The organism is Streptomyces sp. NPDC005574, from assembly GCF_040605435.1.
In the GTDB taxonomy this organism is placed as follows: Bacteria; Actinomycetota; Actinomycetes; order Streptomycetales; family Streptomycetaceae; genus Streptomyces.
In genome coordinates this window covers 1-57,671 of record NZ_JBEXCW010000025.1, presented here as the reverse complement: position 1 = coordinate 57,671, position 57,671 = coordinate 1, and the positions used below count along the sequence as shown (strand labels likewise).

The window sequence follows — 57,671 nt, the reverse complement described above, 5'->3', positions numbered from 1 at the left end:
CAGCCGCAACGTCCCGAAATCGATGTCCAGCTCGTCATGCACCGCCACCACACGCGCCGTCGCCACCTTGTAGAAGTCCCGCAACGCCGTCACCGGCCCACCCGACAGATTCATGTACGACATCGGCTTCACCAGGACCACCCGCCGGCTCGCCGGCCCCGGCGCACCGATCCGCCCCTCCACGACCTGCGCCTGAGCCTTCCCCGCCCGCTTGAACCGGCCACCCATCCGCCCCGCCAGCAGATCGGCCACCATGAAACCCACGTTGTGCCGGTTCATCGCGTACTCGGGCCCGGGATTGCCCAGCCCCGCGATCAGCCACGGAGCGCCTGCGTCCGTCGTCACGTCCATGTCTCCTTGAGTAACACGCCAGCCGCCGCCCCCCGGAGGAAGCAGCGGCTGGTGCTGAAGCCGGAAGAACCCGGCCGGCCGGATCAGACCTCGGCGGCCTGGTCACCCTCGCCCTCGGCGGGAGCTTCCTCAGCCTGCGCGGCGAGGACCTGGAGAACGACCGCGTCCTCGTCGATCGCCAGCGTCGTGCCCTCGGGCAGCGGGATGTCCTTCGCGAGGATGGAGGCACCGGCCTCCAGGCCCTCGATGGACACGGTGACCGACTCGGGGATGTGCGTGGCCTCGGCCTCGACGGTCAGCGTGCTCAGCACGTGCTCGAGCAGGTAGGCGCCCGGCGCCAGGTCACCCTCGGTCTGGACGTACACCTCGACGTTGACCTTCTCGCCACTGCGGACCAGCAGCAGGTCCACGTGCTCCAGGTACCCCTTGATCGCGTCGCGCTGCACGGCCTTCGGGATGGCCAGCTGCGTCTTGCCCTCGAGCTCCAGGGACAGCAGGACGTTCGGCGTACGCAGGGCGAGCAGCAGCTCGTGACCCGGCAGCGTCACGTGGATCGGGTCGCCACCGTGACCGTAGACCACCGCGGGAACCTTGCTGTCCCGACGGATACGACGGGCAGCGCCCTTACCGAACTCGGTACGGGCCTCGGCGGCGAGCTTGACCTCGGACATAGTCACTCCTCGTAGAACTGGGGAAGGTGGTCACCCGGCCAAACCATCGGCCTGCTACGAAGAGCGCGTCGATAACGGACCGCCGTACACAGCTTCCTGAAAAGCGGTACGGCCTCCCTCGCCGAGCAACGTGGGCAGTCTACTCGGCGGGGAGGCCACACCCAAAACGATCTTCGCAGCGAGCGGTCCTACTGCTCGTCGAACAGGCTCGTCACCGAACCGTCCTCGAACACCTCACGCACCGCACTCGCGATCGTCGGCGCGATCGACAACACCGTGATCTTGTCCAGCTCCAGCTCACCCGGCGTCGGCAGCGAGTTGGTGAACACGAACTCACTCACCTTCGAGTTCTTCAGCCGGTCCGCCGCCGGACCCGACAGCACACCGTGCGTCGCCGTCACGATGACGTCCTCCGCACCGTGCGCGAACAACGCGTCCGCCGCCGCCACGATCGTGCCACCCGTGTCGATCATGTCGTCGACCAGCACACACACCCGGCCCTCGACCTCACCGACGACCTCGTGCACCGTCACCTGGTTCGCCACGTCCTTGTCACGCCGCTTGTGCACGATCGCCAGCGGCGCACCCAGACGGTCGCACCACCGATCCGCCACCCGCACCCGGCCCGCGTCCGGAGACACCACCGTCAGCTTGTCGCGGTCGACCTTGCGACCCACGTAGTCCGCCAGCAACGGCAACGCGAACAGATGATCCACCGGACCGTCGAAGAAGCCCTGGATCTGATCCGTGTGCAGATCCACCGTCAGCAGCCGGTCCGCGCCCGCCGTCTTCATCATGTCCGCGATCAGCCGCGCCGAGATCGGCTCACGACCACGGTGCTTCTTGTCCTGACGGGCATAACCGTAGAACGGCACGATCACCGTGATGGAGCGAGCCGACGCGCGCTTCAGCGCGTCGATCATGATCAACTGCTCCATGATCCACTTGTTGATCGGAGCCGTGTGGCTCTGGATCAGGAAACAGTCCGCACCGCGCGCGGACTCCTGATAACGGACATAGATCTCACCGTTGGCGAAATCGAACGCCTTCGTCGGGACGACCCCGATACCCAGCTGCTGGGCGATTTCCTCGGCAAGCTCGGGGTGGGCGCGGCCGGAGAAGAACATCATCTTCTTCTCGCCGGTCGTCTTGATCCCGGTCACAGAACTGTCTCCTCAGAGGTGTCTCAGCTGGATGTCGAAAAGACCTCTCCGACGAGCGCGAGAGGGCCTCTCAGCTGGGGATGCGAGTGTGCATCTATCACGGTACGCCGTCACCGGCGCACCTGTTTCCGGTCAGCTTCCGCCGTCGGGCTCCCGGGACGCCACCTCAGCCGCCTTCGCCGCCGCACTCCCCGGACGCTTACGAGCCACCCAACCCTCGATATTCCGCTGCTGACCACGGGCCACAGCCAGCGAACCGGGCGGCACATCCTTCGTGATCACAGACCCCGCAGCGGTGTACGCACCGTCCCCCACCGTGACAGGAGCCACAAACATGTTGTCCGAACCCGTCTTGCAGTGCGAACCCACCGTCGTGTGGTGCTTGCTCTCCCCGTCATAGTTCACAAAGACACTCGCCGCACCGATGTTGCTGTACTCACCGATCGTCGCGTCCCCCACATACGACAGATGCGGCACCTTCGTCCCCTCACCGATCGACGCGTTCTTCGTCTCCACATACGTACCGATCTTGGCCTTCAGCCCCAACCGCGTACCAGGCCGCAGATAGGCGTACGGCCCCACCGTCGCCTGCGGACCCACCTCCGCACCGTCAGCGACCGTGGTGTCGACCCGGGCACCCGCACCCACCACCGAGTCCTTCAGACGACTGTTGGGGCCCACCTCCGCACCCTCGCCCAAATGGGTCACCCCCTGCAGCTGCGTACCCGGATGGACCACCACGTCCTGCTCGAAGGTGACCGACACATCGACCCACGTCGTCACCGGATCGACCACGGTCACGCCGGCGAGCATGGCCCGCTCCAGCAACCGGTCATTGAGCACACGACGGGCCTCGGACAGCTGCACCCGGTTGTTGATCCCCGCGATCTCCCGGTGATCCGCCGCCACCGACGCACCCACCCGGTGCCCCGCCTCCCGCAGAATCCCGAGCACATCCGTCAGGTACTCCTCACCCTGACTGTTGTCCGTCCGCACCTTGCCCAGCGCATCCGCCAGCAACCGCCCGTCGAACGCGAACACCCCGGAATTGATCTCACGAATCGCCCGCTGCGCGTCGGAGGCGTCCTTGTGCTCCACGATGGCCGTGACCGCGCCCGAGACCTCGTCGCGCACGATCCGGCCGTAACCGGTCGCATCCGGCACCTCCGCCGTCAGCACCGTCACCGCGTTGCCGTCGGACGAGTGCGTCGCCGCCAGCGCCCGCAGCGTCCCACCCCTCAGCAGCGGGGTGTCACCACACACCACCACCACCGTCCCGTCGACCGGACCGCCCAACTCCTCCAACGCCATCCGGACGGCGTGCCCGGTACCGTTCTGCTGCGCCTGCACCGCCGTACGGACCTGGGGGTCGGCCGCGGTCAGGTGCGCGACGACCTGCTCCCGCGCGTGCCCGACCACGACGACCAGGTTCTCCGGGTCCAACTCTCGTGCGGCGGCGAGCACATGACCTACCAGGGAACGACCACAGATCTCATGCAGGACCTTGGGTGTGGCCGACTTCATACGGGTGCCCTCACCCGCTGCGAGAACGACGACGGCGGCCGGGCGAATGGCGCTCACGGGGGTGCCCCTCGGCTTTCAATGGCTGGCGTGGACACCCGCAGGATACCGGGGCGTTTCATGGCAGACATGAGAGTGGGCCCTGACAGTGCTGTCAGGGCCCGGTTCAGCAGCTCCGCCGGCTGGATTCGAACCAGCGTCTCAAGGCTCCAAAGGCCTGCGGGATGCCGCTACCCCACGGCGGATTGCTGCCTTGCACCTTACCGGAGCAGCGGAGGGACATGATCCCGCCCGGCGGACCCCACGATCCCGGACCACCAGCCTTCGATGCGTCGGTAGAGCTCTGCCCCTTGCAAGACACTGATCACGAAACAACCCCGGTAGTTCTCGCCCACGTTCTTGCGGACGGTTTTGGGGTTGTGCTTCTTGATGGTCGTCCGCTGGAGCTGGGATGGATCGACCCCCACCAGGTCCGCCCAGTAGCGCTCGGCGCCGTCGATGTCGGCAGTCAGATGGATCATGACCCGGTAGCGCAGGCGCTCTCGATCCACCTCAAGCAGATCCAACCAAGCCAGGTAGACCTGAATCACGCCAGGGTCGCTGTTGACGAACAGCACGTTCTCACGCCTGTTGTAGGGCTTGTCTTTACTGCCTTCAGCCCAGTAAAGGGCGACGCCGACCATGAACAGGTCGCGGGCGGTCAATGTGCCGATCTCACTCGTGGCGGCAGCCTTCGTCCTCTGTCGCTCCTCGTCGCGGAAAGCCAACTCGTGCTCCCACCGCTTCCGAGCCGCGAGCTTCGCCTGTTCTGTCGGGTCGCGGCGTTCCGGTTTCGGGAGGTCCCGCACCCAGAGCGAGATCGAGCTCTTCGAGCACCCCAGCTCTGCCTGGATCCGGTCGTACGTCCAGCCCTGGAGCCGCAGCTCTCGCGCCTTGTCTCTGAGGTCGTCCTTCGCGTTCGGGCGTTTCGTCCATTCCGGGGGTGGCTCGCCCTCCAGGAGTCGGTTGAGGATGTCGTTGTTGTCGACGCGCAGTCGGTCGCGGATCTGCCGGCGGCTCAGTCCTTCTCGCCGCAGGGTCACCGCCCGTTCTCTGAGGTTCTCGAAGTCGGCGTACTTGTCTCGTGTGTGTGCCATGGGCATACCCTCTGGCGGAATCGGATCTTCCGGTGTCGAACGGTGTGCGATTCAGCAGTTCGAGGGAAAGTGGGCGGTTTCGTCACCGTTCGGTCGCGGAGAGTGGTGTAGGCCAGTCGCGGAAACTCACCGGAAATGGGGCGCCCGGCGCCCGTAGGCTGGAGTCATGACCACGACGGGGGAAGACCACGCGACGGCTTGGGAAGGGCCGTGGTGGTGGGCCAGGTGGCGCAGCGCGGTGCTCGATGTGGGCCTGGCGTTCGTTTCCGCGCTGGAGTGCGCGGTGGAGGGGATTCCGTTCGCGCGGGACGCGGGGGTTCCGGTGGCGGCGGGGGTCGTCTTCGGGTTGTTGGCCGGTTCGGTGCTGGTGGTGCGCCGTAAGTGGCCGATCGCGGTGGTGTTGGTGTCGATCGCGATCACGCCCGCCCAGATGGGTTTCCTGATGGGCATCGTCGGTCTTTACACGTTGGCGGCGTCGGAGTTGCCGCGGCGGATCATCGCGTCGCTGGCGGGGATGTCGCTGGTGGGGACGTTGATCGTGACGTTCGTGCGGGTGCGGCAGGACATGGCGCGGGGGGATTTGACGCTGGGGGACTGGTTCGTGCCGTTCGCTGCGATCGCGACGTCGCTGGGGTTGACGGCGCCGCCGTTGTTGTTGGGGATGTATGTGGGGGCGCGGCGGCGGTTGATGGAGAGTCTGCGGGAGCGGGCGGACGATCTGGAGCGGGAGTTGCAGTTGCTCGCGGAGCGGGCGGAGGAGCGGGCGGAGTGGGCGCGGGGTGAGGAGCGGACGCGGATCGCCCGGGAGATGCATGACGTGGTGGCGCATCGGGTGAGTCTGATGGTGGTGCATGCGGCGGCTCTGCAGGCGGTGGCGCGGAAGGATCCGGAGAAGGCGGTGCGTAATGCCGTGTTGGTGGGGGATATGGGGCGGCAGGCGCTGACGGAGTTGCGGGAGATGCTCGGGGTGCTGCGCAGTGGGGACGGGGTGGGGCGGCGGGAGTCTGCGGCTGTGCCGTTGGCGGTGGTGGGTGTGGCTGCTGCTGCGGCGGCTTCGCGGGTGGTGGAGGAGGGGGAGGGGCCGTGTCTGTCGGAGTTGGAGGAGTTGGTGGGGCAGTCGGCGGCGGCGGGGATGGTGGTGGACTTGTCGGTGGAGGGTGAGGAGCGGGTGTATGCGGCGGTGATCGAGCAGACGGCGTTCCGGGTGGTGCAGGAGGCGTTGACGAACGTGCACAAGCATGCGGCGGGGGCGAAGACGCATGTGCGGTTGGCGCATCGGGTGTCGGAGATCGCGATGCAGGTGGAGAACGAGTCGCCGCCGGAGGTGTCGTCGGCTTCTTCGGCGCGGTTGCCGTCCGGTGGTAATGGTCTGCTCGGGATGAGGGAGCGGGTGGTGGCGCTGGGTGGTGTGTTTGTTTCGGGGCCGACGGATGCGGGGGGTTTTCGGGTGTCGGCGGTGATTCCGGCGTCGTAGGCGGCGGGTGGGGCCGTGGGGTGTGGGCCGGGGGGTGTGGGGGTCTGTGCGGGGCGGGCCGGGGTGTGTGGGGGTCTGTGCGGGGCGGGCCGGGGTGTGTGGGGTCTGTGGGGGCCAGCGGGGTGGGTCAGCCGGCGGTGAGGCGTACGGGTTCGGTGCCGGTGACGAGTCCGGTGAGGGCGTGGTCTATGTCGGGGCCGAGGTACCAGTCGCCGGTGTGGTCGAGGGTGTAGACGCGGCCGACGGCGTCCATGGCGAGGAGGGCTTCGGTTTCGGTTTCGGTGCCGAGGGGGCAGACCTCGGTGTCGAGGGCGCGGCCGAGGTCGCCGAGGGTGCGGGCCATGTGGAGGCCGTAGAGGGGGTCGAGGTGGAGGGTGGCGGGGGCGACCTGTCGGCCGGGGCCGGTGGGGGTGAGGTGGAGTCCGCCGAACTCGGCCCATGCTTCGACGGCGGCGGGGAAGACGGCGTGGCGGTGTCCGGCGGGTGAGGTGTGTCCGCGGAGGGTGTCGGCCCAGATCTCGGCCTGTTTTATGTCCCAGCGTCCGGGTTGCCAGCCGGCGGCGCGGAGGGTGGCGTCGACGGGTACGGGGAAGCGGGTGGTGGAGGTGCGGTCGGTGTGCATCTGGTCTTCGTCCGTCGGGGTCGTGCGGGTCGCGGTGGGGTGCGGGGGCGTCGTCGCGCGGTGTGCGGGGTGTGGGGGTGGGCGGGGGGTCAGTCGTCGGTCGTGGTGGGGTCGACGACGCGGACGCCGAAGTGGGCGGTGAGTGCGGTGCAGGCGCGGCAGGGGGTGGCGAATCCGCCGTGGAGGGGGTCGCCGTCCTCGCGGATGCGGCGGGTGGTGAGTTTCGCCTGTTTGAGTGCTTTGCGGGCTTCGCCGTTGGTCATGGGTCTGCGGGTGGCGCGTCTGCTGCGTTCGGCGTCGGCGGTGGTGATGTGGCGGGAGATGAGGATGGTTTCGGCGCAGCGGCCGGTGAAGCGGTCGCGCTGGGCGCTGGGGAGGCTGTCGAGGAAGTCCTGGACGAGGGGGTGCAGGGCGGGGGGCTGGTCGCCGCGGGCGGCGGTGCCGGTGAGGGTGGTGGCGCCGCGGACGGAGAGGGCGGCGGCGACGGTGGGGAGTATGCCGTCGCGGCGGTGGCGCAGGGTGGGTGTGTGGGTGTGGTCGGTGCTGCTCCAGCCGACGCGGGGGTCGCCGGAGGTGCCCGGCGGTTGTCCGGTGTGCGGTCCTGCGTGTGTCGTGTTCATGTCTTCATCCCCTCCCGGGCGTCCTCCCGGTCGACACAGAGTGCCAAATAGCGTGGCTGGTGCGGTAGCTGGGGCGATGCGACACGCCCGGGTTTGGGCGGGCTGTCACGAGAGGGTGACGGCTGGTCACGGAAGCGGAGGGGTGGTGACCGGTGCCCGGTGACCGGTGTCGTCGTACCGCATAGGCTGTCGGCACCGCGATCCGAGGTTTCCACGCGTTCGACCCGTTCGACGCGTGGTGACACAGGGGCGAGACGGAAGTCGAGACGGACGAGACAGTCGATACGGGTCGTGGTGGCCGAAGCCGGTCATCACGGGTCGTACAGAGTGCCGCAGGGGGCAAACCGCCATGACGACAGGTCGGCTCGGGCTGGGGGATCCTCCCGGCAGCCAGGCCGGGGGACACGCCGCGCCGCCCAACGCGGCTTACGCCGGGCAGGTCGTGCACTTCCCGGACCCGGTCCGCGCGGCCCGTCACCCGAAAGGGGTGCGGGTGGACGAGGGCGGTTACCCCGACTTCTCGCCGTACGCGCGCGCGGCGGCGGAGATCGCCGAGCCGCCGGAGGGGTTCGGCGTCGACGAACTGCGGCTGACGGATTACGTGTCGGCGAACGCGGCGCTCGCGGCGACGGGGCACGAGCTGTGGGACACGGTGCCCGATGTGGCGACCCCGCACGGCTGGACCTGGCACCACGCGGTCGGTGGCCGCCGGCTGGAGCTGGTCCCGGTCGAGGTGAAGGCGCTGCTGCGCCACCACGGCGGGATCGCGACGTCGAACGTCGATCACGGCAAGCGCGGTACGCGGCCGTTGCAGGAGACGCGGCCGGCGCACTTCGGGCTGCCCAAGTCGGGTGTGGCGGTGACCGAGTCGCAGGTGCAGGGGGTCGAGGAGGACCTCGGGTACCGGCTGCCGGGCGCCTACCGGTCGTTCCTGAAGGCGGCGGGCGGGTGCGCGCCGGTGGGTACGGCGCTGGACGCGGAGCTGGGGCTCCTGATCGACCAGCCGTTCTTCACGGTGCGCGACGAGGCCGCGGTGAACGACCTGGTGTACGTCAACAAGTGTCTGCGCGACCACCTGACCAAGGACTATCTGGGTGTCGGTTTCGTGCAGGGCGGGCTGCTGGCGGTGAAGGTGAAGGGCCAGGGCGTCGGTTCGGTGTTCTTCTGCGCCTACGACGACGCCCGGGACGTCGATCCCGGGTGGGCGCCCGCCGAGCGGGTGGAGCGGCTGCTGCTGCCCTGCGGTGAGGACTTCGACGTGTTCCTGGCGCGACTGGCGGGTTCGCCGCCGGAGTTGGAGACGGTGGCGAACCTGATGGTGGACGGCGGGTTCGCGCACGCGGTTCCCGTGTCGTCGGAGCCGGTGTCCTCGGCGGCCTCGGGCGCGCCGGGGTCCTCGGCGGCCTCGGCGTCTTCGGTGGGGGAGTGAGCGGGACGATGGTGACCTTCGCGCAGGCGCAGGAGCGCGCCGAGGAGTGGATCAACGGGGACGTGCCCTCGTACCAGCATCGCGAGGTGCGGGTGCGGGAGTTCGGGCTCGGGTTCGTGGTGTGGGCCGAGGACCGGGCGGAGGGCCCGCGGTCGGACGGGGGCGCGCAGCGGCTGGTGCTCGCCCGGGACAGCGGTGAGGCCACGCTGTGGCCCGCGCTGCCGGTGGGTGAGGTCATCCGCCGGTACGAGGAGGAGTACGGCCGTCCGGATCCGGCCGACGAGCCGGCGCCGGCGCCTTCGGCGCGGGTCGACCTCAACCAGACGTCGTTCCTGCTGAGTCCGCCGGAGTGGTTGCAGGAGGCGGCGGACAAGCTGGGTATCCCGGACCGGCGGGGGGACGGGCCGGCCGCCGCGCCGTCGTCCGCACCCGATCGTGCGTCCGCCCCCGATCGTGCGTCCGCCCCCGACCGTGCGTCCGTACCCGACCGTGTCTCCGCCCCTGAGCCCGTCTCCGTGCGGGATTCGCTGCCGCAGACGCAGGCGGGCGTGCCGCTGGGGGCGGCCGGTCCGGGGGCGCCGTCGGGGGCCGCGCCCTGGGCCGGGACCGACACCAACGGGGACGCGGGTGAGGACCGTTCCGTACCGTTGCCCGCGACCGTGTTCGCGCCGCCGCTGAGCGGTGCCGACGACGACAGCACGCCGCCCGCGGGGCTGTCCGACGCCAAGACGGCACTGATGTCGGGCGGCAGCCAACTCCCGCCGACGGCGCTCGCCCCGGCGTTCCCCGACCCGAACGCGTCGGGGGCGCGGGAACCGGGTGGCGACCGACGGCAGGCGCAGGCGCAGGGACCGGGTCAGAGCCACGGGCAGGGTCCGGGGCCGGCCGGTGTTGCGTCGCCCGCTTCCGGCGCGCCGGCCGGCGCGACGCCCTCTCCGCCGCCGGGGGCTCCCTCGTACGGCTATCCGCAGGGCGGTGGCCCGGCCGCTCCGTTCCCGGGCGGGCCGCAGGGCACGCCGCCTCCGCACCACGCACCGCCCGCGCCGGGGGCGTCGGCCTACGGCTACCCGCAGGGTCCGGGCGCGGCTTCGCCGCCGCCTCCGCCGCCCGCCGGCCCCGGTGCTCCGGCCCGGCCGCTGCCGCCGAACGCCGGGGACATCGCCGACGCGGCGACGAGCAAGGCCGCGCCCCAGCCGCGCCGGGCGCGGGGCGCGGGCGCGAACCCGCCGCCTCCGCCGGGCGCTCCCGGGGCTCCCGGCGCGCGACCGGGCGCGGTTGTGCCGCCGCCCGGACCCGGTGCGCCGGGTGCACCGGGTGCACCGGCGGGTGGTTACCTGCCCACCCAGCTCGTCTCGCAGCTCGGCCCCGACGGCCAGGGGGGTGCCCCGGATCCGGACGCGCCCCGGCCGCCGGGCGCGCCGCACCCGCCCGGTGCGCCGAACCCGCCCGGGGGCACGCCCGCGGGTGCGGTCGACCATGCCGCCACCGTGTTCGCCGACCCCGGCCGGATGGGCGTGGGTGCGCCGCCCCCGCCGAGCGCTCCCGGTCTGCCGGGCGCGCCCCGCGCGCCGCAGCCTCCCGGTGCGCCGGGCGCCGTTCACCACGCGGAGACCGTGCTGTCCGCGCCTCCGGTGACGGGTCCCGGCGCTCCTCCGCCGCCGCAGGCTCCGGGCGCGCCGGGAGCTCCGGGTGGTCCGGGTGCACCGGGCGGTCCGCGGCCGATGGCGCCCGGTGCGATGCCGCCTCCGGGTGTCGTGCCGCCGGGTGCGATGCCGCCGCCCGGTGCTGTGCCGCCCGGGGCCATGCCGCCGCCCGGTCAGCCGTTGCCGGGGCAGCCCGTGCCCGGGCAGCAGCCGCCCGCGTACGGCTATCCGCAGGCGCTGCCGACGGTGGGCCCCGGGTATCAGGCCGTGCTGCGCTACCGCGCGCAGGACGGTTCCGAGCAGCAGCTGATCCGGCGTTCGGCGCCGGGGACGCCGCACCCGGAGTGGCAGATCTTCCACGAGCTGCGTGCGATGAACGTGCCGCCGAACCAGGTGCTCGAACTGCACACGGAGCTCGAACCGTGCGAGCTGCCCGGTGCCTACTGCGCGCGGATGATCCGTGAGCAGTGGCCGCAGGCGCGGCTCGCGAGCATCGCGCCGTACGGCAACGACCATGCGAGCCGGCAGCAGGGCATGCATCAACTCCTGGCTCACCAGGGTGAGTTGCATCAGGTGGCGGACGGGCCGGCGCGGTCCGCGCCGGTGCGCGCGCCGTTGCCGCAGGTGCAGTCGGCGCCGCCGATTCCGCCGGAGGGTGTCGCGCAGGAGATGGCGGGGGCGTTCGGGCCGGGGCTCTTCCGGTTCGAGCAGGCCGCCGTGTCCCGGCAGGGGGTGCCCCCGGTCGTGGCGCACTCGCTGGTGGTGGCCGGGCTGCCGGTGGACATGGGCCCGTTCTTCTGGGCGCAGGCCCAGCCGGGACGCCCCGTGCCGACGCTGGCGGAGCTGGCGCAGGAGCGCGGGGTGCGCCCGGCGCCGGACGCGGGTTCGTACCTCGTGATGGGCAGCGACTTCGGCCGGGCGCTGTGTGTGCAGTACGGCACGGCGAACATCGTGGCCGTGCCCGTGGAGGCGGGGCCGGGCGGGGCTCCCGTGCCGCCGCAGTTCGTGAACACGGGGCTGCCGGAGTTCCAGCGCTGCCTGGCGTTGCTGGGCCGGATGTGGCGGCTGCGGTTCGGGCTGAACCAGGAGCAGGCGGGTCGCTGGACCGTCGACTTCCAGGCGCAGCTGGTGTCCCTCGACCCGGCGGCGCTCGGTTCGCCGGAGAGCTGGTGGTCGGTGCTGCTGGAGCAGATGTGGGACGGGCTGCTGTGAGGGCAGACCTCGCCGCCGAGGTGCCGTAGCGCTTGCTGGCAGGGGCCGGATTCGATCGTGTGATCGAGTCCGGCCCTTCTGTGTGTCCTCGGTGCCCGTGACCTGCGCACGGAGTGTCGCGTTATGAACATTTCCGCTCGATACATCAGGATATGCGCGAAATCATCATTTTCGCGTCCGTTCGGCGGAGAGGGACTCCAGGATGAACAGCGCACCGGACTCGACCCGCGACTTCGTGGCGGCACGGGGGCGCGGCTACCGTCCCGACCAGGTCGAGGCGTACGCCGAGGCGCTCTCCCGGGACCGCGACGCCGCGTGGGAGCGGGCGGCCCGGCTCACCGTCCTCGCCCGGGAGATGGAGGAGGAGGCGGCCGACCTGCGGGAGACCGTCGCCCGGTTGGCCCCGCAGACCTACGAGGCGCTCGGGGAGCGCGCGCGGCGGCTGTTCGCGCTGGGCCACGAGGAGGCGGCGGCCGTCCGGGACGGCGCCCGCGAGCAGGCCCGCGACCTGGTGGACCGGGCGCGGGCGCGGGCGGCCGCGGTGGAGCGGGCCGCGCGGACGCACGCCGACACCGTCCTGGCCGAGGCCGACGAACGGGCCGGGCAGCGGCTGCTCGCGGCCCGCGCCGAGGCCGACGAGATCCGGATCGCGGCTCGTCGCGAGGTGAAGGAGAGCCGCGGCGAGTCGCTGGCAGCGCTGCGGGACGCACGGCAGCGCACCACCGCTCTGCTGGCCGAGCAGGCCAGGGAGCACGCGGAGCGCTGGGCCGAGGCCGAACGGGAGGCCGAGGAGCGCGCGGCCGCGCTGGACGCGCGGCACGCCGAGCGGGTGGCGCTCGCGGAGGCCGGCCTGTCGGCGGCGAAGCAGGCGTTCGCCGAGGCGGAGACGGAGGCGCGGCAGCGGCAGCAGGACGCGCGGGAGCGGGCCGCGGAGATGGTGGCGCAGGCGCGGGTGCGCGAGGAGCGGATCGTGCGGGAGACCGAGCGGGTGCTGCGGGAGCACGGCGAGCGGTGGGACGACGTACGCGCCCACATCGACAACGTCCGCGACAGCCTCAGTGCCCTGACGGGACGGGCGGCACCGTCGGAGTGAGCCGCCCGCCCCGCCCCGGACACCGAGGGGCCGGGCCGGTCGTCACCGCTCCCTGCGGACCGCCCCCGCCAGGATCCAGCCCTCCACCGCTTCGTACTGCTTGCGCTGTTCCTCCGCCTTCGCGCGGCCGGAGGCCACCGTGCCGAGCCAGCCGAAGGCGAAGCCCGCCGGGATGGAGACCAGGCCGGTGGTGGTGAAGGGGAACCAGTTGAAGTCGGCGTCGGGGAAGGCCGCGACGGGGGAGCCGGACACCAGGTTCGTGCCCGGCATCAGCAGCAGGACCGTGAGCGAGCCGCCGATCAGCGTGCACAGCAGGCCGGCCCGCGTGTAGCGGCGCCAGAAGAGGCTGTAGACCAGGGCGGGGGCGATCGCCGAGGCGCCCAGGCAGAAGGACAGCGTCACCAGGGGTTGCAGGCTGCGGTGCTGGACGAGGGTGGCCAGCACGATCGCCGGGATGCCGACCGCCACCGCCGACAGCCGGGCCAGCGTCACCTCGCGGCGTGCCGACATCTCCTGCACGCGGGCCGCGAACACGTCGTGGGCGAGGGAGTTGGCGCAGGCGAGGATCATGCCGGCGACGGAGGCCAGCAGGGTGAGGAAGATCGCCGTGGTGACCGTGGTGAACAGCAGGCTCTCCGCGGTCGAGACGTCCGGGCCGAGGACGGCGCGGGAGCCCAGCAGGTAGGCCGTGTTGCCCTGCGGGTCCGCCTGCGCGATGACCGCCCGCCCGATGAGCGCGGTGGCGCCGAAGCCGACGACCGTGATGACGGCCACGAACAGCACCACCGACGACACCGCCCAGGACATCGACCGGCGCACCTGGCGGGCGCTGGAGGCGGTGTACATGCGCATGGTGACGTGCGGGAGGCAGGCGCCGCCGAGCACCACCGACAACTGGGACGTGATCATGTCGAGGCGGGGGTTGGGGCTGCCCGCGAACTCGATGCCGGAGTGCAGGAAGGCCGAGCCCACTCCGCTCTGCCGCGCGGCCGCGTCGAACAGCGCGCCCGGGTTCCAGTCGTAGCGGTGCAGGATGAGCAGGGCCACGGCGGTGCCCGAGCCGAGCAGCATCACGATCTTCAGGATCTGGATGAGGGCGGTGCCCTTCATGCCGCCGATGGCCGCGTAGCTGATCATCAGGATGCCCAGGCCGATGATGCAGCCCGTCTTCAGCGAGTCCCCGGAGAAGCCGAGGATGAAGGCCAGCAGCTGGCCGGTGCCCGCGAGTTGCACCAGCATCAGCGGCAGCAGCGCGGCGAGGGTCACCCCGCACGCGGCGATGCGCACCGAGCGTCCCGGCATCCGCCGGGCCAGGGCATCGCCCATGGTGAACCGGCCCGCGTTGCGCAGGGGTTCGGCCAGCAGGAACATCAGCAGCATCAGGGACAGTGCCGTGCTGAGGGCCAGGACGATCCCGTCGTAGCCGCACAGCGCGATCACCCCGCCGGTGCCGAGCACGGAGGCGGCGGAGATGTAGTCGCCGCCGATGGCCAGGCCGTTGCGCAGGGGGGACAGGGAGCCGTAGCCGGTGTAGAACTCGTCGAGGTCGTCGCGGTCGGGGCCGGTCATCACGCACAGCAGGAGTGTGACGGTGGCGATGGCGGAGAACCCCACGAGGGACATCGCCTGCGCCGAGTCGCTGAATCCGTTCACGGCCGCACCGCCCCGCGCCTGGCGTCCAGTTCGGACTGTCTGCGGATGCGGTCGGCGACGGGGTCGAGGTGGCGGCGCGCGGTGTGCTCGTACACGACGACGGCCAGCCAGGTGACGGGCAGCTGGATCAGGGCGAGCAGCAGACCGGTGGGCAGGCCGTCGGTGACGGTCTTCGTCATGACGGAGGGGACGGACGCGGACAGGACCAGGAAGAGGGTGAAGTAGCCGAGCGCGGTGAGGGTGGCCACGCGCCGCTGTCGGCGGTAGGCGCCGCGCAGCACCCGCAGATCGCTGTGGTGCCCGAGCGGCGCGTGGTGCGAGGTGGGCCGTGGGGAGGGCTCGGGCGGCTCGGCCGGCTGCCACGGGTAGGTGGCGTGAGACGGGGACGCGGGGTGCGGCGGTCGTTCCGGATACGGGTACGACGGGGACGTGTCGTAGGACATCCCGGTGCTCCTTGCGTGGCTCGGGTCCGGCACGGCGGACCGCAGGGAGGTGGGGGGTGGGCGAGCGGAGTCACGCACGTTACTCGCTGGTTCGTACGGGCGCGAGGGTTTCACCAAACTGATCGGTCGGTAGGCGCTTACTGCGCTGACCTCGGGTGTTACCCGCGTTAACTCGGACTTTTGGCCGGTTGGCCGCTCCTGCGGAACTCGGTCGGACGACCCGACGGAGCCCGGTCGGTGGGCGTCGGCCTGGCTGGTGACCGCCCCTTTCGGCCCGCCCCGCGTCCTGCGTCTTACGTCCTGCGTCCTGCGACGGAGGACGGCTTCCCGCTTGCCCCTGACGCGACGGGAGGGTGGAGCGTGGCGGGGCCGGACGGTGGAGCGACCCCGACGCCCACTCCACCCGACGGTGGACAGCCCCTAGGGGTACCTCCCTCCCACGTCTCGGGGAGGGTTCGTACCGGCGGAGGAGGAGACCGGGGGGTGGGCGTCCTTAACCTGGCTTTACGCCGCCGACGGGTGGCGGACCTGACCCACGGGGGTGGGGTTTTCCCCCGCAGAAGACTGCGCTGGGCACCAGCGCGCGGGACCCCCTCGGACCACCAGACTCGACCACGTGAGCAGGACGGACCGCACACCGCTCCGACCGGCCCGACCAGCAGCACCGCGTGCGCACGCACCGTGAGCACACACGTTTCACCCGCTGACCGACATAGGAGACTTACCGTGACATCGGCTGTGACCATTCCCAGGCACGGGGGCACTGGAGGGCGTACGGCCGTTGCCGCACGGGCGCGGCAGGTCGTGAAGGCGTACGGGTCCGGGGAGACCCGGGTCGTCGCGCTCGACCACGTCGACGTGGACATCGTCCGCGGCCAGTTCACCGCGATCATGGGCCCCTCGGGGTCCGGCAAGTCCACCCTGATGCACTGCCTCGCAGGACTCGACACCGTGACCGGTGGTCAGATCCACCTGGACGAGACCGAGATCACCGGGCTGAAGGACAAGAAGCTCACGAAGCTGCGCCGGGACCGGATCGGCTTCATCTTCCAGGCGTTCAACCTGCTCCCGACACTCAGCGCGCTGGAGAACATCACGCTGCCCATGGACATCGCCGGCCGCAAGCCGGACCGCGCCTGGCTCGACCAGGTCATCGACACCGTCGGCCTGCGGGAGCGGCTGCGGCACCGGCCCAACCAGCTCTCCGGCGGCCAGCAGCAGCGGGTCGCGGTGGCCCGCGCCCTCGCCGCCCGGCCCGAGATCATCTTCGGCGACGAGCCGACCGGCAACCTCGACTCCCGGGCCGGCGCCGAGGTCCTCGGCTTCCTGCGCCGGTCCGTCGACGAACTCGGCCAGACCATCGTGATGGTCACCCACGACCCGGTCGCCGCCTCGTACGCGGACCGCGTGCTGTACCTCGCCGACGGCAGGATCGTCGACGAGATGTTCCACCCGACCGCCGACACGGTCCTCGACCGCATGAAGGACTTCGACGCCCGGGGGCGTACGTCATGACCGTGCTCAGAACCTCGATGCGCAACTTCTTCGCGCACAAGGGACGCATGGCCCTGTCGGCCGTGGCCGTCCTGCTGTCGGTCGCCTTCGTCTGCGGCACGCTGGTGTTCACCGACACGATGAACACCACCTTCGACAAGCTCTTCGCGGCGACGGCGTCCGACGTGACGGTCTCCCCGCGGGGAGCCAAGGCCGACGACACCCCGCAGAACGGCCGGCCCGCGTCGCTCCCCGCCTCCGTGCTGGAGCGGGCGAGGACGGCGCAGGGCGTCAAGTCGGCCGAGGGTGCGGTGAGTTCGTCGAGCGTGACCGTCGTCGACAGCCACAACGAGAACATGGGGTCGTCGAACGGCGCCCCGACCATCGCGGGCAACTGGACGAAGAACGACCTGCGTTCGATGGAGATCACCTCCGGTCACGCCCCCCGCGGCCCGACCGAGGCGATGGTCGACGCCGACACCGCCGACAAGCACCACCTGAAGATCGGTGACGAACTGCGCACCATCGCCGTCACCGGTGACTTCAAGGCGCGGATCGTCGGCATCGCCACCTTCAAGGTGACCAACCCCGGTGCGGCCGTCGTCTACTTCGACACCGCCACCTCGCAGCGCGAACTGCTGGGCGCCCCCGGCCGGTTCACGAACGTCAACGTCACCGCCGCCGCCGGCGTCAGCGACACCCTGCTCAAGCGGAACGTCACCGCCACCCTCGGCGCCGGCACCTACAAGGTGCAGACGCAGAAGGAGAACGCGGACGAGAACCGCAGCAGCGTCGGCACGTTCATGGACGTCATCAAGTACGCCATGCTCGGCTTCGCCGGAATCGCCTTCCTGGTCGGCATCTTCCTCATCATCAACACCTTCTCGATGCTGGTCGCCCAGCGCACCCGCGAGATCGGCCTGATGCGCGCCATCGGCTCCTCCCGCAAGCAGGTCAACCGCTCGGTCCTGGTCGAGGCGCTGCTGCTCGGTGTCTTCGGCTCGGTCCTCGGCGTCGGCGCGGGCGTCGGCCTCGCGGTCGGCCTCATGAAGGTCATGTCGTCGATGGGCATGGAACTGTCCACGGACGACCTCACCGTGAAGTGGACGACCGCGGTCGCCGGCCTCGCGCTCGGCATCATCGTGACCGTCCTGGCCGCCTACGTCCCGGCCCGCCGCGCCGGCAAGGTCTCCCCGATGGCCGCGCTGCGCGACGCCGGCACCCCGGCGGACGGCCGGGCGGGCCTCGTCCGCGGCCTCGTCGGCCTGGTCCTCACCGGCGCCGGCGGCCTCGCCCTCTACACGGCGGCCACCGCCGACAAGGCGAGCGACGGGTCGCTGGTCCTCGCCGCGGGCGTCGTCCTCACCCTCATCGGGTTCGTGATCATCGGCCCGCTGCTCGCCGGCGGCGTGGTCCGCGTGCTCAGCGTGGTCCTGCTGCGGATGTTCGGCCCCGTGGGCCGGATGGCCGAACGCAACGCGCTGCGCAACCCGCGCCGTACCGGAGCCACCGGCGCTGCCCTCATGATCGGCCTCGCCCTGGTCGCCTGTCTCTCGGTGGTCGGCTCCTCGATGGTGGCCTCCGCTACCGACGAACTCGACCGGTCGGTCGGCGTGGACTTCATCATCGAGGGCAACCAGCGGATCGTCCCGCAGGCCGAGAAGGCCGTCGCGGCCACGCCCGGCCTGGCGCATGTCACGCGCTACAAGGACCTGGACGCGAGGATGACCTCCCCGGACGGCAAGGTCGACACCGGCGGCGTCACCGCCGCCGACCCCACGTACGCCCAGGACCTGCGCCGCGAGACGACCGCCGGCGACCTGAGCGCCGCCTACGGCAAGGACGCCATGTCGGTCGGCTCCGACTACGCCACCGCGCACCACGTCAAGGTCGGCGACACCCTGACCGTCGCCTTCAAGGGCGGCAGCAGCGCCCGGCTGAAGGTCGCGGCGATCACCGACGACGACGTGGCCATCGACCAGGGCGCGCGGTACATCAGCCTCGACACCATGAAGAGGTACCTGCCCGCCGACAAGGTCCCGCCGAACCAGATCATGTTCGCCGAGGCCAAGGAGGGCCAGCAGAAGACCGCGTACGCGGCGCTGAAGAAGTCCCTGGCCGCCTACCCGCAGTACGAGGTCCGCGACCAGACCGACTACAAGCAGGAACTGAAGGACCAGATCGGCCAGCTCCTGAACATGGTCTACGGCCTGCTGGCCCTCGCGATCATCGTGGCCGTCCTCGGTGTGGTGAACACGCTGGCGCTGTCCGTGGTGGAGCGGACCCGGGAGATCGGCCTGATGAGGGCGATCGGCCTCTCACGCCGCCAGCTGCGCAGGATGATCCGCCTGGAGTCGGTCGTGATCGCCCTCTTCGGAGCCCTGCTCGGCCTCGGCCTCGGCATGGGCTGGGGGGCGACGGCACAGAAGCTGCTCGCCCTGGAGGGACTGAAGGTCCTCGAGATCCCGTGGCCGACGATCATCGGGGTCTTCATCGGATCGGCCTTCGTCGGACTGTTCGCCGCCCTCATCCCGGCGTTCCGGGCCGGCCGGATGAACGTACTGAACGCGATCGCGACGGAGTAGCGACCGGCCGCGACCGGCGGGGGAAACGGGGGGACGGGGGAAACGGGGGGACGGGGGAAACGGGGGAGCGGGGGAACGGGCCCGGCGCCGAGAAGTCACGGGGGACTTCTCGGCGCCGGGCCCACCGCCGTGCGCGCCGATGGCGAGCTGGCCGCGGCGGGGCGTTGTCCACAGGCCCGACGCCCGCGCGCGAGCCGTCGTACGCTGGAGGGACCCCCGGCCCGCAGCGCGCGTCGGGCGATTCGCGTTGCCCACCCCCCGGACGAAAGCCGCCCCGAATGAGCCTGCACGGTCTGCTCGACGCCGTCGTCAAGGACACCGCCCTCGCCGAAGCGATCACCGCCGCCGGCGACGGCAACCGTATGCACGTCGACCTGGTCGGCCCCGCCGCGGCCCGCCCCTTCGCGGTCGCCGCCCTCGCCCGCGAGACCGGCCGCACCGTGCTCGCCGTGACCGCCACCGGCCGTGAGGCCGAGGACCTCGCCGCCGCGCTGCGCACCCTGATCCCGTCCGGGGGCGTCGCGGAGTACCCCTCATGGGAGACCCTCCCGCACGAGCGGCTCAGCCCGCGCAGCGACACCGTCGGCCGCCGCCTGGCCGTCCTGCGCCGCCTGGTCCACCCGCGGACCGACGACCCCGAGACCGGCCCCGTCTCCGTCGTCGTGGCCCCCGTGCGGTCCGTGCTCCAACCGCAGGTCAAGGGCCTAGGCGACCTGGAGCCGGTGGCCCTGGCAACCGGCTCGACCGCCGACCTGAACGCGATCGTGGAGGCCCTCGCCGCCGCCGCGTACGCGCGCGTGGAGCTCGTCGAGAAGCGCGGCGAGTTCGCCGTCCGCGGCGGCATCCTGGACGTCTTCCCGCCCACCGAGGAACACCCGCTGCGCGTCGAGTTCTGGGGCGACGACGTCGAGGAGATCCGCTACTTCAAGGTCGCCGACCAGCGCTCCCTGGAGGTCGCCGAGCACGGCCTGTGGGCGCCGCCCTGCCGCGAACTGCTCCTCACCGACGACGTGCGCGAGCGCGCGCGGGTCCTCGCCGAGCAGCACCCGGAACTCGGCGAACTGCTCGGGAAGATCGCCGAGGGCATCGCCGTGGAGGGCATGGAGTCCCTCGCGCCCGTCCTGGTCGACGACATGGAACTGCTGCTCGACGTGGTGCCCAAGGGCACCATGACCGTCGTGTGCGATCCGGAGCGGGTGCGCACGCGCGCCTCCGACCTCGTGGCCACCAGCCAGGAGTTCCTCCAGGCGTCCTGGGCGGCCACCGCGGGCGGCGGCGAGGCACCCATCGACGTCGACGCGGCCTCCCTGTGGTCCATCGCGGACGTCCGAGACCGGGCCCGCGAGCTGGACATGATGTGGTGGTCGGTGTCGCCGTTCGCCGCGGACGACGAACTCGACGCCCTCGACGGCGACACCCTCAAGCTCGGCATGCGCGCACCCGAGACCTACCGCGGGGACACGGCGAAGGCCCTCGCCGACACCAAGGGCTGGCTCGCCGACGGCTGGCGCACGGTGTACGTCACCGAGGGCCACGGCCCCGCCGCCCGGACGGCCGAGGTCCTCGGCACCGAGGGCATCGCCGCCCGCCTCGACACCGACCTCGGCGAGATCGCCCCGGCCGTCGTGCACGTGGCGTGCGGCTCCATCGACTACGGCTTCGTGGACCCGGCGCTGAAACTGGCCGTGCTGACGGAGACCGACCTCTCCGGCCAGAAGGCGGCCGGCAAGGACGGCGCCCGCATGCCCGCCCGCCGCCGCAAGACCATCGACCCGCTCACCCTGGAGACCGGCGACTACATCGTCCACGAGCAGCACGGCGTCGGCCGCTACATCGAGATGGTGCAGCGCACCGTGCAGGGCGCCACCCGCGAGTACCTCGTGGTGGAGTACGCCCCCGCCAAGCGCGGCCAGCCCGGCGACCGCCTCTACATCCCCACCGACCAGCTGGAACAGATCACCAAGTACGTCGGCGGCGAGGCCCCCACCATGCACCGCCTGGGCGGCGCCGACTGGACGAAGACCAAGGCGCGCGCCAAGAAGGCCGTCAAGGAGATCGCCGCCGACCTCATCCGGCTCTACAGCGCGCGGATGGCGGCGCCCGGCCACGCCTTCGGCCCCGACACACCGTGGCAGCGCGAGCTGGAGGACGCCTTCCCCTACGTCGAGACCCCCGACCAGCTCACCACCATCGCCGAGGTCAAGGACGACATGGAGAAGACGGTCCCCATGGACCGCCTGATCTGCGGCGACGTCGGCTACGGCAAGACGGAGATCGCGGTCCGGGCCGCCTTCAAGGCCGTCCAGGACGGCAAGCAGGTCGCCGTGCTCGTGCCGACGACCCTGCTGGTGCAGCAGCACTTCGGCACGTTCGGCGAGCGGTACTCGCAGTTCCCGGTGAAGGTGCGGGCCCTGAGCCGCTTCCAGACCGACACCGAGGCGAAGGCGACCCTGGAGGGCCTCAGGGAGGGCTCGGTGGACGTCGTCATCGGCACCCACCGCCTGTTCTCCTCCGAGACCAAGTTCAAGGACCTCGGCCTGGTCATCGTCGACGAGGAGCAGCGCTTCGGCGTCGAGCACAAGGAACAGCTGAAGAAGCTGCGCGCCAACGTCGACGTCCTCACCATGTCCGCGACCCCCATCCCCCGCACCCTGGAGATGGCGGTCACCGGCATCCGCGAGATGTCCACGATCACCACCCCGCCGGAGGAGCGCCACCCCGTCCTCACCTTCGTCGGCCCGTACGAGGAGAAGCAGATCGGCGCCGCCGTCCGCCGCGAACTGCTGCGCGAGGGCCAGGTCTTCTACATCCACAACCGGGTCGAGTCCATCGACCGGGCGGCCGCCCGGCTGCGCGAGATCGTCCCCGAGGCGCGCATCGCCACCGCGCACGGCCAGATGTCCGAACAGGCCCTGGAACAGGTGGTCGTGGACTTCTGGGAGAAGAAGTTCGACGTCCTCGTCTCGACCACGATCGTCGAGTCCGGCATCGACATCTCCAACGCGAACACGCTGATCGTGGAGCGCGGCGACAACTTCGGCCTCTCCCAACTGCACCAGCTGCGGGGCCGCGTGGGGCGGGGACGGGAGCGCGGTTACGCCTACTTCCTCTACCCGCCGGAGAAGCCGCTGACGGAGACCGCCCACGAGCGGCTCGCCACCATCGCCCAGCACACGGAGATGGGCGCCGGCATGTACGTGGCGATGAAGGACCTGGAGATCCGCGGCGCCGGCAACCTCCTCGGCGGCGAGCAGTCCGGCCACATCGCGGGCGTCGGCTTCGACCTGTACGTGCGGATGGTCGGCGAGGCCGTCGCGGACTACCGGGCCTCCCTGGAGGGCGGCATCGAGGAGGAGCCGCCGCTGGAGGTCAAGATCGAGCTCCCCGTCGACGCGCACGTCCCGCACGACTACGCCCCCGGCGAGCGGCTGCGCCTGCAGGCCTACCGTGCCATCGCCTCCGTCAACACGGAGGAGGACATCAAGGCCGTACGCGAGGAACTCGTGGACCGCTACGGCAAGTTGCCCGAGCCGGTGGAGAACCTGCTGCTGGTGGCGGCCCTGCGCATGCTCGCGCGCGCGTGCGGGGTCGGCGAGGTCGTGCTCCAGGGCAACAACATCCGCTTCGCGCCGGTGGAACTGCGCGAGTCCCAGGAACTGCGGGTGAAGCGCCTCTACCCCGGGACCGTCATCAAGCCGACGGCCCACCAGCTGCTGGTCCCCCGCCCCAAGACGGCGAAGGTGGGCGGGAAGCCGCTGCTCGGGCGGGAGTTGCTGGGCTGGGTGGGCGAGTTCCTTACGTCGATCCTGGGGTCGTAGCCCGTCGTAGTCAGTCGGAGGCAGGCGTCACCAGTCGCAGGCGGTCGTGGCCGGTCGTGGACAGACGTGAAGCCGTCCGCCGGAGGAAGTCCTCCGCGGACGGCCTCTGTTGCACGGCCGTGTCGCGCTGTGACCCGCGCGCACCTCCGTGAACGTCCGTCGGTCGCGGGGCCGTCGGTCTCCGGCCCCGCGCTCTGCGGCCCCGCGCTCTGCGGGCCTACGGCTGGTCGGGCCGGTCGCGGTCCATGCCGAGCGAGCCCTCGATCCGCTGTTGCCCGTCGTCGACCTGGCCTTCGTACTTGTCGCCCGTTCTCTTGTTGACCTGCTTCTCGGCGGCGTCGGACGCCTGCTTGCCCCTGTCGCCCTTCATCTGGTGCTTGAGCTTGTCGAGGATGCCCATCCCGAGCTCCTTCCGGAGGTGACTCACGAACGACGATACGCGTGACTCGCCGTGGATGTCCTGGTAAGGCCCGGTATGGTCTGGACCTCTCCGACGCTACGGTGGGACCAGCGAGAACCGCCCGCGCCGGGCGGGGCCGGGCAGAGCAAGGGGAGGGGCGCGCAGTGATGCGTCTGAGGGGCGGGGCGGCCGTGGCTGTCGTCATGGTGTTCGCCGTGACCGGTTGCAAGGACCAGACCCTGGGGTCCGCCGGACCCGAGGAGACGGCCGGGCCGGGAGGCGGGGGAGGTGCGGCCCTCACGGCCGCCGAGTCACTCACCGTCAAGGGGCGAGCCCCCAAGACCGGTTACGACCGGGACCGGTTCGGCACCGCCTGGGCCGACACCGACTCCAACAGCTGCGACACCCGGGACGACATCCTCAAGCGTGACCTGGAGGACGTGAGGTTCACCGGCGGCAGGTGCAAGGTGTCCTACGGCTCGCTCGACCCCGACCCGTACTCCGGCAAGACGGTGACCTATCGCAGGGGCCGCAGCCAGGTCGACATCGACCACGTCGTCGCCCTGTCCGACGCCTGGCAGAAGGGCGCCAAGTACTGGGACGCCGGCAAGCGGATAGCCCTCGCCAACGACCCCCTCAACCTCATAGCGGTCGACGCGAGCACCAACCGCAGCAAGGGGGACGGTGACACGGCGACCTGGCTGCCGCCCAACAAGAAGTACCGCTGCACGTACGTCGCCGCGCAGGTCGCCGTGAAGAAGAAGTACAAGCTGTGGGTCAGCTCCGCCGAACAGGCCGCGATGAAGAAGGTCCTCGCCGGCTGCCCGGGCCAGAAACTACCGACCGGCGGCAACCCGACCGAGGCACCGGCCCGCTTCCACGCCGGCTGAGCGGAGCGGGGCAGGGCGGGGTGGAGCGGGGTGGGCGGCGGAACACTCCCGGGTGCGTCCCGGTTCAGCCGCCCAGCGCGTCCAGGTCCACGATGGCGCCGCCGGGCTTCCGGGCCGGCACCGGCTTGTCGTAGTCGCTGAAGGTCAGGGTGCCCGGCTCCTTCGCCGACCTGTCGATGACCCGCAGCAGGTACGGCTTGCCCTCGGTGGCCACGTACAGCGTGTACCTGTCCTTGCCGTCCTTCTCGTTCAGGACGATCGCGGGCGTGCCGTCCACCGTGCCGGCCTTCCCGCGCGTCGCGTCCGAGTTCACGTCCTCGGCACCGGCCAGGACCGAGTCCAGGTCGCAGAACCCCGCGATGTCCTTGGCGTCCTTGCCCGTCGCGGACATCTTGGTCCACTTGTCGGCCAGCAGGGACACGGCCGCCTCGACGTCCGCCTTCGCCTCCCCCTTGCTCTGCGCGCGCAGGAACGCCTCGTCGTACTTCATGTAGACGGTGTCGCCGGTCTTGATCAACTCGGCCTGGCCCTGGCCGCCCATGCTCATCGTGCCGGCGCACTCGCCCTTGGTGTTCACGGCCATGTCGATGCGGATCGTGCCGTCGCTCCCGGAGTCGGCGACATCGCCCTTCATGCGCAGCGACGAGGCGCCGGTGGTGGCCTTGACGGCCCGGTCGGCTATCTCGCCGCCGCTGAGCCCGGCGAACGGCTCCTGCTTCTTGCCGGACCCGCCCGACGCGCCCGAACCCCTCGGGGAGTTCGACGCGCCGTCCGCCTTGTCCTGGCCGGCCAGGCAGCCGGTGAGTCCCGTGGTGGCCGCTGCGGCGAGGCAGAGAGCGGCGAGAGCGGTGCGACGCATGGCAGTCCCTTGGTGATGTGACGGTGTTGGTTGGGGTCGTGCGGTGGCGCGGTGGTGCGGCGAGGGCGGGCGTCGGTGGTCGGCGGCCCCGCTTGTCGTTCGCTGGGTCAATCACAGCAGAGCCTGTGAACCGAGTCAACACGGTTCACGCTTTCCCTTAGGTACACGGCCGTGAATGGGTAGATCTTGCGTACGTCGTTATGCTCGGCGTCACACACGGGTGCCCGTGCGGCTCGACCGCGGCGGGACGCTCACGGGATGAGGGGAGCGGGCGCGTGCAGGACAACGCCACCGAGGTCACCGCCGCCGGAATCGCACGGCTCGCCGGTGTCGGCCGCGCGGCCGTCAGCAACTGGCGCCGCCGTCACGCCGACTTCCCCAAACCGGTCGGCGGCACCGAGACGAGCCCCTCCTTCGCCCTCGCCGAGGTCGAGTCTTGGCTGCGCCGCCAGGGCAAACTGGCCGAGGTCCCGCTGCGGGAACGCGTCTGGCAGCAGGTCTCCGGCCACCCCGAGGGCCCGGTCACCGCCCTGACCCACGTCGGCTGCGCCCTGCTGCTCATCCACGACCGCCCGACCGACTGGCTCGGGGTGGCCGCCGGCTCCGACGAACGCCTCGCCGCGATGCTGCCGGCCGCGCTGCGGCAGGTGCTGACGCCAAGGTTGGGGGCGGGGGGTGACCGAGGTGACCGGGGCGTTCACGGTGCGGGCGGTGTTCACGGTGAGGCAAGTGTTCACGGTGTTCATGGCGTCCACGGTGTTCACGCCGAGCGCGGTGTTCACAGCGGGGCCGGTGGGCGTGAGGCGCCGACCGTGAAGGGTTCGGCGGGTGTGAACGGGCCAGCCGGTGTGAACACCCCGGCCGCCGTTCACGACCCCGCCGGCGTTCAGGCTCCCGCCCCTGTGAACCCCGCGCACGCTGTGAACCCTGCCCCCGCCCCGAACCCCACCCCCGCCGCGAACCGCCGTGCTTCCGCGAACGCGCGAGCCGCTGTGAACCCCCCAGCGCCCACCCACACCCCCACCCCGGTTCACACCGACACCCCCCTTCACACCGCCCCCGCCCTCCGCGCCCCCACCGGCCCCGAGCTCCTCCCCTCCACCCCCCTCCTGCGCGGCGCGGCCGAACTCGCCGCCGAGCTGGGGGCGCGGCGGACCTTCGAGTTCCTGCTCGGCCGGTATCTCGACGCCAACCCGCGCCAGTACACGCTCACCCCCGCCGAACTCGCCGGACTCATGGCCGACCTGGCCGGCCCGGCCCCTACCGTCCTCGACCCGGCCTGCGGAACAGGCGCCCTGCTGCGTGCCGTCACCCCCCGCCCCGACCAGCGGCTCTACGCCCAGGACAGCGCCGCCGACCTCGCCGCGCTCACCGTGCTGCGGCTCGCGCTGCACACCCCGGCCGGTGTGCGCGGGGCCGTCGGCGACACCCTGCGGGCCGACGCCTTCCCTCAGCTGCGCGCCGACGCCGTCCTGTGCCATCCGCCCTTCAACGAGCGCAACTGGGGACACGGCGAACTCGCCTACGACCCGCGCTGGGAGTACGGCTTCCCGGCCCGTACCGAGTCCGAGCTGGCCTGGGTGCAGCACGCGCTCGCCCGTCTCACCGACGGCGGCACCGCCGTCCTGCTGATGCCCCCGGCCGCCGCGTCCCGCCGCTCGGGGCGCCGTATCCGGGCCGACCTGCTGCGCCGGGGTGCGCTGCGCGCCGTCTTCGCGCTGCCCGTCGGGGCCGCGCCGCCGTACAACATCCCGCTGCACCTGTGGGTGCTGCGCCGGCCGGAGAAGGCGCCCGCGCAGCCCGAGGTGCTGCTCGCCGACACGGGACGGTTCGCCACCGAGGGACGCGGGGGGCCCGACTGGCGGGCGGTGCGGGACGCCGTGCTCGGGGCGTGGCGTCCCTTCGACCGCGCGGGCCGGCTCGACGAACAGCCCGGCGTGGCGCGGTCGGTGCCCGTCATCGACCTCCTCGACGACGACGTGGACCTCGCCCCGGCCCGTCATCTGCCGCCCGCCACGGCGGCCGAGGGCGCCGAGCAGCTGACGGCCGTACGGGAGCGTCTCGGGGAGACCCTCCAGCGGATCGCCGGTCTCACCCCGCCGCCCGCGGACCCGGTGCGGCTCGCGCGCCGGCCGCTCACCACCGTCGGTGAACTCGCGCGCGGAGCGGCCCTGGTGATGCTGACGGGCGGAACGGGCGGCCCCGCGCGCGTGCGTGTGCTGACCGACAGCGACGTGCTCGGCGGAACCGACCCCTCCGGCTCGTTGCCGCAGAGCGAGGAGGAGGCGGTGCTCACGGAGGTGGGCGACGTGGTCGTCCCGGTGCTGGGCGGGGGTTCGGTGGCGCGCGTGATCGACGCCGCCACGGCGGGCGCGGCCCTCGGGCGCAACCTCGTGCTGCTGCGCCCCGATCCCGCGGCGCTGGACCCGTGGTTCCTCGCCGGGTTCCTGCGCGGTACCGCCAACAACCGCCAGGCCAGCAGTTACGCGTCCACCGCGACCCGGCTCGACGTGCGCCGCCTCCAGCTGCCGAGGGCGCCGCTGGAGGAACAGCGGCGCTACGGCGCGCGCTTCCGCGCCCTGGACGAGTTCGAGCGGGCGCTCAGGCAGGCGGGACGGCTCGGGGAGCAGCTCGTACGCGGAATGTACGACGGCCTCACGGACGGTACGGTCGCACCGGACTGAGGCGCCGGGCACGGGTCGTGATCAGTGCCGCAACGGTTCGGTACAACCGCAGGCCAGTTGTCCGTGTCGGCCTATACGCTCGAAGCGACATTCGCACGACCGTCGTCGGCGCCCGGTGCGCGCCCGCGCCGGTCACCTTCGTACGCCCACTTCAGGCATCAGGAGCAGCCATGCAAGGCCACGGCTACACGCAGCCGGCGAAGCAGCCCCCGTCGACGGGCGTGCTGGTTCTCCTGCGCGTGGTCTTCGTGGTGGTCTCGGTGTGCAGTTTCGGCATGCTGACCTGGGCGATGCTGCTGCGCCTGGCCATCGTGACCCGCAAGGCGCTGGACTGGGGCCTGTTGGCGGCGTCGATCGTGCTGGAGGGCCTCGGCCTGTACCTGCTCGGTTCGGAGTCCGGGGACGAGATCCACACCCCGGGCGGCTGGTTCGGCCTGGTGCTGCTCCTGGGCACGCTGGTGGTCGGGGTGTCGTACTTCCTCGCGGCGGACATCCGCCACTTCCAGCGGCTGCCGTTCGCCGGGTACGCGCCGCAGGGGCCCCCGGCGGGACCGTCGTACGGCTATCCGCAGGTCCAGCCGCAGCCGCCGTACCCGGCCGCGACCGTGCCGCAGTCGCCGCCCCCGATGCCCCACACGCCCGTTCCGCACACCCCGGTGCCGCACACCCCGGTGCCGGCTCCGGTGCCGCAGCAGCCGCTGAGCACCCCGCCGCCGCCCCAGCGTCCCGCGCCCGTGCGCATCGACCAGGTGCGCGCCGAGCTCGACGAGTTGAGCGACTACCTGCGGCGGCACGACAGCCGGCCCGACGGCCCGCGCGACGGACACCCGGACGCCCGTCCCGAGGGCGGACGGTGACCGTGGCGGCCGGGCGGACGGTCGCCGACCGCTACGAACTGTCCACGCTCATCGGGCAGGGCGGCATGGGCCAGGTCTGGACGGCGTACGACCGGCGGCTGGACCGGCGCGTGGCGGTCAAACTGCTGCGTCCCGACAAGGTGGCGGGCCAGGAGGCCGACGAACTGCGCCGCCGCTTCGTGCGCGAGTGCCGGGTGACCGCGCAGGTCGACCACCCCGGGCTGGTCACGGTGCACGACGCGGGCAGCGAGGGCGAGGAGTTGTTCCTCGTCATGCAGTACGTCGACGGCGCGGACCTGTCCGACCATCTCGCCGAGCACGACCCGTACCCGTGGCAGTGGGCGGTGGCGGTGGCCGCGCAGCTGTGTGCCGTGCTGAGCGCTGTGCACGCGGTGCCGATCGTGCACCGCGACCTCAAGCCGCGCAACGTGATGGTGAAGCAGGACGGCACGGTCACCGTCCTCGACCTCGGTGTCGCCTCCGTCATGGACACCGACACCACCCGTCTGACGCACACCGGTTCACCGATCGGCTCGCCCGCCTACATGGCACCCGAGCAGGCGATGGGCGGTGCCGTCGGCCCGTACACCGACCTGTACGCGCTCGGTGTGCTGCTGCACGAACTCCTCAGCGGGGACGTGCCGTTCGCGGGGTCCACGGCGCTCGGGGTGCTGCACCGGCACCTGTACGAACCGCCGCTGCCCGTGCGCCGGGTGCGCGCGGAGGTGCCCGAGGCGCTCGAGGCGCTCGTGCTGCGGCTGCTGGCGAAGGACCCGCAGCACCGTCCCGCCTCCGCGCAGGAGGTGTACGAGCATCTCGCGCTGCTGCTGCCGGCGCGCGGGACGCCGACCGGGGCGCCGCTCGATCCCACGCGCCCGTTCCTGCGCCCGCACGCCCCCTGGCCGGACCTCGCGCGCACGCCGGCGCCGCAGCCCGCTCCCGTAGCGTCCGCCGCGCCGGTCGCGGAGAAACCCGATGTGGCCCGGGCCGTCGACGACGTCAAGCGCCTGCTCGGTGAGGGCCGGATCACCCAGGCCGTCGACATCCTCGGCGCGATCCTGCCCGCCGCGGCCCAGCAGCACGGCGAGCACTCCCCGGTCGTACGGACGCTGCGCAAGCAGTACGCGGCGACGCTGATGGACGACGGCCAGTACCGGCGCGCGCTGCCCGAACTGCGCCGCCTCGCCGACGAACGGGCCACCGAGGCCGGCCGGTCCGACCCGCAGTCCCTGCGCTTTCGCTACGAGGCCGCGCAGTGTCTGGAGCAGCTCGGTGAGCCGGCGGCGGCGCTCGCCGAGTACCGCGCGCTGCTGCCGTACTACGAGAACCAGTACGTGGCCGGCGGCCCCGAGCTCTCGCACGACGTCCGCCGCCGTATCGGGCACCTGCTCCTCGCCCTCGGCGACCGCGCCGCCGCCCACGACACGCTGGGCCGTCTGCTGCACGACGTGGAGCGCCTCCAGGGCCCGGGGAACCCGCTGGCGCTGGAGATCCGCCGGACCCTCCAGTGGCTCGGTCAGGTGCGCGGCTAGATTTACGTACCGCAGACACCACGCGCGCCACGCGTATCCCCGTACCGCACGCATCACGCGCATCACATGCATCGCACGCATCACCGACATCGCACATACCGAGACACACCAGGGGTGGGTTCGTCCATGTCCAGCCATCGTCAGTCGAAGAAGCGCAGATACCTCACCTGGGGTGTCGCCGGTGCCGCCGTCGTCGCGGGGGCCGGGATCGCCGCGCAGACGTCCATGGCCGCCACGACCTGGCCCGCGCAGCGCACCTTCACCGGCCGCGCCTTCGACGCCTGCACGGCGCCCTCCCTCGCCGCGATGAAGGCGTGGAACACCGGTTTCTACGGCGGCGCCGCGGTCTACGTCGGCGGCAAGAACCGCGGTTGCACGCAGGCCAACCTCACCGCGTCCTGGGTGAAGTCCGTCAGCGCGGCCGGCTGGAAGCTCATCCCGCTGTACGTCGGCGCCCAGCCGTCCTGCCAGACGGGCTCCAGCCCGGAGAAGATGACGGCCGCCACCGCCGCCTCCCTCGGCACGAGCGACGGGGCCGACGCCGTGGCCAAGGCGTCCGCCCTCGGGATGAAGGCCGGCAGTCCGGTCTACCTCGACATGGAGGCGTACGACATCACGAACAAGGCCTGCAACGACGCGGTCCTCACCTACGTCCGCGCCTTCGACAAGGCGCTGCGCGCCAAGACGTACCGCAGCGGCTACTACGGCTTCACCAGCTCCAGCGCGAAGGCGATCGCGAACGCCACCGACAGGACGGACCTGCCGGGCAACATGTGGTACGCGCTGTGGGACAAGAAGAACACCACCACCACGGACTGGCCGTTCAAGGCCACGCAGTGGACCGACCACAGCCGCGGCCACCAGTACCTGGTCAACAGCAAGGAGTCCCGCGGCGGTTACACGATCACCGTGGACCGAGACGCGTGGGACGGTCCGGTGGCCATCACCGGCTGAGCACCGGCTGAGCCCCGGCGGACGGTCCGCGGGCCGCGTGCGGACGGTCCGCGGGTGCCCGGTCGAGCGGGTGCGGGCGCGGCGGTGCCCGAAGTCCTGGTGAATCGTTGGTCGAATGGGTTGGCCAGAGCCTGGCCACTGCCTACCATCGATCACCGCAAGACTTTGTGCACCGTCGCACAATCTCCTCGGGAGGCTTCCTTGCACCGCCGCCGTCGCTCCGCGTTCGTCCTCTCCGCCGCGATCGTCGCCGCGGCCCCCGTCCTGACCGCGTGCGCGGGCGACGCGCATCCCGGGGCGGCGGCCGTGGTCGGAGGCCAGCGGATCACCGTCGCCCAGCTGGAGAACCGGGTGGACGAGGTGCGTGAGGCCCAGCGGGCGGCCGTGCCGGACGACGCCCAGTACGAGCAGGCCATCGCGAAGACGGGCACGCTCACCCGCGACACCCTGCACGGGATGGTCCTGGACCGGGTGCTGCACCGCGCCGCCGGGGACGCGGGCGTGACCGTCACCCGCAAGGAGATCCAGCAGATGCGCGGCGGCCTGGAGCAGCAGGCCGGCGGCCCCAGGGCGCTGGAGACGGCCTGGCTCCAGCAGTACGGCATCCCGCCGCAGCGCCTCGACGACAACCTCCGCCTCCAGCTGGAGGCCCAGAAACTCGCCGCCGCGCTCGGCACCGAGACCAGCCGGCCGGAGTTCTGGAAGGCCCTGTCGAAGGCGTCCACGGCCCTGAAGGTCGACCTCAACCCGCGCTACGGCAGCTGGGACGTCCAGAAGTCCAGCCGTGTCGACGCGAAGACGCCGTGGGTGCGCGAGGTCACGGCGACGGACACGCAGCAGACGGCGTAACGGTTCGCCGGGGCCGCTCTCCCCGGGGACGGCCCCGGCGCTGTCGGTGGCGTGGGTTACGTTCGGAGGGTGAACGCAACCACCCCAGAAGGCGCGGCCACCTCCGCGACCGGCCGCGTCGTCCTGCTCACCACCAGCCACCGCGTCGCGCCCGGCCTGCTGTCCTGGCCGGCCTGGGAGGCGCTGCGGGTGGCCGACCGGGTGCTGTGCGCGGACGGCGCGCACCCGCAACTGCCGTATCTGCGCGAGGCGGGGATCGTCGTCGACGAGGTGGCACTGTCCGCCGAGGAGCTGGTCGCGGCCTGCGCCGGCGGGCGCACGGTGGCCGTGGTCGCGGCGGGCGAGGGAGAGCCGGCCCTGACCGACGGGCTGGCCCGGCTGGCCGGGTCGGGCCGGGTCGCGATGCCGGAGCTGGAGCTGCTGCCCGCCTCCTACGACCTGCCCGGTGCCCGGCTGCTGGACCTCGTGCAGGTCATGGACCGCATCCGGGTCGAATGCCCCTGGTCGTCCCGCCAGACCCACGAGGGCCTGGCGAAGTACGGCATCGAGGAGGCGTACGAACTCGTCGAGGCGATCGAGGACGGCGACCGCGTGGAGCTGCGCGAGGAACTGGGCGACGTGCTGCTGCAGGTCGTCTTCCACGCCCGTATCGCCGAGGAGGGCGACCCGCGGGACGGTTCGGACGCCTTCTCCATCGACGACGTCGCGGCCGGTATCGTCGCCAAGCTCATCCACCGCCATCCGCACGTCTTCGGGGACGAGACCGCGACGACCCCCGAGGAGGTCAAGGAGCACTGGCTGCGCACCAAGGCGGTGGAGAAGCGGCGCACCTCGCTGACGGAGGGTGTCCCGCTCGGGCAGCCGGGCCTGGCGCTCGCCGCGAAGCTGGCCTCCCGCGTGCGGACGGCGGGACTTCAGGTGCCGCTGCCGGCGGGTGAGGGCGCCGGGTACGAGCTGCTGGCGCTGGCGGTGCGCGCCGAGGCACAGGGCGTGGACCCGGAGGCGGCGCTGCGGGCGGCGGCCCGGGCCTACCGGGACGCGGTGCGGGTGGCCGAGGGCGTCGACTCCCCGGCGCCGGCGCCGGATACGGTCGGGGAGTGACCGACCAGCCGCCGCCCACGCCCCCCGCGCCCGACCTCTTCACCTGGGAGTTCGCCGCCGACCCCTACCCGGCGTACGCCTGGTTGCGCGAGCACGCCCCCGTGCACCGCACGCGCCTGCCGAGCGGTGTGGAGGCCTGGCTGGTCACCCGGTACGCGGACGCCAAGCAGGCCCTCGCCGACCCGCGGCTCAGCAAGAACCCGGCGCATCACGACGAGCCCGCGCACGCGAAGGGCAAGACGGGCATCCCGGGTGAGCGCAAGGCCGAGCTCATGACCCATCTGCTCAACATCGATCCGCCGGACCACACCAGGCTGCGGCGGCTGGTCTCCAAGGCGTTCACTCCGCGCCGGGTCGCGGAGTTCGCCCCCCGGGTCCAGGAACTCACCGACCGGCTCATCGACGGGTTCGCGGAGCGCGGCTCCGCGGACCTCATCCACGAGTTCGCCTTCCCGCTGCCCATCTACGCGATCTGCGACCTGCTGGGCGTCCCCCGTGAGGACCAGGACGACTTCCGGGACTGGGCGGGCATGATGATCCGGCACGGCGGCGGCCCGCGGGGCGGGGTGGCGCGGTCGGTGAAGAAGATGCGGAGCTATCTGGCCGAGCTGATCCACCGCAAGCGCGCGGCGCTGCCCGCCGAGGCGGGGCCGGGCGAGGACCTCCTCTCCGCTCTCATCCGCGCCTCCGACCACGGCGAGCACCTCAGCGAGAACGAGGCGGCGGCGATGGCGTTCATCCTTCTCTTCGCCGGGTTCGAGACCACCGTCAACCTCATCGGCAACGGCGTGTACGCGCTGCTGAACCATCCGGGGCAGCGCACCCGCCTCCAGGAGTCCCTCGCCGCCGGTGACCGGGGCCTGCTGGAGACGGGTGTGGAGGAACTCCTGCGCTACGACGGTCCGGTGGAGCTGGCGACCTGGCGGTTCGCCACCGGGTCGCTCACCCTCGGCGGGCAGGACATCGCGGCGGGCGACCCCGTCCTCGTGGTCCTCGCGGCCGCGGACCGTGACCCGGAGCGGTTCGCCGATCCGGACGTGCTCGACCTCGGGCGGCGGGACAACCAGCATCTCGGGTACGGCCACGGCATCCACTACTGTCTCGGCGCCCCGCTCGCCCGGCTGGAGGGCCAGAGCGCGATCGGCACGCTCCTCACCCGGCTGCCGGACCTGCAACTGGGTGTGGATCCGGCCGACTTGCGGTGGCGGGGCGGGCTCATCATGCGGGGACTGCGCACGTTGCCGGTGGAGTTCACGCCCCGTGGATGACTGCTCCCACCTGCGTAAAGGTGACATGCCCTCAACTCTGTGATGTTCACGTGATCTACGCGGCATTAACTTGTGACAAGTGATCGTGTGCCTATACGTTCACGGATCAGCGCGGTGCCCCGCTGTGGGTGCCGCGCGGTCACTGTCGTTCTGCGAAAGGTCTCCGCATGCTCTCCGGGAACGGTCGACACCGTCGCCCCCGTCAGGCTCCGGCTCTCCTCGTGGCAGCCGGCGTGACCGGCTCCGCCATCGCGATCCCGCTCCTCGGTGCCACCGGGGCGAGTGCGGCCGCGGGCACCACCTGGGACCAGGTCGCGGAATGCGAGAGCGGCGGCTCCTGGAGTGAGAACGCGGGCAACGGCTACTACGGCGGCCTTCAGGTCTCCCAGGACAACTGGGAGAAGTACGGCGGTCTGGAGTACGCGTCGAGCGCCGACGAGGCGAGCCGCTCCCAGCAGATAGCCGTGGCCGAGAAGATGCTCGACGACCAGGGCATCACCGCCTGGCCGACGTGCGGTCTGCTCGCCGGGCTCAGCAAGGACTCCGGATCGGCCGACATCGACACGGGTCTGGGCACCACGGCGCCCGACTCGTCGGACTCCTCCGGCTCCTCCGGTTTGTCCGACTCGTCGGAAGCGTCTTCGTCTTCCTCCTCCTCGCCCTCGGCGTCGCCCACCCCGTCCGGCACCTCGGCGAGCGCCGAGGCCGGCACGGGCAAGAAGGGCGGCCCGGCCAAGTCCGGTACCGCATCCGGCAGCGGCACCGACAAGAGTGCCGATTCCCGTTCCGGTCAGGCCGACCCGGGCACTTCCGGCAAGTCGTCCCCCGAGGTGTCGAAGCGGGAGGAAGCGGACAACGTCGAGCAGAGCGTGGGCACTTCGAGCCTGGTCGACACCGGGTCCCTCGGTTCGGGCAAGCACCGCGGCGGCAGCGCCGACGAGGGCGCCGCGACCGACGCCGCCCCCTCGGCGGGCCGCCACGTCGCGGGCGACGGCGACGCCACGCCCGTCGACTCGTACACCGTCCGCCTCGGGGACACCCTCGCGTCCATCGCCGACTCCCTTGACCTCGACGGCGGGTGGCGCGCGCTCTACGACGCGAACAAGGGCGCCATCGGTGGCGACCCGAGCAGCATCGCCCCCGGTCAGACCCTGCGAGTCGGGGTCTAACCGGGCGAAAAGCAGCGGGAGTTCGCGCCGCACTTGTGACTGAATGTCCGCTTTGGTGAAAGTGTGGGATGACTCTCAGAAGCCCTGATCGTCTTTGAAATTCGCCGGATCACATGTCTACGGTCGTGACCGCTCGTCAACACGAGCCCCGGCGGCCGCAACGCCGAATCCTGCCAGCGGCCGTACGGGAACAGTCGTCGCGTAAAGCGCCGTAGGCAGGAGCGGGGGACCCAAGGTAAGCGCCGCGCCGGGCAGTTGACGGAACGGCTTGGGGTTAAGCCACGCCTCCCAGGGAGGTGTGGCCGGGCAACTCAACCGGCCCGAACCCGACAGCTCACCTCGCAGGCGTCGGTGAGGGGATCAACCATGCTGTTTTCCGGCAAGGGCAAGCACCGCCGCCCGTCCAAGGCCACCCGCGTCGCCACGCTCGCCGGTGTCACCGGTGTGGCCATCGCCGCCCCGCTGATGGCGGCCGGCAACGCCTCCGCCGCCACCGCCTCCGAGTGGGACACCGTCGCCGCGTGCGAGTCCGGCGGCAACTGGTCCATCAACACCGGCAACGGCTACTACGGCGGCCTGCAGTTCTCCGCCTCCACCTGGGCCGCGTACGGCGGCACGCAGTACGCCTCCACCGCCAACCAGGCATCCAAGGCGCAGCAGATCGCCGTCGCCGAGAAGGTCCTCGCCTCCCAGGGCAAGGGCGCCTGGCCGGTCTGCGGCAAGGGCCTGTCGAGCGCCGGCTACAGCGGTTCCACCGGCACCTCGTCGAACAGCTCCACCTCGTCGAACAGCTCCAGCGGCTCGAACAGCTCCAGTGGTTCCAGCGGCTCCTCGACCACCACCCGCTCGACCACCGAGCAGCCGGCCTCCCGTTCCGCGGAGCGCCCGGCCGCCAAGAAGACCGTCAGCACCCCGACCGGCAAGAAGGTCAAGAAGGGTGACGGCGAGTACAAGGTCGTCAAGGGCGACACGCTCAGCTCGATCGCCGAGAAGCACAAGGTCAAGGGCGGCTGGCAGAAGCTGTTCCAGCTGAACAAGGACATCGTCGACGACGCCGACTTCATCTACCCGGGCCAGCAGCTCCACCTGAAGTGACACCCGGCCCGTAGTCGAACCACAGCGCCCTCACATCCGGGTCCTTCAGGCTGAGGCTCCCGTGAGGGTCACCCCCCGTCCCCACGGGCTCCCCGCTCCGGTGCGTCTTCCCCCGTACGCACCGGGGCGGGGCTTTGTGCTGTCCGGCACCCCGCTTTCGGGCCCCGCACAGCTCCCCTCTTTGTTCCGTTCGGAAACAATTTACTCTCGGTTCTGTCCACGACGTGGCCGGAAGGCCGACCGATCCCCCCGGGGCGGTTAGGCTCGTCACGCAGAGCCCCGGCGGCGCTGCACCAGCCGGGCCCCGGTCCGGCCGTACCCGCGTCACATTGAAGAAGGAGATGCTCGTGCCGTCCATCGACGTCGTCGTAGCCCGGGAAATCCTGGACTCCCGAGGCAACCCCACGGTCGAGGTCGAGGTCGGCCTCGACGACGGCAGCACGGGTCGTGCCGCCGTTCCGTCCGGCGCATCCACCGGTGCCTTCGAGGCCATCGAGCTGCGCGACGGTGACCCCAACCGCTACCACGGCAAGGGTGTCGAGAAGGCCGTCCTCGCCGTCATCGAGCAGATCGGCCCGGAGCTCGTCGGCTACGACGCCACCGAGCAGCGCCTGATCGACCAGGCCATGTTCGACCTGGACGCCACCGACAACAAGGGCTCGCTCGGCGCCAACGCCATCCTCGGCGTCTCCCTCGCCGTCGCGCACGCCGCCTCCGAGGCCAGCGACCTGCCGCTGTTCCGCTACCTGGGCGGCCCGAACGCGCACCTGCTGCCCGTCCCGATGATGAACATCCTGAACGGCGGCTCGCACGCCGACTCCAACGTGGACATCCAGGAGTTCATGATCGCCCCGATCGGCGCGGAGTCCTTCTCCGAGGCGCTGCGCTGGGGCGCCGAGGTCTACCACACCCTCAAGAAGGTGCTGAAGACCAAGGGCCTGTCCACCGGCCTCGGCGACGAGGGCGGCTTCGCCCCGAACCTGGAGTCCAACCGCGCCGCGCTCGACCTCATCATCGAGGCCGTCAAGCAGGCCGGCTACATCCCCGGCGAGCAGATCGCGCTCGCCCTCGACGTCGCCGCGTCCGAGTTCTACAAGGACGGCAAGTACGAGTTCGAGGGCAAGTCCCGCTCCGCCGCCGAGATGACCGAGTACTACGAGGAGCTCGTCTCCGCGTACCCGCTCGTCTCCATCGAGGACCCGCTGTACGAGGACGACTGGGCCGGCTGGAACGTCATCACCCAGAAGCTGGGCGACAAGGTCCAGATCGTGGGCGACGACCTCTTCGTCACCAACCCCGAGCGCCTCGCCCGCGGCATCGAGGAGGGCTCCGCGAACGCCCTGCTCGTCAAGGTCAACCAGATCGGCTCGCTGACCGAGACCCTGGACGCCGTCGAGATGGCCCAGCGCAACGGCTTCAAGTGCATGATGTCGCACCGCTCCGGCGAGACCGAGGACGTCACCATCGCCGACCTCGCTGTCGCCGTGAACTGCGGCCAGATCAAGACCGGCGCCCCGGCCCGCTCGGACCGCGTCGCCAAGTACAACCAGCTCCTGCGCATCGAGGAGATCCTCGACGACGCCGCCGTGTACGCCGGCCGCAGCGCCTTCCCGCGCTTCCGCGGCTGACCCACCTCGGCAGGGCTCAGCCAGTCGCACGTACGTCCCCGTACCCGGTCCCGTACCGTGTCCGGGGACGTACGCGCGTATGACGGGCCGACAGGTGCGAAGGGGAGGCGGATCGCCAGTGGCCGTGAAGGACCGGGACCGTTTCTCCACCACGACCAGGATCCGGCTGCTCGGCGAGCAGACGGCGGCCCGGGTCTACCGCTCCCAGACCAAGCGCCAGGCGCGCCGCTCCCGGCTGACCAGCCGCGCGGCCCTGCTCGCCCTGGTCCTGTGCACGCTGATCGTGGCCCTCGCCTACCCGATGCGGCAGTACGTCTCCCAGCGCGCCGACATGGCGGACATGGTGCGCCAGAAGGAGCGGGCCAGGCAGCGCGTCGAGCAGCTGCGCGACCTCAAGGCGCGCTGGCAGGACGACGCGTACGCCGAGCAGCAGATCCGGCAGCGGCTGCACTACGTGATGCCGGGGGAGACCGGCTACGTCGTCATCGACCCCGGCGCGGCCAGGCAGTCGCGCGCCGAGCAGGGCGCGGCCGACCGCCCCTGGTACTCGAACGTCTGGGACGGCGTCGACAAGTCCGACGCCTCCGACCGGTGACCTCACCTGGTGAACGACCCAGGTGAACCGACTTACAGAGAGACAGGCATGGAAACGCCCCCGCCGACCACCCCGCGCACCGAGCCCACCGACGCGGACGTCGATGCCTTCAAGCAGCAGCTCGGGCGTCCGCCGCGCGGGCTGCGCGCCATCGCCCACCGGTGCCCCTGCGGGCAGCCGGACGTCGTGGAGACGGCCCCGCGGCTGCCCGACGGCACGCCCTTCCCGACGACGTACTACCTGACGTGCCCGAGGGCCGCCTCAGCGATCGGCACCCTCGAGGCGAACGGCGTCATGAAGGAGATGACCGAGCGGCTCGGCACCGACCCGGAGCTCGCCGCCGCCTACCGCGCCGCGCACGAGGACTACCTCGCCCGCCGGGACGCCATCGAGGTGCTGGAGGGGTTCCCGAGCGCGGGCGGCATGCCCGACCGGGTGAAGTGCCTGCACGTGCTGGTGGGCCACTCCCTGGCCGCGGGGCCGGGCGTCAACCCGCTGGGCGACGAGGCGCTCGCGATGCTGCCGGAGTGGTGGCGCAAGGGCCCGTGCGTGCAGCCGCTGCAGGCGCCCGACCCGGCGGACGAGCACCCCGGCGAGGAGGGCGTGGTCGAGGACCCGGCCGCCCGCCGCGGCGCCTCCGTCACACCCGTCCCGCCGGTCGCCCCCGGCTTCAGCCGGGTCGCCGCCGTCGACTGCGGCACGAACTCCATCCGGCTGCTGGTCGCCGACGTCGACCCCGGCACCGGCGAACTGCTCGAACTCGACCGCCGTATGACGATCGTGCGGCTCGGCCAGGACGTGGACCGGACCGGCCGGCTGGCCCCCGAGGCACTGGAGCGGACGTTCACCGCGTGCCGCGCCTACGCGGAGGTGATCCGCGAGCTCGGTGCGACGACGGTGCGGTTCGTGGCCACCTCGGCCTCGCGGGACGCCTCCAACCGGGACGACTTCGTCCGCGGGGTGCGGGACATCCTCGGCGTCGATCCCGAGGTCGTCTCGGGCGCGGAGGAGGCCGAGCTCTCCTTCACCGGCGCGACCAGGGAGCTGGCGGGGCACGGGACGGGCGCGCGGAGCGCGTCCTCCGGGGACGGCGACGGGCGGGAGGCGGACGGATTCGCCCGGCCCTACCTGGTCGTGGACATCGGCGGCGGCTCGACCGAGTTCGTCGTGGGCGAGGACGGGGTTCGCGCGGCGCGTTCGGTGGACGTCGGCTGCGTCCGGATGACCGAGCGGCACCTGGTGCGGGACGGCGCCGTCACCGACCCGCCGTCCGCAGAGCAGGTCGCGGCGATGCGCGCCGACATCGAGGCGGCCCTCGACCTGGTCGAGGAGTCGGTCCCGCTGCGTGAGGCGCGGACCCTGGTCGGACTGGCCGGTTCGGTCACGACCGTCTCCGCCATCGCGCAGGACCTGCCCGCCTACGACTCGGCGGCCATCCACCACTCCCGGATCTCCCGCGACACGGTCCGTGAGATCACCGGGTGGCTGCTGCGCTCCACGCACGCCGAGCGCGCGGCGGTCCCCTCCATGCACCCGGGGCGCGTCGACGTGATCGCCGCCGGGGCCCTCGTCCTGCTGTCGATCATGGAGCGGACCGGGGCCGAGGAGGTCGTGGTGAGCGAGCACGACATCCTCGACGGCATCGCGTGGTCGGTGGCCTAGTCCTGCCGCCGGCCGGGCGGCCGGCTGTGGCTCCAGGGCCCGTCGGCGGGTGGCCTGGGCCACGCGGGCGGGGTGGTCCGGGTCTCCTTTGCTACCGATCAGTAGCCCTCGGCTGAGCAGGTCGGATAGCGTATGAGCGCCTCCGGGGGGTCTGTGCGGACCCTTCGGAGGCGCCCCGTCGGGAAAGTTCGTGAAGTTCTTCACAAGGATTTCTGTGCGGCCGGGCGAGGAAAGTGGCGGGACTGCCCCTTTCGGGGGTCCGACCCCTGTGCGCAGGGGTCCGGCGGGCCGTTTCGGAGGGGTCGCGGGGGGAGTTTCCGAGGCGCTTCCGAGGGGGTCTCCAGGTGGCCCGGGAGGCGCGGAGTTGCAGCTCACGCGGCCTTGACAACGGTTCATACCGCCCCGCCCCCGGCCTGCCCCGCGAGGCCCTGGATCAACGGGGTGGCGGAGGATAACACAAGCCCTGTGGATGCTTGTGAAGGGGCGCACGAGCTACCCCCCCGAGGCGGGTGGATACTCGATGCCATGAGCACCACGGAGCGTCCCAGGATCCTCGTAGTAGGCGGTGGGTACGTAGGCCTGTACGCAGCTCGGCGCATTCTCAAGAAGATGCGCTACGGCGAGGCGACCGTCACGGTCGTCGACCCCCGGTCGTACATGACCTACCAGCCCTTCCTCCCCGAAACCGCCGCCGGCAACATCTCCCCGCGCCACGTCGTCGTCCCGCTGCGACGCGTGCTGCCGAAGGCGGAGGTGCTCACCGGCCGGGTCACCACCATCGACCAGGACCGCAAGGTCGCCACGATCGCCCCGCTGGTCGGCGAGGCGTACGAGCTGCCCTTCGACTACCTGGTCATCGCGCTCGGCGCGGTCTCCCGCACCTTCCCGATCCCCGGCCTCGCCGAGCAGGGCATCGGCATGAAGGGCATCGAGGAGGCCATCGGCCTGCGCAACCACGTCCTCGAACAGCTCGACAAGGCCGACTCCACGACCGACGAGGAGATCCGCCGCAAGGCGCTCACCTTCGTCTTCGTCGGCGGCGGCTTCGCCGGCGCGGAGACCATCGGTGAGGTCGAGGACCTGGCCCGGGACGCGGCCAAGTACTACACCAACGTGTCCCGCGAGGACATGCGCTTCATCCTGGTGGACGCCGCGGACAAGATCCTGCCCGAGGTCGGCCCCAAGCTCGGCCAGTACGGCAAGGAGCACCTGGAGAGCCGCGGGGTCGAGATCTACCTCTCCACCTCCATGGACTCCTGCGTCGACGGCCACGTCGTGCTGAAGAACGGCCTGGAGGTCGACTCCAGCACGATCGTGTGGACGGCCGGCGTCAAGCCGAACCCGGCCCTGACCCGCTACGGCCTGCCGCTCGGCCCCCGCGGTCACGTCGACTGCGCGCCCACCCTCCAGGTGCAGGGCACCGACTACATCTGGGCCGCCGGCGACAACGCCCAGGTGCCCGACCTCGTCGGCCGCAAGGCCGGCAACGAGAACGCCTGGTGCCCGCCGAACGCGCAGCACGCGCTGCGGCAGGCGAAGGTCCTCGGCGACAACGTGATCTCCGGCCTGCGGGGCTTCCCGCAGAAGGACTACAGCCACGCCAACAAGGGCGCGGTCGCGGGCCTCGGCCTCCACAAGGGCGTCGCGATGATCGTCATGGGCAAGATGAAGATCAAGCTCAAGGGCCGTCTCGCCTGGTACATGCACCGTGGCTACCACGGCATGGCCATGCCGACCTGGAACCGCAAGATCCGCGTCTTCGCCGACTGGACCCTCGGCATGTTCCTCAAGCGCGAGGTCGTGGCGCTCGGCGCGCTGGAGTCCCCGCGCGAGGAGTTCTACGAGGCCGCGAAGCCGGCCCCGGTCGCGGCCGCTGCCAAGGCCGAGGAGAAGCCGAAGGCCGAGCAGGCCAAGGCGTCCTGACCTTCCCTCACCTGTTCCTTCCCGAAGGACCTTCCGCCATCCGTGGTGCGGGAGGTCCTTCGGCGTTTTCGGCCGGCGGCGGCCGGTTCCGAAGGGTTTGCCCAGCCGTAACGCGCGTGGGGGACTGCGACGCGGCGTCACAGGTGTTTACGTGGTGTCGGACGTTCAGGGACCACTCCTCACGGAGGTGTACGCCATGGCTGACGCCGCGTCGCGGCTGACGGGCCTCGTCGAACAGTTGCTGGGGGCTCCGCTCCCGCTCCGCATCCGCGCCTGGGACGGTTCTCAGGCCGGGCCGCCGGACGCCCCCGCACTGGTGGTGCGCAACCGGCGCGCGGTGCGCCGGCTGTTGTGGAAGCCCGGAGAGCTCGGCCTGGCCCGGGCCTGGGTCGCCGGGGACCTGGAGGTCGAGGGGGACCTCTACACCGCGCTCGCCCTGATCGCGGGACTGTGGGAGCGCCAGGAGAACCCCAGGAGCCTGGTCCGGGCGCTGCGCGACCCCGAGGTGCGGGCCGCCGCCCTCGGCCTCGTCCGGTTCGCCGGCTCCCCGCTGCCGCCCGCCCCGCCCCGCGAGGAGGTGCGCAGGGCCCGCCGCGGCCTGCACAGCAAACGCAGCGACAAACACGCCATCAGCCACCACTACGACGTCGGCAACGAGTTCTACGAGCTCGTCCTCGGCTCGTCCATGGTGTACTCCTGCGCCTACTGGTCCGCCCCCGAACCGGCGGGCACGCTCGCGGACGCCCAGCGCGACAAGCTCGAACTCGTGTGCCGCAAGCTCGCCCTGACACCGGGTCAGCGGCTGCTGGACGTCGGCTGCGGCTGGGGCTCCCTGGCCGTCCACGCGGCCCGCGAACACGGCGTGCGGGTGGTCGGCATCACCCTCTCCCAGGAGCAGGCCGCCTACGCCCGCAAGCGCGTCGCCGAGGAGGGGCTCACCGACCGGGTCGAGATCCGGGTGCAGGACTACCGCGACGTCGTCGACGGGCCCTTCGACGCCGTCTCCTCCATCGGCATGGCCGAGCACGTCGGCGCCGAGCGGTACCTGGAGTACGCGGACCTGCTGCACCGGCTGCTCGCCCCCGGCGGGCGGCTGCTCAACCACCAGATCGCCCGCCGCCCGCAGCGCGACGAGTCGACGTACGCCCTCGACGAGTTCATCGACGCCTACGTGTTCCCCGACGGTGAACTGGCCCCGCTGGGCACCACCGTCACCCAGCTGGAACGCGCCGGGTTCGAGGTACGCGACGTCGAGTCGATCCGCGAGCACTACGCGCTCACCCTGCGCCGCTGGGTGGCCTGTCTGGAGGCGGGCTGGACGCGGGCCGTGCGGCTGGCCGGTCCCGGCCGCGCCCGGGTCTGGCGGCTGTACATGGCCGCCTGCGCGGTCGCCTTCGAACGCAACCAGATCGGCGTCAACCAGGTGCTCGCGGTGCGGACGCCGGACTCCGGCGCCTCCGGCATGCCGCTGCGGGCGCGTACCTGGAACTGAGCGCACACGACAGGGCCCCGTCCCGGCAGCCGGAACGGGGCCCTGTCGTGTGCGCGCGGCTACTCGGCCTTGATCGCCGACAGCATGTTCAGCCGGGCCGCCCGCCGGGCCGGCCACAGCGCCGCCAGCACCCCCACCGTCCCCGCCAGCAGGAGGAACAGGGCCATCCTGGCCCAGGGCAGGACGAGTTCGTACGTCGCCATCCTCGCGCCGAGCAGTTCGCCGGCCGCCCAGCCGAAGAACACGCCCAGGCCGATGCCCAGGACGGCGCCGAACAGGGAGATGACGAGGGACTCCAGGCGGACCATCCGCTTGATGCCCTTGCGGTCCAGGCCGATGGCGCGCAGCATGCCGATCTCCTGCGAGCGTTCGAAGACCGACATGGCCAGCGTGTTGATCACGCCGAGGACCGCCACGATCACCGCCATCGCCAGCAGGCCGTAGACCATGTTCAGCATCAGCGTGAACATCTGCGCGATGTCCTCGGAGAGGTCCTTCTTGTCCTGGACCTTGATGGCCGGGTTGAGGCCGAGGGCCTTCTCCAGGCGGTCCTTCGTCGCGTCGGACGCGCCGCCGGACGTCTTCACCATGACCTGCATGTCGGCCGGGTCCGACTGGTGCGGGGCCAGCGCCGAGGTGTCCAGCATGATGCCCTGGATCATCTCGTTGCCCTCGTAGATCCCGGCGACCGTCAGCCGCTGCCTGCGACCGTCCTCGTAGGAGACGGTGAAGGCCGAACCGGCCTTCCACTTGTGCGACTTGGCGGTGTCGGCGTCCGCGACGACCCGGGTGCCGCCGACCGTGAAGGAGCCCTCGTCGACCTTGAGGTCGGTGAGGTCGTCGATCGCGCCGCCGTCGACCGCGGTGACGTACTCGGTGGTGCCGTCGATGCGGGTGGCCGCGTTGCGCAGCGGGCTGGTGGCGGTGACGCCGTCGACACGCGCCAGTCTGGTCCGCACGTCCGGGGAGAGCTCGTTGCCGTTGGCCATGGACACCACGTAGTCGGCGCTGATCGCCGCCGACGCCATCTTGTCGATCGACCGCTGGAGGCTGCCCGCCATCACCGTCATGCCCGTGATGAGGGTCAGGCCGATCATCAGCGCGGACGCGGTGGCGGCCGTACGGCGGGGGTTGCGGACAGAGTTCTGGCGGGCCAGCTTGCCCGCGATGCCGAACCCGCGCAGGACCGGTGCCGCGGCCGCGATCAGCGGGCGGGACAGCAGCGGGGTGAGGATGAAGACGCCGATGATCAGCAGGACCGCGCCGATGCCCATGGGCGCCTGGCCGTCGGAGCCCTCCATCGTCCGGGCCGCGAGGACCACCGCGACGCCCGCCCCGCTGAACAGCGCGCCCAGCGTGTTGCGCAGGACCAGCGACTTGGTGGTGGCCGGGGCGTGCAGGCTGCTCATCGCGGCCACCGGCGGGATCTTCGCGGCCCGGCGGCCCGGCAGCCAGGCCGCCAGCATGGTGACGAGGATGCCGACCGCGAACGCGGCGGCGACCGTGCCGGGGGAGACGACCAGCGGGCCGTCGGGGACCGTCGCGCCGAACGAGCCCATGAGCGAGCGCAGTCCGGCGCCGATGCCGATGCCCGCGACCAGACCGGCGACCGCGGCGACGGCGCCGACCACGAACGCCTCCAGGAGCACCGACCGGGTGACCTGCCGGCGCGAGGCGCCGACCGCGCGCATCAGCGCCAGTTCCCTGGTGCGCTGGGCGACCAGCATGGTGAAGGTGTTGGCGATGATGAACGTACCGACGAACAGCGCGATGCCGGCGAAGACCAGCAGGCCCTGCTTGAGGCCCGACATCGAGGCGGAGATCAACCGCGCCTGCGAGTCGGCGAGTTCCTGCCCGGTGGTGGTCTCCGTGCGGTCCTCGGGCAGGGCCTTGTCGAGGGCGCTCTTCAGCGCCGCCTGGCTGGTGCCCGGCGCCGCCTTCACGTCGATCTCGTCGTAGGTGCCCGGCTTGCCGAAGAGGCGCTGCGCGGTCGCGGTGTCGAACAGGGCGAGGCTGCCGCCGGCCGCGACGTTGCCGTCGTCGGTGGTGAAGACGCCGGTGACCTTCGGGGTGAGGACCGGGCCGTCCACCGACAGACGCACGGTGTCGCCGATGCCGTACCCGGTGCGCCGGGCGGTGGCCGAGTCGATGAGGACCTCGCCCGCGCCCTTCGGGGCGCGCCCCTCGGCGAGCGGGTACCGGGCGTCCTTGGCGCCCCAGTAGTTCCCGCCCTGCGACTGGAAGCCGCCGCCGACGAGCTTGCCGTGCTTGTCGGCGATGGCCGTGAAGCCGCTGACCACGCCGGTGGCGGACGCGGCACCGGGGACCCGGGCGCTCCGGTCGAGCATCGCCCGGGTCAGCTCGGAGGTCTTGCCGATCCGGTCGCCCTTGTCCTCCTGGCTCTCGGCCACGACGGCGACGTCGACCTGGTCGAAGCCCTTGGCCGAGCTCTTCTGGTACGCGTCGGAGATGGTGTTGGTGAAGACCAGGGTCCCCGACACGAAGGCCACGCCGAGCATCACGGCGAGCACGGTCATCAGGAGCCGGGCCTTGTGCGCGAGTACGTTGCGCAAGGCGGTACGGAACATGGGTTCTCTCTGTCCGGGCGGGTGGAGGTGGGGGAGCGTCAGCTCGTGCGGCCCTTGGCGTCGAACTGCTTCATGCGGTCGAGCACCGAGTCCGCCGTCGGCCCGTACACCTCGTCGACGATCCGCCCGTCCGCCAGGAACACCACCCGGTCCGCGTACGCCGCCGCCACCGGGTCGTGGGTCACCATCACCACCGTCTGCCCCAGCTCCCGCACGGAGTTGCGCAGGAAGCCCAGGACCTCGGCGCCGGCGCGCGAGTCGAGGTTTCCGGTCGGCTCGTCACCGAAGATGATGTCGGGCCGGGAGGCCAGGGCGCGGGCGACGGCCACGCGCTGCTGCTGGCCGCCGGACAGCTGCGCGGGCCGGTGACCGAGCCGGTCGGCCAGCCCGATCATCCGGATCACGTTGTCCAGCCACTCCTTGTCCGCCTTGCGGCCCGCGATGTCCATGGGGAGGGTGATGTTCTCCAGGGCCGTCAGCGTCGGCAGCAGGTTGTACGCCTGGAAGATGAAGCCGATCTTGTCCCGGCGCAGCTTGGTCAGCTGCTTGTCCTTGAGGGAGCCCAGTTCGGTCTCGCCGATGCGCACCGAGCCGGAGGAGAAGGTGTCCAGACCGGCCACGCAGTGCATCAGCGTGGACTTGCCGGATCCGGAGGGGCCCATGATCGCCGTGAACTCGGCCTGCGGGAAGTCGATGGAGACCCGGTCGAGGGCGACCACCTGGGTCTCGCCCTGTCCGTAGATCTTCGACAGATCCGTGGCACGTGCGGCCACGGTGGTGGTCCGGCCGGCGATGGATGAGGTGGTCACGAGGAGACGCTCCTGTCGGGACGGCGATGCGGATGAAGGGGACTGGTCCCATCGTGTCCGTGGATCAGGAGCGTGTAGTCACCCGCTGTTCCGGTTCTGGAGGCAGCCTGCGGTCGGACCGGGCGCGTTCACGTCATACCTGGGGATGACGGCCCACCCCGAGAAGGGCCGGTCGAGAACGGGTGGAGCGCCCTTGTTCGGACGGTGAAATTCCGTCATTCCGTATACGCGGCCCGGCGCCGCACGGAACGCTACTGGCAAGTGCGGATGGCCCGTTCCAGGGGCTGATGCACCCTCAGAACTCAATAAAATAAGACAACATCGCGCTGCCCGGCCGCAGTTCGGGGGAGGTATCCCGATAGGCTCGGCACCTCGACGCGGAGCCCACGGCCTGCCCGGATGGTGGAATGCAGACACGGCGAGCTTAAACCTCGCTGCCCCTCAGTGGGCGTGCCGGTTCAAGTCCGGCTCCGGGCACTTCCGCAGTCACTCATGGTGATCACCGATGACGGACGGTCACTCATGCCGTGCGTCCGTGCCAGTCGGCTGCCGCTCCAGAACGCCCGGGTGCCGTTGGCGGGCAGCCCGTTTCGCGCGGGTCCGCGGGAGTCTGACGACGTGTGAGTCCTCGGAGCCCGGCGCGGCGGCCGTACCGGCGCCGCGTCGACCGCCGCGCGACCGTTGACACGAGACGTGGACGGGCAGAGACTCACGGGAGCCTGGTGAAGGAAATTTCACAGGACGAACAACCGGACAGGCGACCGGACGTGCAGCCGGCGAACAACCGGGCGAACAACCGGACGAACAACCGTCTCCGTACTCGGCGCGGCAACGACGCCCATCGAAGGGAACGACCCGATGCGCACCACCGTCGGCATCATCGGAGCCGGCCCCGCCGGCCTCCTCCTCGCCCGGCTGCTCCACAACGCGGGCATCGACTCGGTCGTCCTGGAGAGCCGCGACCGGGCCTACGTCGAGCAGCGCCAGCGGGCCGGCATCCTCGAACAGGGCACGGTGGACGTGCTGCGCGCGGCCGGGGCCGCCGGGCGCCTGGACCGCGAGGGGCTCCGGCACGACGGCATCGAGCTGCGGTTCGCCAGGCGGCGCCACCGCGTCGACTTCCCCGCCCTCACCGGCGGCCGGTCCGTGACCGTCTACGCCCAGACCGAGGTCTGCAAGGACCTCATCGCCCTCCAGCTGACGTCCGGCGGCCCGCTGCTGTTCGAGGCGCAGGCCCTCGCCGTGGAGGACGCGGAGAGCGACAGCCCGCGCGTGCGGGTTCCGGCACGAGGGCCGCGAGGACGTCCTGGAGTGCGAGTACGTCGTCGGCTGCGACGGCTTCCGGGGCGTCTCCCGCGACGCGGTCCCCGCCGGCACCGGCCGCGTCTTGGAGCGGACCTACCCCTACGGCTGGCTCGGCATCCTCGCCGACGTCCCGCCCTCCCACGACGAGCTCGTCTACGCCCGCCACGACCGCGGCTTCGCCCTGCTGTCCATGCGCTCCCCGAGCGTGTCCCGCCTCTACCTCCAGGTGCCCCAGGGCACGGACGCCGCCGAGTGGAGCGACGACGACATCTGGGCGGAGCTGGAGCGCCGCTTCGAGACCGACGACGACTGGCGGCTGCGGCGCGGCCCGATCACCCAGAAGTCCGTCACCCCGATGCGCTCCTACGTCCACGAACCGATGCGGCACGGCCGCCTCTTCCTCGCCGGCGACGCGGCGCACATCGTGCCGCCCACGGGCGCCAAGGGCCTCAACCTCGCCGTCGGTGACGTGGTCACCTTCGCGAGGGCACTGACGCATGAGAAGGAGACGGGCTCGGCCGGGCTCCTCGACGCCTACTCCGCGACCTGTCTGCGCCGCGTCTGGCAGGCCGAGCGGTTCTCCTACGACATGACGACCCTCCTGCACCGGGCGCCCGACGCGACCGGCTTCGAGGAGCGCCTCCAACTGGCCCGCCTGGAGCGGCTCGCGTCCTCCCGGGCGGCCGAGACGGACCTCGCCGAGGCGTACACCGGGTTCCCGTTCGGGTGACGCTCGATCCGGTGATCCGGGAGCGGGATCTCCGGACGGTTCCGGACGTGTCGCGGCTTGGTCATGAATGAGCCCCTCCGGTCCTGGGAATCAGAGATCCGCGTAGCGTGTTGCGCAGCACGACGAGGGAAAGATCCTCCCCAAGCAGTAGGGTCAATCCTTTGCCTACCTATTACTCTTGTGGCCAAGGCCACGACCGTGGCCATGGAGGAGTGAAATGAGGAGCAGAAACCCGGTCTTCTCGCGACGGGGGTTCAGCCGCGACAACGGCTACGCGGGCTTCAACACCGCGCCGCAGGCCGGGGGTCCCGCAGTCGGCACGCAGCAGGGCAACCCGTACGCCCAGCCGTCCGGCAACCCCTACGCGCAGAACCCGTACGCCCAGCAGGACCTGCAGTACGCCGCTCCGCCGCAGGCCCCGGCCACCACCGGCCGGATGACGATCGACGACGTCGTCCTGCGGACCGGTTCGACGCTCGGTGTCCTCATCGTCACCGCCGCGCTCGCGTGGACGCTGCTGCCCGTCGACGACGCCAACATCAACCGCTCGTACGGCTTCGGTATCGGCGCCGCGCTGATCGGCATGGTCCTGGCGTTCGTGCAGTCCTTCAAGCGCAAGGCCTCGCCCGCGCTGATCCTGTCGTACGCGGCCTTCGAGGGCGTCTTCCTCGGCGTCGTCTCCAACATCGTCGACGACCGCATCGCCAGCGGCGCGGCCATGCAGGCCGTGATCGGCACCATGGCGGTCTTCGCCGGCGTGCTGGTCGCCTACAAGGCCGGCTGGATCCGCGTCAACCGGCGCTTCTACGGCTTCGTCATGGCGGCCGCCCTCGGCTTCGTCCTGCTGATGGCGGTGAACCTGCTGTTCGCCGTCTTCGGCGGCGGTGACGGCCTCGGCTTCCGCAGCGGCCCGCTCGGCATCGTGTTCGGTGTCATCGGCATCCTGCTCGGCGCGTGCTTCCTCGCCCTCGACTTCAAGCAGGTCGAGGACGGCATCGCCTACGGCGCCCCCCGCGAGGAGGCCTGGCTCGCCGCCTTCGGCCTGACGCTGACCCTGGTGTGGATCTACATGGAGTTCCTGAGGCTCATCGCGATCCTCAACAGCAACGACTAGCTCCGCCGCACCACGAAAGGGCCCCGGGTTCACCCGGGGCCCTTTCGCTGTCCACACGTGCGCGCCTAGAGCAGTTTGCGCGCGGCCCTCCTCAGGTCGTACTCGTGAATGATCGCCTTGGCGTGGCCGTACGCGAGGTCGTGCTCGGCGCGGAGCCAGCTGACCTTCTCCTCGAAGCGGAAGAGAGCGGGGCCTTCGTCGACGGTGCGCAGCCAGTCGGACACCTCACGACCGGTGCAGTGGGGAATGCGGGCGAGCATGTTGCGGTGGGTCTCCTGGGAGAAGACTTGGGACATCGGCGCCTCCGGACGCAAAGGGGATGTAAGCCGGTCCTTCCAGTCACCGTGCCTGAGCGTCGGCGCGTTGGCAACAGTCGCGGTGCGGCGCGTAGTCTCGCGGCGTGGTTGATACGACGCCTCTCGTCCGCGCGGTGGATCACTTCGCCGACCGTCTGCGGGCCGCTCCGCAGAGCCGGTTGCAGCGCAGTGCCGCCGCGGAAGCGCTGGCGCTGGCCAGGGAGTTGGCCCGGTGGGCGCAGCGGGTCGAGGACCCGGGAGGTCCGCCCCGGGAGATGCCCGACGCGGGAATGTTCGCCGCGGCCGATCAGATCACCGTCGCCGTGCACGATGTCGCGCTCGTGCTGCGGAGTGACGGGGAGGTCGCGGAGGCCGTGCGGATGGTTGAGGAGGCGCAGAAGCGGGCGGGGGTTTGACGGGTGCGGGGTCCCGTGCGGGTGCGTGGGGTCTTTTGCGCAGTTCCTCGCGCCCCTGGGGTGGGGCCGGTTCAGCCGGGTTTCCGGTGCGGGTGCGTGGGGCTTGGCGCGCAGTTCCTCGCGCCCCTCGGGTGGGGCGGGTCGGCCCGGGTTTCGTGTGCGGGGCCTCGTGCCTGTGAGGTGGGGCGGGTGGGTCAGAGGCTGGCTATGACTCGGTCCGCGAGGATGTAGACGTTCTCCTCGCCGCAGGCGAACGTCAGGGTGTAGGCGCCCGAGATGCCGGAGCCGCCCAGGAGGGTCGGGGTGAGGCCGGCGCGGAGAGCGGCCGCGAGACGTTCCGCGGTCTCGCGGTGGCCCGGGGTCATGCACAGCGTCGTACCGTCCGCGAAGACGTAGACGTCGAGGGTGCCCAGCGGGCCCGGGCGGACGTCGGCCAGTTCCACGTGGGAGGCGGCCAGTTCCTCCAGGGTCGCGACCGTACGCTCATGGTCGTCGACGGCCGGTGACGCGACCGGCACGAAGTCCGGGTGCGAGGGGTGGCGGCGGCGGGCCGCGGCCAGCTCCGGGGACTCCCCGGCGAACTCGTCGGTGTCCGCGCCCGGCTCGGTCACCGTCTCCAGCGGCTCCAGGCCCAGGAAGTCGGCCTGGCGGGGCAGGAACAGCTCACTGTCCGGCAGGCCCAGCAGGCTGGGCGCGTCGGAGGCGTCACGGGACTCCTGCGCGGCCCAGAACGCCCGCGCCTCGGCGAGCTCACGCTCCCGCTCCTCGGCGAGCGCCTCGGCCACGGCCGCGCGTATCTCGTCGACGTCCGCGGCGAGACGGGCGGCGGGCACCCGGCCGCGCAGGGCGGCCGCGTTGCTCTGCGCCAGTTCCGTGTGCAGCGCCGCGACCTGTCGGCGCAGCACCATGAGGGTGCGCAGGACGGCGACGCCCACGGCGCCTGTGGCGGCCGTGGTGAGCAGCAAAGCGATCGGCATGGCGCTCACTGACGTACTCCCGGTTCAAAAGTCGACCCCCGACTTCCTACATCAGCTTGAAGGGCGGACTATCCCGCTGTCAGTGCGTAACGTCACGAAACGGGCAGGAGTTTGGGTCGGGGGGTAGGTGGGGTAGTGGCTCTGACCTGGGCGAATCCTGTTCTGGGCGAGATAGGTCACATCCTGGGGGAGATTGGATCACAAATCGGCCCAGAACCCGGGGGTTTCTCAGGTTCTGGGCCGATGGGTGACGCAGGGTCCCCGGTCGGCTACTGACAGGTGTTCAGCAGCGGTCCGGGGGCGGGGCGGAGAGGGTCAGCTGAGGCGCTCGATGACCATCGCCATGCCCTGGCCGCCGCCGACGCACATCGTCTCCAGGCCGAACTGCTTGTCGTGGAACTGGAGCGAATTGATCAGCGTGCCGGTGATGCGGGCGCCGGTCATGCCGAACGGGTGGCCGACGGCGATGGCGCCACCGTTGACGTTCAGCTTGTCCAGCGGGATGCCCAGGTCGCGGTAGGACGGGATCACCTGGGCGGCGAACGCCTCGTTGATCTCGACCAGGTCGATGTCGCCGATGGTGAGGCCCGCGCGCCGCAGGGCCTGCTTGCTCGCCTCGACCGGGCCGAGGCCCATGATCTCGGGGGAGAGGCCGGAGACGCCGGTGGAGACGATCCGGGCCAGCGGGGTCAGGCCGAGTTCGGCGGCCTTGGTGTCGGACATGATCACCAGGGCGGCCGCGCCGTCGTTCAGCGGGCAGCAGTTGGCCGCCGTCACCATGCCGTCGGGGCGGAAGACCGGCTTGAGGCCCTGGACGCCCTCCAGCGTGACGCCGGCGCGCGGGCCGTCGTCCTTGGCGACGACCGTGCCGTCGGGCAGCGTGACCGGGGTGATCTCGCGCTCCCAGAAGCCGTTCTTGATGGCTTCCTCGGCGAGGTTCTGCGAGCGGACGCCGAACTCGTCCATGTCCTGGCGGGTGACGCCCTTGATGCGGGCCAGGTTCTCGGCGGTCTGGCCCATCGCGATGTAGGCGTCGGGCACGAGGCCGTCCTCGCGCGGGTCGTGCCAGCTGGTGCCCTCCTGCTCGGCGACCGCGGCGGTGCGCGCCTCGGCCTCGGCGAAGAACGGGTTGTGCGTGTCGGGCAGGCTGTCGGAGTTGCCCTTGACGAACCGGGAGACCAGCTCGACACCCGCCGAGATGAACACGTCGCCCTCGCCGGCCTTGATGGCGTGCAGGGCCATGCGGCTCGTCTGGAGCGACGAGGAACAGTAGCGGGTGATCGTGCAGCCGGGGAGGTGGTCCATCCCCATCTGCACGGCCACGATCCGGCCGAGGTTGTTGCCCTGCTCGCCGCCGGGCAGGCCGCAGCCGAGCATCAGGTCGTCGATGTCCCGGGGGTCGAGCTCCGGGACCTTGGCGAGCGCCGCCTGGATGATCGTGGCGGTCAGGTCGTCGGGGCGCAGGTCCTTGAGGGAGCCCTTGAAAGCGCGGCCGATGGGGGAGCGGGCGGTCGAGACGATCACGGCTTCGGGCATCACGGCTCCAGACGACGACGGGAGGGGCTTACGGGGCAAGTTACCTGTCCGTAAGCCCGTGGTCACCGCCATCCGGGTGTGATGCGGACCTCTTTTCCAAGCGCTTGCTTAGGTCCAGGTGGCGGGTGGCGCCGGGACGAACAGCCGTCCACCGGTGGCCGGGCCGGCGGCCGGACCACACGACCCGCCCACGGCGAGGCGAGGACCGCCGCGAGCGGGACGGGCGCCAGCGGGACCGGAGCCAGCGGGACCGGCGCGCGCGGAGGACCGGCACGCGCAGGACCGGCGGCGAGCCGGCCCGCCGCGAGCAGGGCCCGCGATGGTCCGGTGACGTCGCCGTGCCGCTCACGCGGTGAACGCTGCGCGTACGCGAGGAGGTGCTGCGCGTACGCGAGGAGGTGCTGCGCGTACGCGAGGAGGTGCTGCGCGTACGCGGGGGACGCGGCCCTCAGGTCTCCGCGCCGTCCTTGTCGTGCGGCCCGCCCACCGGCTCGTCGACGCGCACCGCCGCAGGCAGCCTGCGGCGGCGCCGCTTGAGCAGGGCCCAGGGCCCCTTCGGGCCGCTCGGCATGGCCGCCGCGACCTCCGTACCGGCCTCCGAGGCCGCCTCCGCGGCGGCCCGGGCCACGGGAAGGAAGCCCTCGCGGCGGGAGACGTCCGGACGCTCCTCGTCGGCCGGCCACAGGCCCAGCGCCGCGCAGACCGTGGGCAGCACCGCCATCGCCGCCGTGGCGTAGCCCTCCGCGGAGGGGTGGTAGTTGTCCGGGCCGAACAGCTCCCGCGGGTTCGCCTCGAACTCGGGGCCCAGCAGGTCGCCCAGCGACACCGTGCGGCCGCCCTGCTCCACCGCCCCGATGGTCTGCGCCGCCGCCAGCTGGCGGGACGCCCGCCGGGCCAGCCACCGCAGCGGCTGCTGCACCGGCTCGATGGTGCCCAGGTCGGGACAGGTCCCGACGACGACCTCGGCGCCCGCCGTGCGCAGCCGCCGTACCGCCGCCGCGAGGTGACGCACCGAACGCGTCGGTGGCATCCGGTGGGTCACGTCGTTCGCACCGATCATGATCACGCAGACGTCGGGCACCCGGGTGGAATCCGACAGGGCGAGCGCGACCTGCCGGTCCAGGTCGTCGGAGCAGGCCCCGGGCAGGGCCAGGTTGCGCAGTTCCACCGGGCGTTCCGCCACCGCCGCCAGCCCCGAGGCCAGCAGCGCGCCCGGCGTCTGCCCGCCCCGGTGCACGCCCTGGCCGGCCGCCGTCGAGTCGCCCAGCATCGCCAGCCGCAGCGGCGGCTCACCCGGGACGGAGTACCCGAGGCCGTACAGCCCCTGCGCGTTCGGCACATGGGGTGCCGAGCCGTTGCCCACCTGCCGCCTGGCCATCCGCACCTCGGCCAGCACCAGACCGACCGCCGCCGCCCCGGCCAGACCGATCCCGCCACCGCCGTAGGCGGCGCCGGCCGCGATGCGCCGGGCCACCCTCGCTCTCGACATGCTCGTCATACGTCGCCGCCACCTCCACGTACCGGTACACCCACTGCTTGCCCCGCACGCACCGTCGTCAAATCCCCACGGGCGGTGAACGACCGTCACGAGTGCCGGAGCGGCGGTCGGCCCTGTCGTCGGACACCCCCTGCCCCCTGGGGCGCGGGCCGCACCCCGCAGCGCGCCGAACCACCCGCGTGGCCCACCCGGCCCCGGAACCGGACGAACAGCGGGAATCCGACGGCAGCCCTTAGGCTGGCGGAACCACTACGACCACTTCTTTTGCAAGCATCCGGAGACAACGGTGCAATTCCACGACTCGATGATCAGCCTCGTCGGCAACACCCCGCTGCTGAGGCTCAACAGCGTGACCAAGGGCATTCGGGCGACCGTCCTCGCCAAGGTGGAGTACTTCAACCCCGGCGGTTCCGTGAAGGACCGCATCGCCCTGCGCATGATCGAGGCGGCCGAGGAGAGCGGCGAACTCAGGCCCGGCGGCACCATCGTCGAGCCGACCAGCGGCAACACCGGGGTCGGGCTCGCCATCGTGGCCCAGCAGAAGGGCTACAAGTGCATCTTCGTGTGCCCCGACAAGGTGTCCCTCGACAAGATCAACGTGATGCGGGCCTACGGGGCCGATGTGGTCGTCTGCCCCACCGCCGTCGATCCGGAGCACCCGGACTCCTACTACAACGTCTCCGACCGCCTCGTGCGCGAGACGCCCGGCGCCTGGAAGCCCGACCAGTACTCCAACCCGAACAACCCGCTCTCGCACTACCACTCCACCGGCCCCGAGCTGTGGGAGCAGACCGAGGGGCGGATCACCCACTTCGTGGCGGGCGTGGGCACCGGCGGCACCATCTCCGGCACCGGCCGCTACCTGAAGGACGCCAGTGACGGCAGGGTCCAGGTCGTCGGCGCCGACCCCGAGGGGTCCGTGTACTCCGGCGGCTCCGGACGGCCCTACCTCGTGGAGGGCGTCGGCGAGGACTTCTGGCCGAGCGCCTACGACCGGACGGTCGCCGACGAGATCGTCGCGGTGTCCGACAAGGACTCCTTCCAGATGACCCGCCGGCTCGCGAAGGAGGAGGGCCTGCTGGTGGGCGGCTCCTGCGGCATGGCCGTCGTCGCAGCGCTCCGCGTCGCCGAGCGCCTTGGCCCCGACGACGTGGTCGTCGTCCTGCTGCCCGACAGCGGCCGCGGCTACCTCTCAAAAATCTTCAACGACGAGTGGATGGCCGATTACGGTTTCCTGGAGAACGAGGGCACCAGCGCCCGCGTCGCCGACGTCCTCAGCGACAAGGTGCACGGCGCCATCCCCTCCCTCGTCCACATGCACCCGGACGAGACCGTCGGCCAGGCCATCGAGGTGCTGCGCGAGTACGGCGTCTCGCAGATGCCGATCGTGAAGCCGGGCGCCGGTCACCCGGACGTCATGGCCGCCGAGGTCGTCGGCTCGGTCGTCGAGCGGGAACTCCTGGACGCCCTGTTCACTCAGCGGGCCTCGCTGGAGGACCCGTTGGAGAAGCACATGTCGGCGCCGCTGCCGCAGGTCGGGTCCGGTGAGCCGGTCGCCGACCTGATGACCGTGCTGGGCTCGGCGGACGCGGCGATCGTCCTCGTCGAGGGCAAGCCGACCGGGGTGGTCAGCCGGCAGGACCTGCTGGCCTTCCTCGCCCGTGGTGGGAAGTGACGGCAAACCTGCGGTGAACCGCCGGTGCGGGCGATGAACTTGCGGTTTCCCACCGAAAGGGTGGACTTCGCGGAAGTGGTACGAGCGTGTCACGTACACGCAGCACCGGCTTAACACGGCTCCGGCACATTGGTGGATGTCGGCGGGGCGGGAGCGGCTCCCCGCCCAGCCGACACCGAAACGGCGTCAAGGACCTCCGGAGCGGCTCCCGGACCTCCATGGACGCCATGGACGCGCACGCCCGGCCCTGACCCGGCACGCGTCCTCCGCGGGGACCGCCGTCGTCCCGCCCCCCGGCAACGGGGGTGCGGCGGTCCCCGCGCACAACCCTCCGCGCCTTCCGCGCTTGAGACGGTCTCTCAAGTGCCGGTCGTGCCGGCTGCGGCTTTCCAGCCGCCGGGCAGCGCCGGCCTCTCCGCCGCCTCCGAGTCCGGCTCGGGTGTGTGGACCACGCTCGTGTGCTCCGGGTCGGTCAGGACCGTCACCGTCTCGTACGGCAGTGTGAGCAGGCCCGCCACCGGGTGAACCCGCGGCAGGTCATGGTGCTGCCCACCCGGCGGGTGTGAGGTCCGGGCGGGCGGTGTGGAAGCTCCTATAGATCGTCAAGCGGCTCGTGTGAGCTGTTCAGTGGTGACCTGAGGGTGGGGCAGGTGTCGGTAGACCTCGCGGGCGACGAATCGTTTCAGGCAGCGGACGATGTCTTTCTTCGTCATGCCTTCGGCGGTGCGTTTAGCGACGTAGTCCCGGGTGCGCTGGTCGTGGCGCATGCGGACCAGCACGATGGTGTGCAGGGCCCGGTTGGCCTGGCGGTCACCTCCCCGGTTGAGTCGGTGCCGGTTCG

Annotated in this window: 44 protein-coding genes, 2 tRNA genes, 2 pseudogenes and 1 riboswitch (1 of these 49 running past the window's edge); of the genes and pseudogenes, 28 read left to right on the top strand and 20 right to left on the bottom strand. The window is 71.5% G+C overall.

Annotation, left to right across the window (positions count from 1 at the left end; all coding sequences use genetic code 11):
• From pth to ABZT03_RS18555, 6 genes are all read right to left on the bottom strand, one after another.
• On the bottom strand, positions 1 to 351 hold the 5' portion of the coding sequence (gene pth / locus ABZT03_RS18580; protein WP_356040522.1) for an aminoacyl-tRNA hydrolase. It extends 252 nt beyond the left edge of the window; only the first 351 of its 603 coding nucleotides appear in the window; the start codon lies at positions 349 to 351; its stop codon lies beyond the left edge, outside the window.
• A gap of 83 nt (positions 352 to 434) precedes the next feature.
• Complete coding sequence (locus ABZT03_RS18575) at positions 435 to 1,022, bottom strand: 50S ribosomal protein L25/general stress protein Ctc (RefSeq protein WP_356040519.1); 588 nt, start codon at positions 1,020 to 1,022, stop codon at positions 435 to 437.
• Between the two features lie 188 nt (positions 1,023 to 1,210).
• Complete coding sequence (locus tag ABZT03_RS18570) at positions 1,211 to 2,185, bottom strand: ribose-phosphate diphosphokinase (RefSeq protein WP_356040516.1); 975 nt, start codon at positions 2,183 to 2,185, stop codon at positions 1,211 to 1,213.
• Between the two features lie 132 nt (positions 2,186 to 2,317).
• On the bottom strand, positions 2,318 to 3,766 hold the full coding sequence (gene glmU, locus ABZT03_RS18565; protein WP_356040513.1) for a bifunctional UDP-N-acetylglucosamine diphosphorylase/glucosamine-1-phosphate N-acetyltransferase GlmU: 1,449 nt from the start codon (positions 3,764 to 3,766) through the stop codon (positions 2,318 to 2,320).
• Positions 3,767 to 3,879: 113 nt separating this feature from the next.
• A tRNA-Gln gene (locus ABZT03_RS18560) sits at positions 3,880 to 3,951 on the bottom strand.
• A gap of 15 nt (positions 3,952 to 3,966) precedes the next feature.
• Complete coding sequence (locus tag ABZT03_RS18555; RefSeq protein ID WP_356040510.1) at positions 3,967 to 4,842, bottom strand: hypothetical protein; 876 nt, start codon at positions 4,840 to 4,842, stop codon at positions 3,967 to 3,969.
• Between the two features lie 166 nt (positions 4,843 to 5,008).
• Between ABZT03_RS18555 and ABZT03_RS18550 the strand changes: the two genes are divergently transcribed.
• Positions 5,009 to 6,316 carry a histidine kinase gene (locus ABZT03_RS18550; protein WP_356040507.1) on the top strand — a complete coding sequence of 436 codons (1,308 nt, stop codon included), beginning with the start codon at positions 5,009 to 5,011 and terminating at the stop codon, positions 6,314 to 6,316.
• A gap of 127 nt (positions 6,317 to 6,443) precedes the next feature.
• Here the strand turns inward: ABZT03_RS18550 and ABZT03_RS18545 are convergent, their stop codons facing one another.
• Complete coding sequence (locus ABZT03_RS18545; protein ID WP_356040504.1) at positions 6,444 to 6,938, bottom strand: SUKH-3 domain-containing protein; 495 nt, start codon at positions 6,936 to 6,938, stop codon at positions 6,444 to 6,446.
• Between the two features lie 89 nt (positions 6,939 to 7,027).
• The gene (locus ABZT03_RS18540) at positions 7,028 to 7,558 is read right to left on the bottom strand and encodes a YwqJ-related putative deaminase (RefSeq protein ID WP_356040501.1); all 531 of its coding nucleotides are present in this window, start codon (positions 7,556 to 7,558) and stop codon (positions 7,028 to 7,030) included.
• Between the two features lie 349 nt (positions 7,559 to 7,907).
• Between ABZT03_RS18540 and ABZT03_RS18535 the strand changes: the two genes are divergently transcribed.
• From ABZT03_RS18535 to ABZT03_RS18525, 3 genes are all read left to right on the top strand, one after another.
• Positions 7,908 to 8,987, top strand: coding sequence for an SMI1/KNR4 family protein (locus ABZT03_RS18535; RefSeq protein ID WP_356040498.1), 1,080 nt, complete (start codon positions 7,908 to 7,910; stop codon positions 8,985 to 8,987).
• 8 nt (positions 8,988 to 8,995) lie between these two features.
• Positions 8,996 to 11,842: an SUKH-4 family immunity protein gene (locus ABZT03_RS18530; RefSeq protein WP_356040647.1), complete on the top strand. Its 2,847-nt coding sequence runs from the start codon at positions 8,996 to 8,998 to the stop codon at positions 11,840 to 11,842.
• Positions 11,843 to 12,044: 202 nt separating this feature from the next.
• A complete protein-coding gene (locus ABZT03_RS18525) occupies positions 12,045 to 12,935 on the top strand; it encodes a cellulose-binding protein (protein ID WP_356040495.1) in 891 nt (296 codons plus the stop codon).
• Positions 12,936 to 12,977: 42 nt separating this feature from the next.
• Here ABZT03_RS18525 and ABZT03_RS18520 read toward each other — a convergent pair whose 3' ends face one another.
• Together ABZT03_RS18520 and ABZT03_RS18515 are read right to left on the bottom strand one after the other, a co-directional pair.
• On the bottom strand, positions 12,978 to 14,588 hold the full coding sequence (locus ABZT03_RS18520) for a cation acetate symporter (protein ID WP_356040493.1): 1,611 nt from the start codon (positions 14,586 to 14,588) through the stop codon (positions 12,978 to 12,980).
• Positions 14,585 to 15,031, bottom strand: coding sequence for a DUF485 domain-containing protein (locus tag ABZT03_RS18515; protein WP_356040490.1), 447 nt, complete (start codon positions 15,029 to 15,031; stop codon positions 14,585 to 14,587). Before ABZT03_RS18515 ends, ABZT03_RS18520 begins: the two co-directional genes overlap by 4 nt.
• Positions 15,032 to 15,757: 726 nt before the next feature.
• On the opposite strand from ABZT03_RS18515, the gene ABZT03_RS18510 reads away from it, so the two are divergent.
• The 3 genes from ABZT03_RS18510 (at position 15,758) to mfd (ending at position 22,928) form a co-directional block, all read left to right on the top strand.
• A complete protein-coding gene (locus ABZT03_RS18510) occupies positions 15,758 to 16,546 on the top strand; it encodes an ABC transporter ATP-binding protein (protein ID WP_356040487.1) in 789 nt (262 codons plus the stop codon).
• Entirely contained in the window at positions 16,543 to 19,110 is a 2,568-nt protein-coding gene (locus tag ABZT03_RS18505) for an FtsX-like permease family protein (RefSeq protein WP_356040484.1), read from the top strand. Before ABZT03_RS18510 ends, ABZT03_RS18505 begins: the two co-directional genes overlap by 4 nt.
• Positions 19,111 to 19,388: 278 nt before the next feature.
• Positions 19,389 to 22,928, top strand: a complete 3,540-nt coding sequence (mfd, locus tag ABZT03_RS18500; RefSeq protein WP_356040481.1) for a transcription-repair coupling factor — start codon at positions 19,389 to 19,391, stop codon at positions 22,926 to 22,928.
• Positions 22,929 to 23,145: 217 nt separating this feature from the next.
• Here mfd and ABZT03_RS18495 read toward each other — a convergent pair whose 3' ends face one another.
• The gene (locus ABZT03_RS18495; protein WP_356040478.1) at positions 23,146 to 23,328 is read right to left on the bottom strand and encodes an Rv0909 family putative TA system antitoxin; all 183 of its coding nucleotides are present in this window, start codon (positions 23,326 to 23,328) and stop codon (positions 23,146 to 23,148) included.
• Between the two features lie 164 nt (positions 23,329 to 23,492).
• On the opposite strand from ABZT03_RS18495, the gene ABZT03_RS18490 reads away from it, so the two are divergent.
• Entirely contained in the window at positions 23,493 to 24,218 is a 726-nt protein-coding gene (locus ABZT03_RS18490) for an HNH endonuclease family protein (protein WP_356040475.1), read from the top strand.
• Between the two features lie 64 nt (positions 24,219 to 24,282).
• Here ABZT03_RS18490 and ABZT03_RS18485 read toward each other — a convergent pair whose 3' ends face one another.
• Entirely contained in the window at positions 24,283 to 25,077 is a 795-nt protein-coding gene (locus tag ABZT03_RS18485) for a hypothetical protein (protein WP_356040473.1), read from the bottom strand.
• Positions 25,078 to 25,352: 275 nt separating this feature from the next.
• On the opposite strand from ABZT03_RS18485, the gene ABZT03_RS18480 reads away from it, so the two are divergent.
• The 15 genes and pseudogenes from ABZT03_RS18480 (at position 25,353) to ABZT03_RS18410 (ending at position 43,886) form a co-directional block, all read left to right on the top strand.
• On the top strand, positions 25,353 to 27,761 hold the full coding sequence (locus tag ABZT03_RS18480) for an N-6 DNA methylase (RefSeq protein ID WP_356040471.1): 2,409 nt from the start codon (positions 25,353 to 25,355) through the stop codon (positions 27,759 to 27,761).
• Between the two features lie 170 nt (positions 27,762 to 27,931).
• Positions 27,932 to 28,618: a hypothetical protein gene (locus tag ABZT03_RS18475; RefSeq protein ID WP_356040469.1), complete on the top strand. Its 687-nt coding sequence runs from the start codon at positions 27,932 to 27,934 to the stop codon at positions 28,616 to 28,618.
• A 38-nt stretch (positions 28,619 to 28,656) separates the two neighbouring features.
• Positions 28,657 to 30,150, top strand: coding sequence for a protein kinase (locus tag ABZT03_RS18470; RefSeq protein WP_356040644.1), 1,494 nt, complete (start codon positions 28,657 to 28,659; stop codon positions 30,148 to 30,150).
• A 126-nt stretch (positions 30,151 to 30,276) separates the two neighbouring features.
• Positions 30,277 to 31,104 (top strand): glycoside hydrolase domain-containing protein, encoded by an 828-nt coding sequence (locus ABZT03_RS18465; RefSeq protein WP_356040467.1) that lies wholly within the window; start codon positions 30,277 to 30,279, stop codon positions 31,102 to 31,104.
• Positions 31,105 to 31,305: 201 nt separating this feature from the next.
• On the top strand, positions 31,306 to 31,953 hold the full coding sequence (locus ABZT03_RS18460; RefSeq protein ID WP_356040465.1) for a SurA N-terminal domain-containing protein: 648 nt from the start codon (positions 31,306 to 31,308) through the stop codon (positions 31,951 to 31,953).
• A 69-nt stretch (positions 31,954 to 32,022) separates the two neighbouring features.
• Positions 32,023 to 33,054, top strand: a complete 1,032-nt coding sequence (locus tag ABZT03_RS18455; protein ID WP_356040463.1) for a nucleoside triphosphate pyrophosphohydrolase — start codon at positions 32,023 to 32,025, stop codon at positions 33,052 to 33,054.
• Positions 33,051 to 34,322, top strand: coding sequence for a cytochrome P450 (locus ABZT03_RS18450; protein WP_356040461.1), 1,272 nt, complete (start codon positions 33,051 to 33,053; stop codon positions 34,320 to 34,322). Before ABZT03_RS18455 ends, ABZT03_RS18450 begins: the two co-directional genes overlap by 4 nt.
• 167 nt (positions 34,323 to 34,489) lie before the next feature.
• Complete coding sequence (locus tag ABZT03_RS18445; RefSeq protein ID WP_356040459.1) at positions 34,490 to 35,491, top strand: transglycosylase family protein; 1,002 nt, start codon at positions 34,490 to 34,492, stop codon at positions 35,489 to 35,491.
• Positions 35,492 to 35,688: 197 nt separating this feature from the next.
• Positions 35,689 to 35,854: riboswitch (cyclic di-AMP (ydaO/yuaA leader) on the top strand.
• A gap of 3 nt (positions 35,855 to 35,857) precedes the next feature.
• Positions 35,858 to 36,586: a transglycosylase family protein gene (locus ABZT03_RS18440; RefSeq protein ID WP_356040457.1), complete on the top strand. Its 729-nt coding sequence runs from the start codon at positions 35,858 to 35,860 to the stop codon at positions 36,584 to 36,586.
• 341 nt (positions 36,587 to 36,927) lie between these two features.
• The gene (eno, locus tag ABZT03_RS18435) at positions 36,928 to 38,214 is read left to right on the top strand and encodes a phosphopyruvate hydratase (RefSeq protein ID WP_356040642.1); all 1,287 of its coding nucleotides are present in this window, start codon (positions 36,928 to 36,930) and stop codon (positions 38,212 to 38,214) included.
• Positions 38,215 to 38,332: 118 nt separating this feature from the next.
• Positions 38,333 to 38,809, top strand: coding sequence for a septum formation initiator family protein (locus tag ABZT03_RS18430; protein ID WP_356040455.1), 477 nt, complete (start codon positions 38,333 to 38,335; stop codon positions 38,807 to 38,809).
• Between the two features lie 48 nt (positions 38,810 to 38,857).
• Positions 38,858 to 39,310: pseudogene (locus tag ABZT03_RS18425) on the top strand (DUF501 domain-containing protein); the annotation flags it as partial.
• A 207-nt stretch (positions 39,311 to 39,517) separates the two neighbouring features.
• A complete protein-coding gene (locus ABZT03_RS18420) occupies positions 39,518 to 40,471 on the top strand; it encodes a Ppx/GppA phosphatase family protein (protein WP_356040639.1) in 954 nt (317 codons plus the stop codon).
• Between the two features lie 525 nt (positions 40,472 to 40,996).
• Complete coding sequence (locus ABZT03_RS18415) at positions 40,997 to 42,394, top strand: NAD(P)/FAD-dependent oxidoreductase (protein ID WP_356040453.1); 1,398 nt, start codon at positions 40,997 to 40,999, stop codon at positions 42,392 to 42,394.
• A 196-nt stretch (positions 42,395 to 42,590) separates the two neighbouring features.
• Positions 42,591 to 43,886, top strand: a complete 1,296-nt coding sequence (locus tag ABZT03_RS18410) for a class I SAM-dependent methyltransferase (protein ID WP_356040451.1) — start codon at positions 42,591 to 42,593, stop codon at positions 43,884 to 43,886.
• Between the two features lie 59 nt (positions 43,887 to 43,945).
• Here the strand turns inward: ABZT03_RS18410 and ABZT03_RS18405 are convergent, their stop codons facing one another.
• Together ABZT03_RS18405 and ABZT03_RS18400 are read right to left on the bottom strand one after the other, a co-directional pair.
• Positions 43,946 to 46,474, bottom strand: a complete 2,529-nt coding sequence (locus ABZT03_RS18405) for an ABC transporter permease (RefSeq protein WP_356040449.1) — start codon at positions 46,472 to 46,474, stop codon at positions 43,946 to 43,948.
• A gap of 38 nt (positions 46,475 to 46,512) precedes the next feature.
• Positions 46,513 to 47,283 carry an ABC transporter ATP-binding protein gene (locus tag ABZT03_RS18400; RefSeq protein WP_356040447.1) on the bottom strand — a complete coding sequence of 257 codons (771 nt, stop codon included), beginning with the start codon at positions 47,281 to 47,283 and terminating at the stop codon, positions 46,513 to 46,515.
• 393 nt (positions 47,284 to 47,676) lie between these two features.
• On the opposite strand from ABZT03_RS18400, the gene ABZT03_RS18395 reads away from it, so the two are divergent.
• The 3 genes and pseudogenes from ABZT03_RS18395 (at position 47,677) to ABZT03_RS18385 (ending at position 50,432) form a co-directional block, all read left to right on the top strand.
• A tRNA-Leu gene (locus ABZT03_RS18395) sits at positions 47,677 to 47,760 on the top strand.
• A 381-nt stretch (positions 47,761 to 48,141) separates the two neighbouring features.
• Positions 48,142 to 49,318, top strand: a pseudogene (locus ABZT03_RS18390) (4-hydroxybenzoate 3-monooxygenase).
• Between the two features lie 217 nt (positions 49,319 to 49,535).
• Positions 49,536 to 50,432 carry a Bax inhibitor-1/YccA family protein gene (locus ABZT03_RS18385; RefSeq protein WP_356040444.1) on the top strand — a complete coding sequence of 299 codons (897 nt, stop codon included), beginning with the start codon at positions 49,536 to 49,538 and terminating at the stop codon, positions 50,430 to 50,432.
• Positions 50,433 to 50,497: 65 nt separating this feature from the next.
• On the opposite strand, the gene ABZT03_RS18380 is transcribed toward ABZT03_RS18385, so the two are convergent.
• Positions 50,498 to 50,728, bottom strand: coding sequence for a DUF4287 domain-containing protein (locus ABZT03_RS18380; RefSeq protein ID WP_026151524.1), 231 nt, complete (start codon positions 50,726 to 50,728; stop codon positions 50,498 to 50,500).
• A gap of 104 nt (positions 50,729 to 50,832) precedes the next feature.
• On the opposite strand from ABZT03_RS18380, the gene ABZT03_RS18375 reads away from it, so the two are divergent.
• Positions 50,833 to 51,144, top strand: coding sequence for a hypothetical protein (locus tag ABZT03_RS18375; RefSeq protein ID WP_356040440.1), 312 nt, complete (start codon positions 50,833 to 50,835; stop codon positions 51,142 to 51,144).
• 194 nt (positions 51,145 to 51,338) lie between these two features.
• On the opposite strand, the gene ABZT03_RS18370 is transcribed toward ABZT03_RS18375, so the two are convergent.
• From ABZT03_RS18370 to ABZT03_RS18360, 3 genes are all read right to left on the bottom strand, one after another.
• Entirely contained in the window at positions 51,339 to 52,121 is a 783-nt protein-coding gene (locus ABZT03_RS18370; RefSeq protein ID WP_356040437.1) for a hypothetical protein, read from the bottom strand.
• Between the two features lie 315 nt (positions 52,122 to 52,436).
• Positions 52,437 to 53,657, bottom strand: a complete 1,221-nt coding sequence (locus ABZT03_RS18365; protein ID WP_356040434.1) for an acetyl-CoA C-acetyltransferase — start codon at positions 53,655 to 53,657, stop codon at positions 52,437 to 52,439.
• Between the two features lie 448 nt (positions 53,658 to 54,105).
• Complete coding sequence (locus ABZT03_RS18360) at positions 54,106 to 55,155, bottom strand: SGNH/GDSL hydrolase family protein (protein WP_356040432.1); 1,050 nt, start codon at positions 55,153 to 55,155, stop codon at positions 54,106 to 54,108.
• A gap of 286 nt (positions 55,156 to 55,441) precedes the next feature.
• Between ABZT03_RS18360 and ABZT03_RS18355 the strand changes: the two genes are divergently transcribed.
• Complete coding sequence (locus ABZT03_RS18355; protein ID WP_356040429.1) at positions 55,442 to 56,830, top strand: cystathionine beta-synthase; 1,389 nt, start codon at positions 55,442 to 55,444, stop codon at positions 56,828 to 56,830.
• 359 nt (positions 56,831 to 57,189) lie between these two features.
• Here ABZT03_RS18355 and ABZT03_RS18350 read toward each other — a convergent pair whose 3' ends face one another.
• Both ABZT03_RS18350 and ABZT03_RS18345 read right to left on the bottom strand, forming a co-directional pair.
• Positions 57,190 to 57,348, bottom strand: a complete 159-nt coding sequence (locus ABZT03_RS18350) for a hypothetical protein (RefSeq protein WP_356040426.1) — start codon at positions 57,346 to 57,348, stop codon at positions 57,190 to 57,192.
• An 84-nt stretch (positions 57,349 to 57,432) separates the two neighbouring features.
• On the bottom strand, positions 57,433 to 57,671 hold a 239-nt coding region (locus ABZT03_RS18345), incomplete at its 5' end, for a transposase (protein WP_356040424.1).

Bases quoted from the DNA above. Each gene is read 5' to 3' on its own strand.
- ABZT03_RS18465 (WP_356040467.1), top strand. From the start codon at position 30,277: ATGTCCAGCCATCGTCAGTCGAAGAAGCGCAGATACCTCACCTGGGGT.
- ABZT03_RS18445 (WP_356040459.1), top strand. From the start codon at position 34,490: ATGCTCTCCGGGAACGGTCGACACCGTCGCCCCCGTCAGGCTCCGGCT.
- eno (WP_356040642.1), top strand. From the start codon at position 36,928: ATGCTCGTGCCGTCCATCGACGTCGTCGTAGCCCGGGAAATCCTGGAC.
- ABZT03_RS18535 (WP_356040498.1), top strand. From the start codon at position 7,908: ATGACGACAGGTCGGCTCGGGCTGGGGGATCCTCCCGGCAGCCAGGCC.
- ABZT03_RS18380 (WP_026151524.1), bottom strand. From the start codon at position 50,728: ATGTCCCAAGTCTTCTCCCAGGAGACCCACCGCAACATGCTCGCCCGC.
- ABZT03_RS18530 (WP_356040647.1), top strand. From the start codon at position 8,996: ATGGTGACCTTCGCGCAGGCGCAGGAGCGCGCCGAGGAGTGGATCAAC.
- ABZT03_RS18505 (WP_356040484.1), top strand. From the start codon at position 16,543: ATGACCGTGCTCAGAACCTCGATGCGCAACTTCTTCGCGCACAAGGGA.
- ABZT03_RS18575 (WP_356040519.1), bottom strand. From the start codon at position 1,022: ATGTCCGAGGTCAAGCTCGCCGCCGAGGCCCGTACCGAGTTCGGTAAG.
- ABZT03_RS18525 (WP_356040495.1), top strand. From the start codon at position 12,045: ATGAACAGCGCACCGGACTCGACCCGCGACTTCGTGGCGGCACGGGGG.
- ABZT03_RS18365 (WP_356040434.1), bottom strand. From the start codon at position 53,657: ATGCCCGAAGCCGTGATCGTCTCGACCGCCCGCTCCCCCATCGGCCGC.
- ABZT03_RS18440 (WP_356040457.1), top strand. From the start codon at position 35,858: ATGCTGTTTTCCGGCAAGGGCAAGCACCGCCGCCCGTCCAAGGCCACC.
- ABZT03_RS18410 (WP_356040451.1), top strand. From the start codon at position 42,591: ATGGCTGACGCCGCGTCGCGGCTGACGGGCCTCGTCGAACAGTTGCTG.
- ABZT03_RS18370 (WP_356040437.1), bottom strand. From the start codon at position 52,121: ATGCCGATCGCTTTGCTGCTCACCACGGCCGCCACAGGCGCCGTGGGC.
- ABZT03_RS18495 (WP_356040478.1), bottom strand. From the start codon at position 23,328: ATGGGCATCCTCGACAAGCTCAAGCACCAGATGAAGGGCGACAGGGGC.
- ABZT03_RS18485 (WP_356040473.1), bottom strand. From the start codon at position 25,077: ATGCGTCGCACCGCTCTCGCCGCTCTCTGCCTCGCCGCAGCGGCCACC.
- ABZT03_RS18550 (WP_356040507.1), top strand. From the start codon at position 5,009: ATGACCACGACGGGGGAAGACCACGCGACGGCTTGGGAAGGGCCGTGG.
- ABZT03_RS18475 (WP_356040469.1), top strand. From the start codon at position 27,932: ATGCAAGGCCACGGCTACACGCAGCCGGCGAAGCAGCCCCCGTCGACG.
- ABZT03_RS18545 (WP_356040504.1), bottom strand. From the start codon at position 6,938: ATGCACACCGACCGCACCTCCACCACCCGCTTCCCCGTACCCGTCGAC.
- ABZT03_RS18555 (WP_356040510.1), bottom strand. From the start codon at position 4,842: ATGGCACACACACGAGACAAGTACGCCGACTTCGAGAACCTCAGAGAA.
- ABZT03_RS18360 (WP_356040432.1), bottom strand. From the start codon at position 55,155: ATGACGAGCATGTCGAGAGCGAGGGTGGCCCGGCGCATCGCGGCCGGC.
- ABZT03_RS18540 (WP_356040501.1), bottom strand. From the start codon at position 7,558: ATGAACACGACACACGCAGGACCGCACACCGGACAACCGCCGGGCACC.
- ABZT03_RS18405 (WP_356040449.1), bottom strand. From the start codon at position 46,474: ATGTTCCGTACCGCCTTGCGCAACGTACTCGCGCACAAGGCCCGGCTC.
- ABZT03_RS18415 (WP_356040453.1), top strand. From the start codon at position 40,997: ATGAGCACCACGGAGCGTCCCAGGATCCTCGTAGTAGGCGGTGGGTAC.
- ABZT03_RS18385 (WP_356040444.1), top strand. From the start codon at position 49,536: ATGAGGAGCAGAAACCCGGTCTTCTCGCGACGGGGGTTCAGCCGCGAC.
- ABZT03_RS18515 (WP_356040490.1), bottom strand. From the start codon at position 15,031: ATGTCCTACGACACGTCCCCGTCGTACCCGTATCCGGAACGACCGCCG.
- mfd (WP_356040481.1), top strand. From the start codon at position 19,389: ATGAGCCTGCACGGTCTGCTCGACGCCGTCGTCAAGGACACCGCCCTC.